This window comes from Alkalihalobacillus sp. R86527 (genome assembly GCF_042466185.1).
In the GTDB taxonomy this organism is placed as follows: domain Bacteria; phylum Bacillota; class Bacilli; order Bacillales; family Guptibacillaceae; genus Guptibacillus.
Map to the genome: position 1 here is coordinate 2,874,617 of NZ_JAXHBW010000001.1, position 57,671 is coordinate 2,932,287.

A 57,671-nucleotide genomic window follows, 5' to 3' on the forward strand; every position below is an offset into this window, starting at 1 on the left:
CGGATTGGTTAATGTCATTGTTGGATGACTAAGCATTTTTACAGCATAATCTTTGGGAGTTTTATTAGAAGAAGCCAGGTTCTCAAACTCTTCTCTTAACTCAATCATGGCTATAGCTAAATGCTCAAAGTTTGAAGCGATATCATCAGAAGTATAAATTCTGCATAAATCCATATATCCTTTTCGATAACCAAACCAACGGCCCATCTGCATTAAAGTGTCATACATCAATGTATTTCTAAAATAATACGTGATACTTAGTCCTTCCAGTGTAAGCCCCCGGGATAGTTTGTCACCACCTACTGCAATGACATTCAGTCCTTTATTTTTGTATAGACTGTAATCTAAAGCGTCCTTACTGTTACCATTAATCTCAAATACCTGAACAGTCTTTGAAGAATTTCTTAATTCGTCATAAACTTTGGTCCATTCGTATGGAGTATATTTTTCAGGCCACTGTAATGTAGTGTCCAGAAAATCAGTTTCATACAGATCTTTTAGCGCGGCAACAGTTTTCCCTTCAGAATTATACTGAATCTGTTCAACAATATACTCAAATGCTTTTTCCACACCTTCTTTTACGCTTGATTGAACATCTTTGAAACGGGAAGTATGAATAAGCATTGAATTATGTTTTTTAGTTTGGCCTCTTAGATTTCTTATGGCAATCGTTAATAAAAATGCCATGATGGACTCTTCCATTTGAGGAGGGATTTTATCGATTTTATCCGCATCTTCTTTCTTTTTTATCCCCGTAAATACTTCGATATCGTTACTTCTTAGCGGTCTTATAAGACTTGGTCTAGGATCATCGGCATCTTCTTCAACATTAAAGAATTCCTCTGGTCCGCAATATTGCTCTGGCTTAGGTAATCCAATGAGAAAATCTTTTGGATAGAGATCTTTTCCCTCGCTTTCAGTTTTTCCGTTTGCGCTGATAAGAAGGTTAGCAAAAGGAGTTGCAGTATAACCTACATAACATTTACGGTCGAATACTTCCAATATTTGTCTTACGAGCTTGTTTATTGTTTTAGGATCTTCATCTTTGTTTGGATTAGAAGTATCTACAGAAGCTTGATCTGCTTCATCATCAATAATTAAAACTGGAATATCTAGATTAAATAATTTTTTATGATAAATAAGCTGTTCTTTAAGAGATTCTAATACTGTTTTATTTTTTTTCACTACCATCAAAGTTGAATTGTTTAACTCTCTAACGCCTATTGATTCTGAAGTAATATCACGGTGTACAGTTGTCCAAGACTGAATGACATGTCTTGGTGAATTTTCTATAATTTGTGCTACTCCAATTGGAGCACCTTGATCATCTTGACTAATTCCTATTACTTCTTCATTTAGTCTAATTTGAGTTTGTGCACGGAGATCATTATGTATGCCAGACAGTACAATAACCAATTTATAGCCCACATCATAAGCCTTATTAATTAACCCAGTAAAGTTTGCTGTCTTCCCAGATTGCACATAACCTAATACCAACCCTCTATAGTCAAACGGTTGTCTATCATTTGGGTCACCTAAGGAATACATAATCTCATTAGTTGAACTATCAATAGACTCAACAACCTTTTGCGGCCACTCCTTTACTCGAGAAAGGTACTCTCTGTATCTTGACCAATAAAATCCCGAGGCAACTTGGCTTGGATTATACCACTCTTTTTTCTTCTGTTCTCTCATAACAGCAGGCTTTTTAAAAGTTAGACTAATCTTATAATCAAATAACAATTCAAGATACCATTGTTGTTTAGTTTCCTCACTTACATCCTGATAAGTTTGAATTGACATTTTTGCCATGTTAAAAGCTGTTTCTGCAGATTCTTCTTGTCCTTTACCATGTTGTAAGAACATAAAGTAACTATTCCTAAAAGTTTGTTCAAACATCTTCTTAGCCGCTTCTTCCATTTACTACATTCTCCATTCTTAAGATGTGTTTTAACGTTGATCTATTGATTCCATCAAACGCTGCTTGTGAAGATAAAGCATTAATTAGTTGTTCTTCTCCCTCTGCCACTTCTAAACTGATCATCGTATTTGCAAATTGAATTACCAATGATTTTTGTGCATCAGTAATATTCTGCACATTTTCATTTTCACTTTTGGGAGTATCAATAATATTGCTTGGAGATCCTAGTTGAACAAATTTCAGATAGAGATTCAGCAGTTTAGAAGTTTTATCATCAATATTTCCAAAGATTTCAGATAGTATAGGATGATTTCTATTTAAAACAAATTGAGGGCCATTATTTGTACCAGATTGTTCCCACGTGTTGAGGTTGCCTTTATATGTAGAATTGGAAGATTCACTCTTTGTTCTAAAATAGAATATGTCTTTAGAAACTCGTCTAGCCAATTTAGCAATAGATTCTAAACGAGACATAGCATCCTCGGGAGGAGTAATTGAAGACTTCTTAATATCTACTCCCCAAGTTGAATCAGCAGTGTTTGGTATATCAATTCTAATTCTTACGAGCTGAGAAGATGCATCCTTTTGAAATAACCCCAGCCAGTCTCCATAATACAAAAGTCGATTCTCTCTATAGATATAAAACCCTTGCTGATCACGCCACCCTTTACTGCCTCCTCCCTCTTTGTATTCCTGAATATTTAGGTGAGAAGCATGTGGTAATATAAAATACTTAACTTTGATTCTTTGTCCATTAACTCTTATCAATTGAGTTTCGCCTTCAATAGTTGAGGGGTGTTTTATCATGAATGGATCCCAGGGAGATATATTAGTTCCATTAATTGATATATGTACCTTCTTATTTTCTAACAGAGTATGAAAAACAAATTCTAAATGATTATGGATTCTTCTTACTTTCGTATAGAAACTGCTTTCTTGAATTAAATTACCAGTTTCATAACCAGTAAAACGATCCAGCTTATCTATACAAACAATAGTTCCGTTAACACCTTCAATATCACCAATCTTCTCTCTTACTTCCAAGGGGATTTGTTTAAATAGCTGCCACTCATTACAAGTGGATACATGATCAAGATCCCAACACCTTTCATGATAAACACCATCTTGCTTTGTCAAAACACTTAATCTCTTTCCTAGTGAAAAAGAAGCAGTCTTTAGACCCATGCCAAATCTACCAAGTTCTTCAGGGTTTCTAAACTCCCTGGGATCTTTCGAACCAATATTCATGGCAGCCTGCAATGTCTCTTCACACATTCCATTACCGTTATCACTAATCGTAATTAGTCCATCACCGTCAAAATAACTAAGCACTAGATTTATCTCTGCAGCCTTTGCATCAACACTATTGTCAATGATATCTGCTATTGCAGTTTTGCTATTATACCCTAATGATCTTAAAGCTTGAATAACCGGTGCTGCTGAAGGTTGAGTTATTACCGTATTCATATAGAAACTCCTAACTTATTATTTACTAAATTATAACAAAATCATTTTTCTAGGGATACCTTCCTATTTACAAACCATAATTAAAGGGACAACCGGATGTCCGGTTGTCCCTTTAGTTTATAGTTCTTTTAGCCCTAACTCGTCTATTAAATACTCTTCAGGCTCCATATCTATATCTAGTAACTCTAACATTTTTTCTGCTACAGCTCTTGCCAATAACGGAGGAACAGCATTTCCTATTTGTTGGTATTGACGATCCTTAGACCCTGTAAAAATAAAGTCATCTCTAAATGATTGCAACCTTGCAGCTTCTCTTATACTTATTGCAACTGAATTTACTGGATGACTCCACATAGATTTTCTCACATTGACTACTGTAGGTGAAGGGTCCTCATAATTTAATCTTAGGTAAATTGTATTTTGTGTTCTAGCAGTGTCAGCATAGGTGCTTTTCAATTCATCCGATAGACTATGAAAATTCTTGCCGTTTTGTTCTTGTATAGCCTCAAATCGTTTTTTACTTAATTCTTTGCTCTTAGTATTTACATGATTATAGATAGTATATTTGTCTTCCTCTTCCATTTGTTTACGATAATAACTTTGCAATGGAGAAGAACTGCTCTCGTCATAATGGTAATCTGTATTCTTAATAGAAGAAGCTTCTGGACTTGGATTAATCTTTTCTAAATCCTTTATAGCATCTTCAACAGTAAATGGTTTATTAATAATTGACTTTTCTGGTAAATCAATTTCTGTTAAGTGTTCCTTTAACAATCCTTCCTTTATACCTAACAGCATAAATCTATTACGATTTTGCGGAACTCCGAAATCAGCAGCATTTATTATTGCCTTATCCTTAGTTCCTTTATTTGTTATATACCCCATTTTTTTAAACTCGTTAATGAGATAATCGACAAGATTATAAGACAGTACGTTAGCTTTTACCATTATTATTGAATTGGCTTCATCCAGTGTAGGTTTAATTTCTTTCTGGAGTTCAATTTCTTCGTTCTGTATCCCCATTAATCCTGATAAAAGTTTATTTAGTTCTATCAGAGGGTTTAAGACCTTTAATAATTCCTCACCTTCAACTTTTTGTCCTTCAGACAACTCATTCAAAATCATCTGTGCTTTATCTAAAATTGAAGCATCATTTATGATATTAATGCTTTTTTTATAATACATAATACTATCAACAATAAGCTTAATCTCATTTTTTTCATTATTTTTCTCAAAATTTATCAGCTTATTTTTTCCACCTAATTTATGCAATTTACGTAGCATAGAAAGCTCTCGTTTACCATTAATAATCGGGATGAGATCATTATCATTAAACATTGCACATATATTTTCAAATTCATTTTTAAGAGACACATTTTCAGATTCTACAACTATCAATTCTTCTGGATTAAAGAGGTTTGTCTTTCCAGAGGAGATACTCTCTATATATTCTCTGGAAGTATATTTATATCTTTTATTCTCTATATAATTTGTAACATAGAATTTATGCTTGTTTGAAATTACATTTTTTACATTCTCCATTAAAAAAGCTATAGGCTGAATTTGTCTAATTGCTCTCACAAACTCTAATACTAATAAATTATTTCCGGATATAAGATAATTTTTTTGCCTATTGGCATTGGAGAATCCCTGACATGGCGGGCCTCCAATTACAACAAGATTATTTTTATCAAGGTGTTTAAATTTTAACTCGAAATCTATATTTGTGATATCACTTTTTCCATTTGCGTCCTTAATGATAATGTCTTGATTTTCTTGATTACTATGATTTTGTTTATACGTTTCAGCAGCCCATTTATCTATTTCTACTGCTCCTACTACCTCAAACCTTCCCGTTTGCTCAAAGCCATTACTAAGACCGCCGGCTCCTGAAAATAAATCAATTACTTTTATTTTCCCCACGTTAGTTCATCTCCTACTACCCATTCTCAAAGAACGTACGTTCTATTTTAATTATATCTTATATTAGCAGCATAAACCATTTATTAAACTTTATCAAATTGAAATTTATTCTTATTATAATGGTGTACTTTAATCGGATTTAATTTACAAACAGAAAGAGCAGAGAATAGTTATCTCTGCTCTTTAATAGATACTCCTTTATTAACTTGAATGCTTTGGCTTCTATTAAATAAATGGATATGCCTTATACTCTTACCATATCAAAAAAGCCCACTCTTGGATCAATCAGTAATGTTCTATCTAAAAACAGATTAACAGCCTCACACGAGGTTTCAGGTAAATAAGAACAAGAATGACATGAAGCTCCATTAATATTGTTAACTCCTTGGCCAGCTTCTCTTCCTATTTCAGAGCAGACAGGATCTGAACTGCACCATCCTGCTTTCTCTAATGCTCTCGTTACAATGTTGAAGAAAACATCTTCTCTTCCCATCCTTACAAGCCCTCCGAAAGTTCCATCAATATCACCAGAAGAAGTGTAAATGAGAATGCCTGACTGATCCTCATCTAAATATAATCTTTCTCTTAATGCTGCTGCGTTGTAACCGCATGTTAGAGCTAATTCATTGATAATTAAGTGTGATAACGTATGCAGAAGTACTTGTTTTGGAGTTTCAAATGAGTCACCAATATCGATCTCTAAGTTTCTTGCATTTTTAAGCATTCTATTAAAATACTTTTTAACTACACTCTTTCTTTCCCACTCTTGCAATTTTTCAGCATCTAAAGTGAAAAATATTCCTTCTCCAAACACTTTATATGCTGGTAACCAATTATTCTCTGGCTTATCAGGGTTTTTGAATAACAATTTTTTACCTTCTAAAAGCTGGTTAATGCCTCCACTATTACTATCAGAACTCAATCTATTAAACCCTGTTAAGGCAATGGTTTCTTTTAATTTCGTAACTTTGTTGACCTTATTGAAAAACTTACTTATGCTGTGTTCCGAAGGATCTCCTTTCATCCATGATTTTTTCACTTTTAAGTTCTTATTATCGAGTTCAGATATAAGGACTTCGAACTCCTTTCTCCGTAAATGCTGCTCTATGTTCTTTGGATTCGTCCCTTCAATTGATTCAACCTCTATTTCACCTTCAGTATATAAGATTGCAAGCTCGATATCTTTATCACTATAATCCTCTATAACTGCCGGGCAGAACCTCTTCACATATTTTATCTTGTCTTCTATTGTTTCTTTACCTGTCATATTAAGAAGAGACGGAGTTATATGATTTCTTTCAAATATATTAATAATCTCTTCTGCATTTTTGTTTTCTCCTGGCAGATAGATTGCACTTAACTTATTCGGGAAATAAACATTTATTGAGTTCTTGAGAACCGCAATTGGATAAGCATTACAAGGCTCACTTTCTTCCGCTGAGCCGTACCAAGGTTTGCTTCCAGGACACTCATATAACTTTTCAGAAGCATTAAGCATCTTACTAAGTTCACTAACTCCCGATTCTTCTTGCTGGATATTGTTTTTCCTAGACATGATTCCACGTAACGAGCGTTCTTGATTGCAGCTGCATTTTACTTTAAGGGAATCCAGAGTAGCCCCTCCAGTTGAGACCATTTTCAGCAATCCTTCACACCTTGTGTCTTCATCCTTATGAACCCACTCTCTCCATGGAAAATCTGATAAATGTCCATGTTCGCACACTATAACAAAAGGAACTTGAATCATTTTACTTTTTCTATTACAGCCTTTACATGTAAGAAAACTGGACCTATGAGACAATTGAGCTTGATGCAATGTCTTACAGTATTGGCAGTACTGCCATGATGGAAATCTCAACAAAGGTATATAAATATCTGTATTTGATTGTGAATTCCCTAACACGTCACCCCTAAATTGATAACCTTGTCTAAAATCAGGCGGCATAAACAGTTTACTGACCTTTAGTGCTGATCGCAGCCTAGGTTCAACAATTTCATATTCATTCATTTCTTTTGCTTTATTATCATATTTATCATAAAACCATTTATCTAATGACCCAATTAGTGCCGATTCTCCTGTAGGGCTTATCACAAGTGCACCAGGTCCAAATGTTGTAATTAATTGACTGCTCCTTAATGGTATCTCTTTCATGAAAGCAACTCCTCCCAACTACTAGCTTGATCTATATCTTCCATAGATTGATATAAAGAGACTATAAGCCCCCTGCACTCTGCATCTACATTACGGAGGGAATTTATCATCGGAATTGAATTCTTCTTTAATGCGGGAGGGATGTTTTTACCGGCAGCATACATATATCCTTCTACTTCTTTGTCAACCTCCCAGGAATTATAAGCACCTAACTCAAGGTTTTTTAAGATTTGCTTAAATCTCACTTTAAATTCATCTACTTGTTCTTGATCAACTAATTCTACTCTTTTAACTAAACGATTATAAAAAGGAACAATTTTTTTAACCATAAACTTTTCAATCTCTCTCCAATCTGGAGTTTGAGCGATGTATTGAGAAAGTGCCTGACGAAGGAAGCCAATGACAACTGCCTGTAGCCCTTTATCTAAACAAGCGTCAGAAAATGGTGTCACACTCGTCGGTTCAACTTGAGAGTAAAGTCTTTGATGATATTGTCTAAAGTGCTCGAAGTGTGATTTATCCCTTGATTTAGTGTTCGCGTATAAGGTAAACACCAGACCTGGACGCTCCCACCACTTCCGGCCAACCCGGCCGCTAACTTGAATATATTGGGCTGTCATTTTAGGCTGACCCACAATTGCCATTACTGAAAGGCGGTCAATATCGACACCTACTTCAATTATGTTGGATGCCAAACACAAATCTATTACTTCTTTATCTTTTTTATCTTCTTCAACCTTATAATTAACTTTAAGGTCATCAATTGTCTTAGAGATTTCGTGACTTTGCTTTCGAGATGTTAATTCAAGGTAATTATTAATGTATCTTATATCGTTTGACATACCTTTTCTATTAGTCAATGCAGATGAGTATTGGGGTATATCCGTTTGAGTTAAGGTTAGTCCTCCTCCTAATTCACGGAGCGTATTGTAAAATGTTAGCAATGTCCAATAAGGATCTCTTTGTTTGTCCTCAATCTCCGAGGATGCCTGCAATATTGAAGAAAACGTCATAACTTGTGACATCATAAGCCTTACTTTTTGAGTGTAAACACCAACATATTTTCTCCCTGGCATAGGCTGTGTTTCTTCTTCGTCATAATATGCAGGTTTGGCGAAGAACGAGTCTTTACTATCCAGCCCAGGGCTTGGAAATAGTCTTGCTTCTTCTCTTCCAAATAATGCTAGTGCTTGTTCATTAAACTGATTGATCGTTGCTGTAGCTGATATTATTTTCGGCTTTATAACTTTCCCATTAATAGTTTTTAAACACAACTCTTCAACTAATGCTTCAAACAATCCGGCTAATGTTCCTAAAGGACCTGATATGAGATGTAATTCATCTTGTACAATTAATGAAGGAGGACTCACGAGACGTTCACCATTGGAACCTAGACCAAATAATGACCTAGCTTCGGGTTTCCAAACTAATTGAACAAACTTATCTATTGTACCAATTAAAAACGTTGGTTTTTTCTTATAGATCGATTCATCCACTAAGTAAATTGGTAATTCATCGCTAAAATTACAATTACGATCAGGACAATGCAGGACTAACTCGTTATTTTCCATTTTATAGCCGAAATAATGTTTCTTTTTACTTTTTTCTTCTGGATAATACCCCATCTTTGCTCCACACCAAGGACAGTTATTAACAATAAACTCTTGTGAATCTTTCATTTTCTTTCTCAATTTTTCTAATTCGGCTTTCGCTCTATTATTTTTATTAGGTGTTGTTTTAGCTCCAACCCAAATACCTATTGAGAATGGAGTTTCGCCTAATTGATGTACGGATTTTTTTCTAATGTATTCTAAGGCACAAATTAACCTTGAAGATCGTTGAAACTGATCAGCAGTTAATAGCCTTAAAGTGTATCTCATTAAGACATCCACTCCAGCATCATTGGGATCTTTTAATCTGCGATAAATCATCTGAAAAGCAGCAACCCCTAAGTAAGCTTCTGTTTTACCGCCTCCAGTCGGAAACCAAATGAGATCAACTATTTCTCTATCATCAGATTTTTCATCAATTATAGATTCCATGGACATAAGTATGAACGCAATTTGAAATGCTCTCCAAGTATTATCAGCGTCTCTTAATGACTCTTCATACTCAATAGTTTCGCCAAATTGTTTATCAAATGCTATTTTCCCATCTCTGACTTTACCATTCCTAATTGCCTTACCATTCCGCTGTTGAAGTAATATTGCCAGATTAGCAAGTTCAAAAGCTTTTAACGCCTTTTTGTTGTTTAGCAACACCTCTAGACCACGATCTATTCTATCTAATGATTCCTTACAAAGATTAATGTGGCGTTCAGCAGCAGGCTTCAGAGGAGTTGGCACCGACTTCACCTCCAGCTCCTTCTTAGAGATCCAGTCTCTATAACCTTCAATTAAAGGCTGCAATATCTCATCAGCTTTTTTATTTGAAGATAAACCAGCTAAATCGCTCATTTTTACTTTGAGCTCTACTTTCTTGCTTCCTTCATACACATACACGTTAGGCGTCATACTAAGAGATTCATACTCGGGCATAAAAGTGGTTGAAATCTCTTGGATCTGCTCATTATTTTGCTCCCAATGAGTTGAACATCCATGTCCAAACCCATACACATATTCATTTCTATAAAGTAATTCTGCAGAAGCTTCTTCATCATTCATTTTATTCTCCATCTGATAATCTTTTGGATAATAAGAGAAAAAGTAATTGTTAGGAGTTGATATAACTAACTTTGATTGGAATAGGATTAGCTGTTGTAATCTCATGCTATTCTTATCTTGGGTACGGTTCGTCACACTAATGGTAATGATGTACTTGTCGTTAATTTCTCGGATTCGACCTTGAAACTGAATATTTAAATGACTAATGGTTTGGTCTTTTCCATTCTTTAATCTCACAACATGTTTTTTTTGTTTGCCTTCCCAGAGATCCTTAATAGCTAAATCCCAGACACCTTGTATTGACTCCCGTAACCACCATATATGAGAGCTGTGTCCTCCTTCTTTTAGATAAACAGTATGTGGTGTATATGTACCTGCTTCAATCTTAACTTGTAAATTGGGAACATCTTTATCTATACAAAATGTCAGTCCCATTGTAGAAGGCATAAAATCATTGGATTGAGGAAGGAGCTCAACTTCACCATGATCTTCAGAACTTTCTTCATTATCTGTTTCAGTTATCTGATCAATTTCTAAGTCCATTTCATCTTGCGGCACTTCATCATTTTCTTCATGAATGGGGGTTTCGAGTGCAGCTTCATCGTTAGAACTGGATCTCATGGGATAAAGCATGCTGCTCACGTACCTTTCACTAGGACTTTCTCTTTGCAGTATCTCTTCTTTCTCCTCTCCAACCAACCAGTAGTAAGGTTTATAAAATTCTTCCTTCGTCTCAAATACTGTTGTTCCTATCGGATTAAATTCCTTATAGTGGTTTCTAATTTTTGAGGGGCCAATGATCTCTTCTTTTACATTGTTATGAACTATTTCTCTATTAAACAAAGAATCTTGTAAGTTCATCCTAATCATTCCTTTATGTTAGTTTAGATTCATTACTTTCATTACATTTGATGAAGCTACTGTGCGAATTGTATGATTAATAGAGACAATTCTTTCTACATTAAAGGAAGCACCGTTAAACTCTATTGAAGCAAACGTATAGAATCCTTTTTCTTGAAGTTCGGAATCGATGTCAACAGATAATTCCGACATTAACTTATCCGAAATTATTCTGCCAGCGCTTATATGTGCACTTTTTATAGCGTTCATAGTAGTACAAATTTTCGTTATTCTTTCAGCCTTATATTTTAAAGCACTTAACAGCAATTCTAGTTCTGTGGGACAAATTGACTCCTGACTGCACCAAGATCTTACTAAAGCAGGTGAGGCAGTTTTCATATGATGTTTTCTCTGGAGAATATCACTTACCAATTTTAACCCTTTCTTTTCTACTACCTTTCTTAATCGCTCTTTCCAATGTTGCTGCATTTTTCTATAAGAATCTGCCTTATCTTTAAGTACTTCCCGATCTGCTACTTCCGCAATTAATTTGCTGTCACTTTCGTTCCTTATTACAATAAAATTATCTTCTTCTACCTCAGCAAAGCTTTTTTGTATTACTGCTTTAATTTTTGAGTTAGGCGAGAAGATTCTTACTTTCGCATCTGATGGAATAAAAATAACCCGATTGTTTTCTAACATAACGACTTTTGCTTCTATATTATCTTGATAACTATCTGTTGTACTAAGAGACTTCTCTACCAACTCAATAACAGCTTCTTCTTTATATTCCCGTTCTGCCAAGAAGATTTCTCTCTGTGGTTTTAGCGGCCTTTCTATTTGTACATGCTCAAAAACAGTACTAATAATCCCCTTACTGCCTATTTCACTAAGTATATTCTTAGGTTCAATCTGATTCGGGAAAAAATCATATGAAAAGAAGGTAATGCATTTGCTGTTAAAATTCCTTTTAGCAGCTTCTCCAAAGTAATCTGGACTGCCTATGTATACGACTTTGTCATATACCATTAAGTTTTTTCTGTAACCACTAAAAGTGAAGAATCTTATTCTTAACGATGTTTCACATTTTTTCTTTACTATATCTTTTTCTTCAGTTGATAACGCACTTTTTGAAATAATAGCTATTTTTAATCCAGTCTTATCCTTCTCTTTGTTAAGGAAATTGATAATAGCTTCTTGCAAACTATTATCTGTAGTCTCCGATAATTTTTTGATCAATTTTGCAATATCTAATACAACAGAATTAAACAAGTCTGGGTAACTGTCTTTAACTTTAGTAAGATTCATTAATACTTCTTTTTCTAACTCTTTAGTAATTAGTTGATCATACGTATTAACCCCTGAAACTAATTTAAAGAAACATTTTCTTACTATATTAAGTACTTCCAAGAGATGCTCATCATACTCATAATGGTTAATAATTTCTATTCGCAGTTGATTTATTTTTAATGCTAATTTATTTAATGTACTATTACTGACATGTTTAAATGAAACTTTGCTGCTTTCTATTGCATATTGATCTAACACATTATGAAAACTCATGATTTGCACCTCCATCCCATTAGCTCAATACCACTCGGAACTTCAACATCACTGGTTCTTAGAAAATTTTGCACATCTTCAGTAATTAAAGCAGTTTCATTTTGAAGGTATTCCATCTTTAACTGCTCCATTATTTCTATAAATCTACTTTCACTGTCAGTTCTGCTTGTAATAATTATTTGGGGATTATTCAGAAATCTCCTCTTTTGATTGAGATAACTTAATGAATCAGAAAAGATTACAGGTGTACTATCACAAATATCGAACTCTAACTTCTTTTTCTGTGAAGAAATCAATTTTCCGTTTGTATAACTATTTTTGGAGTCCAAAAATAAAAAGTCTTGCAAGGACCCTTTTTCTCCGTTAGATATAAAGATTTTTTCTGAAAGCCACTCTTCAATATCAGATAAATTTCCTACTAGGTAAAAATGATCTCCAGGAAAAAACGCATTTTTATTCAATTGATTATGAGGATAGACATTTTTCAAGAAGGTATTCTCGGTTAATCCCAGCTGCTTTCCTTTTTTTACTTTCATTGTTTTCTTAATATTTTCATGTTCTTCATCGAGAATAATTACTTTTTCTAACCATTGCCGCTCAGGAATTCCGTACTTAACACTTCCATCCTTTACATGCAGAAGCATTTCACCCTTGAAGACTGGACTTTCTTCAACTGCTAACACCGACATTTCTCTGGTTTTATCGTCATCAATATAAATGATTCTTCTGCCAGGTCCCAAACTTAGAAATGTTTTCTGAATTGACCTAGTTTGTTTATTAATTGAAAATTTCTTATCCGCTATCCCCATAGCAACAAATAATGAGAAATATTGTTGAGTTGGAAGAGATATAACTATTTTAGATGATGCATTGTAATGAGACCCATGATCATATAAGTATTCACCTAGCTTATTTGCAAAAACAATCCATTTTGGCACATCTTTTTCTATCGAGTTGTGAAGAACTTTTAAATTATGGATAGACATGGCTTTTCCCCCGCTTAATGATTCCGACCTTTTAATTTTACACTTCTATTTTACCAAAGATTTACCACTTTTTTATTAGATAATTAGGGTTTTTTGCATAATATCAATATATTAGAAAACTAATACGAGCCAAATATCCTAGTCTAATAGTTATATCTATTAATTAAACCGATTATCAGGAAATTATTTGATCACTAAAGGTATTCAATCATCAATTAAAAATCATACAAATTAATAATAGTCAGGCATTCTTTTACATAGAAGGAGAGCGAATACAATATTCGCTCTCCTTCTATGTAAATATTTTTTATAAATATTAGCTTGCTTGATTTGGCGAATTGATTTGATTGTTTCTTTTTATCTGTCTTAAACACTTAACTAATTCTCTTGTTTGCTCAAACACCCCACTTATCAACCTAAAAGTCTCATAACAAGCCTCCACATCCACCTCTTCCTCATCCGTATGCTCATTCTGATATCCTGCCGATAAATTTACACTCTGTATTCCGTGAGAAGCCCAGATCCTGGTGTCACTACTTCCTCCAGTCGTACACTTCCAGCCTTCCAATCCTTCACTAACTGCTACACTTTCAAAGAACTTCCCATACAACTCATTACAGAATTTAATATATTCACCACAGGAAGTTACGATGTCTCCCTTCCCTCTTCGGTCTACTACGATTGCTGCATCCACATCCCAGAGGAAGTACTCATCTACATTTCTTGCGCCTACTAATCCAATCTCTTCTTCGACAGTGAACACATACTTCACTGTTCCATTAAAATTTGAGTGGCGAAGGTTTTCAGCAACTTCTAATAACACAGCTATCCCCGCTCGGTCGTCCGCTCCAAGTATCCCTTCACTACTTGACCAGATCGGACCGTCTTTTACAATCGTTTTGCCCGGTTCGAAGCCATAAACCGTGTCTAGGTGTGCATTCAATAGAATTGTTGGGCCGGTACCTGACTTATAAGTTTTCTGTGCAAGGATGTTTCCATTGCGGTCTACCGTCAACTTATCTACTAATGGCGCTAACTTCTCACTAACAAACTCACGGATGTTCCCTTCATCACCACTTTCACCGTCTATGGAGAGTAGCTGCTCTAACTGATGGTAGAATAATTGTTTCTTTATATATTCCGTATCTTCTGTTAGCCATTCAGGTTGTATCACATTCAGTTTTTCAGCCATCGGCAGCAGTTCAGCCCGTGGTACTCTGAGAAACAGGGTAGAGTAAGTTACTCTGAGATCATTTCCTTTCACATTAATGGCTTTTAATACTTTTGCTACAAGGTCCATATCGTTCTTGTTTTGAAACCCGATGATTGGCACTCTTTGAATGGTGCCTTCACAAGAATTCGTCGTATAAAGCCCAAGCCGATTCAATTGACGGATGATCCCACTAATATGGGTATCCAACTTGCGCAAGATAGGCTGCTCAGTCTTAGTTACAGGCCAGAGTTCTTCCGTTACGCCTCGATGCCAGAAGTCCACTACTTCAAACCACTCATCTTCAGACACTGCTCCACTCAACATCGATAGAGTATTTACTTCAAGAGAATAGTTGTACTGAATTACCAGACGATCCAGCGTTTCGAATAAGAAAGACATATTCTCCTCTGACTCTAATGAACAATCAAACACATTCCCTCTTACTTCCTTCAACAAAATGCCATGGCGGATAAACAATCGATTCCAAGTTTTCATATCGCATCTCTCCTTTTCTTTTCTTGAAATCAGTATACGAAAAGGAGGATGACACCCTTGTCATCGGGGGATGTATTCGTCGGCGGCGTTGTCGTCTACGCGGAAAAGAATTGTATAAGGAAGGCTTTTATCAAAGTAATAAGCTGGTTCTCCATGAAGGCTTGTTGTTTGGATCACTCTGGTTATCCCACACCCTTCTAGCTTGTCATTCAACCTTTGCATTTTTTTGCTATATGTATTTTTTTTCATTTCTTCCGTAAGATGACTGACAACCGATAAACCACTACGAGTAATTGGTTTTTCCATTGAACTTTTCAATATAAAATGTCGTAACATGACAGCTTGTTGTTCACTTAATTCAGTACTGTGGTTATCATAAATGAATTCATTGCATCGATCGTTGAAATACAAAACGATACGCTTTGCACTTGAAGTGTGTGCTAACTCTTCACATTGCTCTTTTGAACACGTACTCACTTCTAATTCGCTATCGATTTTATAGAAAGCATTGTTTCTTAGATACTGCTCTCCTTGATCAATCACTTCATATAGTGAAGACAGTTCAACTCCTAGTAATGTCCCTTGATTTGTCTGTAACTCTTTCATAGATTGATGGGTGCTAGCTGCAATGTAAAGGCTGCTGTTGGTTAGATAGAGGTGGGCATAGTACAGTTGCTGTTCGGTTAGTGCGTATTGATTATTGTAATGTGATGTATTTTCCAATGAAGCATTGAAGTGTGTGACTGCCATACTATAGTTTTGGTGTTTGTAAGCAAGAAATCCTAGCCTGTAATGGGCTATGGGACTAGTTCTGTCATATGATAGTACTTTCTCTAATGACCTACGTGCAGTGCTATCATCTTTTTGATAAATCGTTTTTAAATATGTTCCATAGTGAATTAAAAATTGAATTATCCGGTTTTTAACATATGTGGCATAGTCACTATCTTCTCGGTTTCTTCTAACGCGTTGATAAATACCTTCTAATATACTGATGTATTCATAATGGTAAGAGTATTCAATATCGTCTACTAATAATTTTTCTTTATAACTCTGTTCGAGTTCTTCTAATTCTTCGAGCGTTTTATCTCTAATTCGTAAAGGCATGGGTACACCTCATTCATCATGAGTATTTTGGAGTTTATATTAATTCATACAGAATATTCCACTTGGATTTGAAATAACCTTTAGCGCAGAGAAAAATTCATCTTATTTATTGAGTAATATAAAATAGGGGCAACACATTATTAATGTGTTGCCCCTGCGTTACTAAAAAAAGGACACCTGTCTCTGTGGCTCTATAAGGACCCAATAGAACAGTCCGGCCCGCTGATTCGCTACCTAAAATAAAAATAAACCGATACCTAGTATTATAATTACTGCAACTCCAACACTAAGAATCACTTTTTTATCTTTTGTCTTAGCTGGTGGATTGTCTAGTGGCTTTTTTTTATAGGATTTCTTGATACTCTCTACTTGATTGTACAAAAATTCAATATGGTCAGTTATTCTAGTATAGGTGCCTTTAGATTCCTCTAATTCGTAAAGAATATCATTTAATGCATATTGGTTCTTCGAATGCATAATAGCTAATGATATTACTAGTTGAATAGTCATGTTCTGAGATTCTGAGATGTCACGCATTGCTGCCACTATTTCTTTCTGGTTACTACCAGTCACTCCTCCAACCATTCTCTTTAAGAATCCTTTATTTTCTATCTTTTCAATTCTTCCATTTATTTCATCAAGTTTACTAAGAGCATTCCTAACTGTGTCACGCACGTCATTTTGATTAACTAGCTCATGGTGTTGGTTTAATACCTTTGCTGCTTCTGTTTTTGATTTAATTTCTACTACATTTCCCATTTCTCGTTCTCCAATCGTGCCCTGATATTATCTAATTGATTTAGTCTAGATTGAACCGATTCATTTTTAACAATGTCTTGTCCTGCTTGGAAACGCTCCTCATAATCTTGTAACCTTTTAAGAGTATTAATTCTTTCGGTGGTGAGATCTTGAACAGTAGTAACAGTTCTTGCGACTTGCTTACCATCTGCCTCCACCAATTCTGCAATATATATAGAACCTTTGTGGAGAAGTTTCACATTTGCCTGAACAGAATTTGTTAAATCTAGAATATCTGCAAAAATACCTTCACCAAAGGCGTCATCTAAAGCCCTGCGTAAAACAGAACCAACTACAAAGCCAATCCCAATACCTATGATTCCACCTGGAACAAATAACGATAAACCGGCAAGTGCACCACCTGTAATCGCACCTTTAACTCCGTCTTTACCTATCCTAGAAATTAATTCTGGTTTACTTATTTCACCTTTTTTATATGCAATAAAATTAAATAATGAACTTATTCCAATGGATATAGCTGCTCCTATTACAACTCCACCAGCTACTTTATCTACTACTGCTTTTGTGGAGAGTTCAGTTGTCATTTGTCCACTTTGAATTTTATCATTTAACGCGTTAACTGAATCTGAATTCTCTTTAACGGTACCCATTACTTTTACTGGATTTGGCAGTCCCTGTTTTTGGGCTTCTTCGATTAATTCCTTAGGTCCAACTAAAGTAATGTTTTCATTATAATGACTATTACTAGTGAACTTTTCAAGCACCTTGTTAATACTATCTTCTGATCGTAAGGTTTTAATTTGGTATTCATTGATGACTTTTCCAGTAAATCTATTTATCTCAACAGCATCTATTCCAGGGTAATTACTTGTAACATTTCCACTTGCATCTTTTGCAAAATCAGTCTTAGTAAAGAGACTTCTAAGATTACCTTGCATTTCCCGAACAAAATCAACTTCTCCGGCACCATCTCCCTGTAATCTACTTAATGCGTTAGCTTGTGAGTTAGTTGAGCCAGATAAACGATCGGTAAGCCATTCTTTAAAGCCTTCAGGTGAACTGTAAGGCATATTAGGGAATTTTTCTTGTAATAACTGAGCAGTTTCTATGTCTCTAATAAACTGGTGAGTTCCTTCATATACTCCAGGAATTCCTCTTGTTACCATTTCATGAGCACCAGCAACAGAAGCTATATCTAGAAACTCTTTTAAGTCATTTCTATTTAAGTGCTTTTCTATATAAGATATGTCTTCTTGGGATATTTCCTTTTCAATGTGGTTACTCATAATTAAGCTCCTCTAAGCTTTTTGTAGCTGTGGTTCTAACTTCTTTACTTTTATCATTTTTGCTTAGTTTTTTTAATATGCTTACTGGGGTATTTTTATTTAATGCAACGGCTTCTCTAACTGAAACACTTCTATCGTGAGACAAGTCAATCAGAATACCATCGTAATTTGCTATATGCTTTGCAAAATGTACACGGTCTTTTTCATCCAAAGTAAGTGCACTTTTTTCGTCGTCTGGTTCCCAATCTTCTAGTTGAAGTAATCTGGTTAATTCTTGACTTTCCATCTAATCACTTCCTTAAATTTTATAGGAATAACCTACCGCTAATATGTAATATATTAACATAATAATCTGCACATTTTGTAAAATATTCCTAGTATTTTGTTAGTAGATTCTTTCGAGTGAAAAACAACTCACCAATATACGAATTAAATAGAGACACAGGGAGAGATACTCGATCCAGGTCCACAGGGACAGGTACCTCGTCCCATTAATTATGTATTAACCCAAAAGCATAGAGTGAATCAAAAAACTTCTACAATTAGAAGTAAAGTAGTTTTAGGGTTAGTACAAGTCTTAATAAACCAACATATTGGGTTCGGACAAGACACCTGTCCCTCTGGCTCCTCCTCTGCTAGGTGGTATTGTCGGAGGAACTGTTGATGCTCTGGGAGCTAATACGATTGGAAAAGTAGCTAAGAACCAATTATTTTTAGAAGACAATAGAAATAATACAAAAGTTATATAGTTGTTAAGTTCACAAAAAAGTAGCCTTTAATGTTCAGGCTACTTTTTTGTGATTATAAACATTCCTAACCCTTTTTACTCACCATCTCTCCCTCAACTTCTTTCAACACCTTTTTAACAGCACATCTATAAATCCCCCCTACAATATGATTACTCACAGTTGTTTAAATAATGTTAATTGTGTTAAACTTTCAGTTCTGCTTTTAAATAGTAAAATATGACTACTCATAGTTTTTACTAATTTTAATTTGCAATTTTTTACCTACATAACTAATAATCAGAAAGGAAGTTTTCTATGAAAAAAAGTTTTATCAATTTTTTGATTATCACATCATTAGCTTTTGTGATAACTGCATGCGGAAATGATGCCACTGATCAAGAACCAAACTCAGGGCAGACTAACAATGAAACCAAACAATCCGAAGAAACTGAAGAAACAAAGACTACTTCAGAGGAAAGTCCTACTCCTGATGAAGCAGCTATTGAAATGGCAGTCGATTCTATTAAAGACTATGATATGGTAAAAGATGCTGCAATTGCCGTTGATGGTAACGATATCTCGTTTGCTATAATCGCAAACAGCTCAGTTACTGAGGAAACGGCAAAAGAGCTTGGAGACAACTTCGTTCGTATGTTGGGGTCATTCAGCGGTGGCGAAAGCCCTTCAAAAGATTACTACGGAGGACTTTACGATGACTATTCAGCTTTAGTTAAAGTAGCCGACAGTTCTGAAGAAGAAATTATGATGGGCGCTATGTCTAAAGGTACTCAAAGAATAACGTGGTAATATATTGGCAAAAAAGGAAACTATCTTGATGAGATAGTTTCTTTTTTACTAATTACTGTAAGAAATGTTTTGAAGTAACTACTCACCCCCCATTTTCACTTCCTTATACATCATCCCACTCTTCCATCCCTCAACCATCCTCGGCATCTCCTTCATAAACCTATGATCAGCTATATGCAATGGATCGAATCATACGTAGCTAGCCGGTTAATAACACTCTCCAATAAATTCCATCACTTTTAGACTTTTAAGTGAGACAAGCAACCTGTCCCCTTGTGCCTATAAAAATGTAAATAAATGTTTTATTTCGAGCCGCTTGGGAAAATAAGGAATAGGTCGAAGGAGCTGGAGATTAATGTGCATCACCAGGTAGCACAATACATACTCTTACTGCCACACTATTTCTTAGTCTTTCTTTTGCCAAATAAACGAATAGGAGTGTTTGGATGTTAAAGAAGTTAGTCCCTTTATCAGTAGCAGCAATTGTTTATGTAGGAGCCCCTTTTCACACGTCTGCGAATGAAATGAGCGCCTCAGACATCTTAGCAAAGTCTAGTGATGCGATGACAGAAGTGAAAAGTTATTCTACCGAAATGAAAACAGAACAGTCTAGCCCTATCGAGGGAGAATCAATGATGACCTCAAGCCAAGCAAAAGCAGACATCACCTTAGAACCTTTTGCAATGCACCAAACGATGACAACATCTTCCCCTCAACAAGGAGAGATCACATTAGAGTCTTACTGGACAGAAGAAGGTTTTTATCAAGAAGATCCTGAAAAAGGTTGGGTTAAAATGCCTGAAGAACTCACTCAGGATTTAGAGAAGCTTCAAGGCATGTCGACCGCCAAAGGACAAATGGCTCAAGCAAAAGAACTTGCTAAAGAAATGAAGGTTGAAGATACTGATGACGCATACGTGTTAACGTATGAGGGAGATGGAGAAACACTATTAGAATCTTCCATGAAGATGCTTACACAGAATATGTCAGAGAATGAAGAGTCACCCCCTATGGAAGGTCTTATGGAACAGATCACGATTAACAACGTAAATTATAACGTGACCATTGATAAAGAAACATATTATGTACAACATATTATGATGGATTTAGATATGGAAATGACGATCGAAGACAAAACGATGAATATGAAGCAATCAATGGAAATGTCACTTACTAATTACAACCAAGTTGGTACAATTACCATTCCACAAGATGTGATCGATTCGGCAGTACCCCTGGAACCAACGGAAGAAGGCGGAGAATTACCTGATACAGCCACCCCATACCCTACTCTTGCCTTGAGCGGATTAGCATTAATTGCTCTCGGAGGTAGCTTACTAGTCTTTAGAAGACTGAGGGTCACTATTTAACTAAGTAAAAAAAGCTAAAAGCATTACAAAAAGTATAACCTGTATCGTTGATTATAAAGCAACGATACAGGTTTTCTAATTTTTTGAAACAAAGGGACAGGTTCATCGTCCCACCTATGATCAAATAAGCTTTCCTACTATCCCCTAAGTCCACGGGGACAGGTACCTTGTTCCATTAACAAAAATAATACAAACATACCGAAGCAGTTCAATAACAGTAATATTACCCAAAGTCAAAAGCAAGCATCTAATTTAACCTTGCGATGAACTGATATAATAGGAGGGACAACAAACCTGTCCCTCTGGATGCAGTGGCTTTTAAATCCGTATGGATATAAAGATTCACCAAATATCAAAAGCAGTTCTGGCTACATATTGTCAAGTTCGTCAGAATAGTCGAGCTACTCTACCTCCGCCTTACTACGGTCGTTCTTTATTAACTCTGGCGAAATTGTAAGATAAATAGGAACAGTGCTGGAAAATTCTATTTCACTTAAATCCGATAAATATTCGGCAGATGCACCAGGGTTCCCTAATGTTCCACTTATGTTTGAAACCACATAATTTGTTCCATCAAAATTAACATCAAGCGTCGCGTTGGCAAGAGCACCATAGGAATTCTCTAGAATAAGCGAATCTACATGCCAAGTTTCCTCATCCTTAGCACTCCAATCGCCCCACGAATTTACCTTTTTAAAATAATTTTCAACATCCCCGGAAGTATCTGCATAACTATGAAACTTCGAAATATCATATGTGTATCCATCTTCTTTAAATACGTCGATTGCATAAGCATTAGTTATTGCGACAACTGCAGAACGTTTCGCATTTTCAACTGGAAAAATAGCTTCAAGTGCATCGTTTGCGGATTCATTATCTTCTACTTTTACGATTTCATCGTCGTTTTCTTTTTGAGCTTCTTCACTTGAAGAAACTGGTTCTGTTTTTTCATCAGATGGAAAAGCATGGTAAGTAATTACTACTTCTACGTTTTCAGAGTACCAATCATCCGAAGAATAATCTTTATCTCCATCGACCGAAACAGATTCAACCTCGCCGTCTTTTGTTAACCAACCTGTAATTAAATCTTCAATCTTTTCTGTTTTAATGTTCTTGAATCCTTCTTCCTTAAAATCATCAACAACCTCTTGGTATTCCCTTCCTTCATGAAAACTCGACCCTGACGGTGTTTTCGCTTCACCTTCATGTCCTTCTGAATCCCCCACACAGCCCACTAATGTAATAATAATAAACGCAATAATAATTAGTTTTTTTATCTCATTCCCCTCACCTTCTAAATACCGATTTATCTGTTGGTTAAACAATTTGATACTCTACAATACTTTGCTAATGTGCATCACCCCAACATTTACATAACTTTTTATTTGATCATTAATACTTTTATTCTAATCTTTTTTTGCAGTAAAGCTCATCATTAAATGAGTTCTTATTGAATCTTTCTACTGGTTCAAATTAAGATCTTTAATACCATTTAAATTTTAACATAAATATCCAATTGAACAGGAGGAGTTTACTAAATAAAATGGCCGAAGTAAGAGGTTACAATAGGTATTTTTTGAAAACTAGTACAACCCTCAAAGATATTGCACCTTGTATCAAGTAACCTGCCCTCAGTCCTCAGGTAGTAGTTTTTCACGCCAAACACCTTCTACTGTCTAAAACAGCGTACAGGTAGTATAATATGAGTAAATAAGGCATATAATGTTACCCCCTGTGTACAATTTAGGAGGTGATAAATATGTGCGAAGAGGAGGAAAAAGATATGGCTACAACCGCCATAACAGGTAAATTTGTTCTTAATGAAGATGAAGTAACTCGAATTCTTGAGACTCCACGAACAAAAATTAGACAAACTAATGCTTTCAATGATTTGAATTTAAAAAAAGATGATAGAATTGCTCACGCGGCAAGCATCTTAAAATCAAACAAATGGAAATAATTAGTTTATCTAGTTTGTTAGGAGTCTCTGGAGAGGAAGAAACACTCTGTAATTACCTTTCCAGATTCTCTACTTGTCAAAATAAAGATGTGGAGTCTTTCTTACATAATAAAGCAATCTATAATGAAAAGAGAGCTTTTACCCGCACTAGCCTCATAGTTCATCCTTCCAATAAAGATATTGTGGGTTACTTCACCCTACTAATTAAACCCTTCCACTTCTCAACAGATGTTTCCAAAAGTACTAGACGTAAACTGACAGGGGATAAAAACGCCTCTACTTTTAACACAATACTAATTGGTCAATTGGGTAGAAATGATCAATATAAAGGAATCGTTAAAGGAAAAGAAATACTACAATTTGCCCTCGAAAATTGTGAACGAATCTATGACTTATCCGCTTTGCAAATCGTCTGTGTAGAATATCAAGAAAACAAAGAGTTAATTGAGTTTTATCAAAGTAATGAATTTACGATTATCCAACAAAATGAAAGCGGTTTAATTTTATCTTATATTCGATTTTAGGCAAATTCATCGAGGTGATAAATAAAAGATGCTCCAATCATCAAATGATGATCGGAACCTTTTTAGATATTATCCTGCTAGAGATAACACTTACGTTTGTCCTTTTTGTGCCTGAGACGTTTCTTTATCAGAATTTATTTGATTGAAGTTGTAAATGGATGTGACCTCTGGTGTTACGAAATCACCATTTCGAAATGGTACGATTTCACGGTGTTCTTCTGATAGAAGAAAGGTGCAGTAATTAAAAGTGGCACACGCTTCAATTGTGCATTTTGTTATTTCTCTCCCCACGAAATATTATAGTGATCCCCAAACATACCGATCATCGTATTATCATAAAGTTCAGTATCCCGCACACCTAACGAACACCATAATCTCCCTTCATATCCAAATGAATCGTTCCATCTTGCTGCACCTCAGCATAGAACACTCCCGAAGGTGAAGTAACTCCCGCTCGCTCCATTTGTTCAGTCAACCACTTCTCATCCAGATTCAACAGCAATAAGTTCTTAAAGTTAACAACACCATCAGAAATGACCTCCGTTGCGATGGGAAACTGCTTTGGTTCACTCTCAACTTTCATGTCGCTCCTCGTTACGAACTGATGATCGGTTTTCAAAACAGATAATTTTCCATTCGTTTCAAATAGAGCAAGATCAACCTCTGATAATTGGAAGACATCTTTTTCTCTTAAGAGCGTTCGTAGCGTATCAATATCCAAACGTGTTTTGCGAAGAGCATGTTCCATGATCTTGCCTTCTCTAATGACGATGATTGGCTCCCCCGTCGTCACCTTACGTGCCCCTTTGAATGTAATATCGATAAACCCAATCAGGATTGGAATCGCAAGCCATGCCACAAGCACAATAACACCTTGGAATAAACTTAGTTCCTTATTGACCACGATATCCGCAGCTAGAGATCCAATTGCGACAGATGATACCCAATTGAAGAACGTCATCTGACTTATTTCTTTCCTTCCAGCTATTCTTGCGAGCGCAAATAGGACAACGAATGTAACCAGTAATCGAAGTAATAATTCTGACATACTCATCGTATAACACCCTTCTATCGTGAACCGTCCACACAATGGATGGATTCCATAGCATCTATCTGTACTATCTGCTTTATCTTTAAAGACTATTCAAGCAGAGCCTGTGGTCCATACCTCTGAATTATAATAAAAGTCACTTTGCTCAATTATGCGGAAATTGACCTTTATGTTACGATCGAACATATAAATGACCCATACCATTAAAGCGCATTCATACCACTTTGTTTACATATACTATCGTTTAAAAAGCATTCTTTCATATCCATATGAAAAGCTGCCAACTACGAAAGGAGACTACCCATGTACAACATGTATCACTCAAAAATGACGTCCTGGAAATCATATCTCTTTATAGTTATAGCTCTGTTAACAACGCTTGCGATGTTTCTAATCGATCCGATCTCGAACGCGTCTGGTGAATCGACTGCTATCAACGTCATGATCTTTATTCTAATTGGTTGTGCGCTTTCTATCCTTTTAGCTCTCGTTGTTTTTAGGTCAGGTGATGAGAAAAAAGGACTTGCGAGCGTAGCCCTTCTTCTCACGATCTTTAACGTCTCGATTACACTTTACTTCATTTGGATTGGAATAAGCGCAGCATGACTAGTAATGAACGTAATCTTCCCTATCCTACACTTGAAAGGGTTGTGGATCGCTTTTCCATTATGTGTTAGATTCTGTCCCTTATTTAATCCGCCGTTACGTTCATAAACTCCTCAACATCTTTCAGGCATAACGCCATTCCTTTTTCCCAGAATTCTTTTGAGGTAATGTCTTCGCCTAAATGTTTCATTACTAACTCTTCGACAGTTATCCTTCCTGAGTCACGGAGTAAGTTCAAATACTCTTCTTCAAACTCTTTTCCTTTCTCTTTTGCCGTTGCATATATTCCTAATGCAAATAAATATCCGAACGTATAAGGAAAATTGTAGAACGGAGATTGGGTGATATAGTAGTGAGGTGTCCAGATCCAAGAGTGTATAGATGGTTGTTCGAAAGAACCGTCATATGCTTCATTTATGGCTTCTTCCATTAACTGATTTAGACGGTTAGGAGAAACCATCCCTTCCTTTCGTTCTTCGTAGAACCTTTGCTCAAATAGAAATCGAGAATGGATGTTCATAAAGTTCATGACACTCCGTTTTAATTTTTCATCCAGTATAAACGTTTTTTCTTGGTCTGTTTTTGCTTTATTCATAGCAGCATCTAAGATGATCATTTCAGAGAAGGTTGAAGCCGTTTCAGCAATACTTAATGGATAACGCTTATTCAAACCGTTAACAGACTTCATGGCATGATTATGGAATGCATGCCCTAGTTCATGAACAAGTGTTAACATATTTAAAAATGTGCCGCTATAAGTCATGAAAACTCTTGATTCACCCGTGACTGGAAAGCTAGCACAAAACGGAATAGCTGACTTATTCGGACGATCTTCAGCTTCTATCCACCCTTCTTGAAAAGCTTTTGTCGCAAAGCTTCCTAATTCCTTTCCAAACTGACTAAAATGCTTTGTGATAAATGACGCCGCTTCGTCATAGGTTATCTCTTGATCATTTGTTGTAACGGGAGACCAAAAGTTATAAGCCTTCATACTACAGTCGCCCATCATTTCAGCTTTTCGCTTCAGGTATTTCGAGAAAGGTTGTTTATATGTACTGATTACTGACCACATCGTATGCAATGTTTCTTCCTTCATCCGGTTCTGTTTCAAAGGATCTTCTAGTAGATTACTTCTCCCTCTTTTGTTATTCACTTGGATCCGAAAGCCAGCTATGTGATTGAGTATTTTTGCAAACAGATCCTTTTTCCCATCCCAAACCGATTCTAGTGCATCATGAGCTTCCTTACGCACTTCTTCACTCGGATGTGATCGTAAATTAATCGCTTGTCCTACTGATCGGTGTTCTTCTTTTCCTTCAATCTTAATCTTTACGGTAATACTACTTATTAAATCATGATAGAAATGCCCCCAAGCATGGTACCCATCGACCATTAAATCAGAAATCACACTTTCTTCCTCTTCTGACACGGTAGAATCTGAGTTTTCCCGCCATTCGTTAAGAATAACTGTATAATTTTCTACCTCTTTCGTTTCTAGTAGCGCTCTCCATACATTTTCATCCGTATTTGAAACGAGCTTTTTTACTTTCGATAATACTTTTTCAAAACGGGATTCTTGTTGAGCCACTTTACCTCTTACATTCGCAGCATCTTGATCCTTTGGATTCTGGGCAAGAAGGCACGTAATAAACGAATTAGCCTGCGAAAAGTTCAATCGAATGTTTCCGACCTCTTCTATTACGTCTATAACGTTACTCCTTTCCTCTGTTGAAATTGAAGAAGAGAAAGAATGAACATTACCTTCTAATTTATGTACAAGCTCTTCTAAGCGCTGGATATGCTCCAAAAATTGAATTGACTTGCTTCCCCCATCAAAAACCTTATCTAAATTCCATACGTTTGGATAACTTATTTTCTCCATCATTTCCTCCTTACCTATGTAGTGCGAATGTAATGATCTCTACTAAAAATACGATGTCGTGATACACCATTCCTGTCTTTTAACAGAATCGTCTATTCTATTGAATTATCCTCATTTTACCATTAAAGCCGATTAGTAAAGATTAAATGGCTTCAATAATAGCTTAAAACCACCCTTCTCTCCATCCATCACGAAAGATATCACTTCCAAAACATATGATGTAGAAAAGCCGTGTTTTGGAAGGAGTGGCACACATGCTCGAAAAGTTTGTGGATCGCCTCCCCATCATGCCAGTGATTCAGCCCTCTACGATTAAGGATCAGATACCCTTTTATGAAGTAACAATGAAAGAAAGCATGCAGAAGCTTCATCGCGATTTGCCGCCGACTAGGGTCTGGGGCTATAACGGTGTGTTTCCTGGACCGACGTTTCATGTGTTTCGGAATCAGCCGGTACATGTTCTGTGGAAAAGCGAACTTCCAGAGAAGCATTTTCTTCCCATCGATACGACGGTTCATGGGGCGGATCATGGCGCACCTGAAGTTCGGACCGTCGTGCACCTTCATGGTGGGGTGACGCCTGAAAGTAGTGATGGGTATCCTGAAGCGTGGTTTACGCCTGGGTTTCAGCAGGTTGGGAAGTACTTTACACATCGTGTTTACGAGTATCCGAACGGTCAGGCTGCGACGAACCTCTGGTATCATGATCACGCGATGGGCATTACGCGCTTGAACATCTATGCCGGGCTTACCGGTATGTATATCGTTCATGATAAGGAGGAGCTGTCACTGCCGTTACCGAAGGGGGAGTATGATATCCCGCTCATCATTCAAGATCGGTCGTTTCAAGATGATGGATCATTGTACTATCCCTCTGAACCGACGCCTCCAGTTGAAGGTGTTGATCCATCTGTACTACCTGACTTTTTCGGGAAAACGAATCTTGTGAATGGGATGGTATGGCCTTATCTCGAAGTCGAGCCGCGGAAGTATCGGTTTCGGATTTTGAACGGAGCGAACGCGAGGTTTTATGGGTTATCGCTTTCGTACTGTGTGCCTTTTATTCAAATTGGAACGGATCAAGGGTTGTTGAAACATCCTGTGTCGGTTCGGAACCTGTTGCTTGCGCCAGCTGAGCGTGCGGATGTGGTGATCGATTTTCGTTCATCTGCTGGTGAAGAAATCGTGATGACGAATGACGCCGCTTCTCCTTTTCCACAAGGCAAGTTACCGAATCCGAAAACAACAGGTATCGTGATGAAGTTTCGCGTAAAGAAACACCTTTCTTCTCCTGACCATAGTCGTGTTCCGAATTATTTATCAACCTACCATGTGATGAATGAGAAAGAGTCGAATAATGAAAGAAACCTTTCCTTGGGCATGAGACCTGATCAATATGGACGTGAGATCCATCTCTTAAACAATGACCTTTGGTCGGACCCGATTACTGAAAAGCCTAGGTTAGGTGATACGGAGATTTGGAGCTTCGTGAACGTTTCAAATGCGACGCACCCCATTCACCTTCACCTCGTGAAGTTCCAAATACTTGATCGTCAGCCATTTGATCGTGACATGTATGAGAAAGAAGGAAAGATCGTAACCACTGGCCCTCGAGTGAAACCAGCTCTGAACGAACAAGGATGGAAAGATACGGTGAGAGCGAACCCGAAAGAAATCACGCGGATCATCATGACGTTCACACCGTATGCAGGATTGTTCGTCTGGCATTGTCATATCCTTGAGCACGAGGATTATGAAATGATGCGTCCGTATGAAGTTGTTGTGAAGCGGGGTCAGGCACGTGCCTGACCCCGGTTTAAAATAATTGAAACCTTTTAAACATTCAGTCGTATCTGTACATAACAACGTAAGAGACAACATGGTTTAGGTTTCTTTATAGAGAAAACACCACGACAAAGAGGAGAAAATCGAATACGGGGGGAATATGATGCAAGCAATAACAAAATGGGCGTTTCGAAACAAAGCGGCGATGGGGTTGTTTATCGTGATTACGCTGCTTGTTGGAACAGTCAGCTACTTTATGCTGCCGATGGAGTTTTTACCTGAGGCGGATAATCCACAAGTAACGGTCGTCACGTTTGGTCAAGGGTATGACGCTGGCTCCATGACGTCATCAGTTACAGAGCCAATCGAGCAAGCGGTCGCTTCGATTGAAGGAAAGACCAGTGTGCTGTCCACCACGGGTGAAGGATACTCGCAGATCATCATCAATTTTGACTCGAGTACAGTGATGAAGGAAGCGAAGAACAATGTCGGAGATGCGATTGGCTCGCTCTCGCTTCCTGAGGGGATTTCTGAGCCTCAAGTTTCACAGCTGAACACGTCGATGATTCCTGTTGGGCAGGTGTCGGTCACGTTTGAGGACGGGTTGACGAAAGAAAACACGGAACTTGTAAAAGACGAACTTCGACCGATGTTCGAGAATACGGATGTTATTTCGCAAGCGAGCGTAATGGGGGAAAACACGTCTCGTGTTCAGATCAACCTCGATAATGACAAAATGAGTGAGCTCGGCATTCCGGTCAATGCGGTCATGGGCGTCCTTCAAGGACAGAGCGTGTCAGCCGCCGCTGGAACGAGTACGATCGATGGGCAAAGAAGCACGATCAACGTAACGGATGACCTTGATTCACTCGAAGGAATCGAAAATCTGACGCTTCCCCTGCAAATTCCTGATGCACCAGAAGTAAAGCTTGGGGACGTTGCGTCTGTCGAGAAAGTGAAATCAGACAGCATGGTCACGCGCGTTAACGGAAAAGAAGCGCTCGCGGTTATTCTGTTTAAGGAAACCGATGCGAGTGCTGTAACGGCTGGAAACCAGGTCGTTGATACAGTTGAGGAAATCAACAGTAAGTATGGTGGCGTTGAAGCACAGACGCTTTTTACAACGGGAGATATGGTGAAGAGCTCTGTTAACAGCATGGTGCGTGAAGTTGGACTCGGTGCCTTGTTTGCGACGCTCGTGATCCTTCTCTTTTTACGAAAAGTGAAGCCAACGATCGTGACGGCGATTTCGATTCCGCTCTCACTCGGCATCACGCTACTTTTACTCTGGCTTTCAGGTGTCACGCTTAACATTCTGACGCTCGGTGGAATCGCGGTAGCCGTCGGTCGACTCGTCGATGACAGCATCGTTGTCGTTGAGAACATTTTTAGAAAAAGTCAGAACGAACGGTTGTCGAAAGCAACGGTAATCGACGCAACAAAAGAAGTATCACGGGCGATCACATCTTCAACACTGATCACCGTTGCCGTGTTTCTACCGATGGGACTTGTGAATGGCTCGCTCAAAGCCTTCCTTCTTCCGTTCGCGTTAACGGTCTCGTACTCTCTACTCGCATCGCTTCTCGTTGCGTTAACAGTTGTGCCGATTCTCAGTCGAGCGATGTTAAAGAATACGACCCTTCCTCCACACCGGAGACCAGAAGGATACTTACGCGTACTAAAATGGTCGCTGAACCATAAGTTCGTACCGATTCTCGTCGCAGTTCTCGTCCTCTTCGGTTCAATCGGACTTTATGTAGGGATGCCGAAAGCTGCAACTGGTACAAGTGACGCCTCGATGGTCGTCGTCGACATGGTCTTCCCGAGTGATACGCCAGAGGATGAACTCAAAGAGCGTATGCTTTCATTCGAAGAAACACTCTCAGATTTCGAAGGCTATGAACATGTCATCACGCAGTACGGCTCAAGTACGGAAGCCGCTCAGTACGGAGAAGTGAGTGATCCTGATACGGTCATGTTCACCTTTATTATGGAAGAAGATGCGGATGCTGAGGCGTTTATCGATGACGTAAATGAAGCGAAGAAAGATGAAAAGAACGTCGTCATTGAAGCAAACCCTACCTCCATGTTCGGTGGCTCTTCCAACTCCTCGATCACATATGATGTGGTTGGAAACGAGACGAATGACATTTTGAACACGTCAGAGACGCTCATGGAAAAAATCGAACATGTTGATGGTGTTCAGAAAGTATCGAGCAACCAGGATAAAACAACGCCAGTCTATACAGTGAAGGTCGATACGGAAAAAGCGAATACCCAGCAAGCAGCGATGCAAATTCGAAGCCTGCTGAATCCACAGCCGATCGGAACAGTCACGCTTGATGATGAAACATCACCTGTGTTCCTAAACGCTGGCGTTACTCCAGATACATTGGGTGATTTACAAGACTTATCGATCGCAACGAATGGTGGTGTTGTGCCACTTTCTGATGTTGCATCGATCACGCAAGATGAAAAGCCAAGCACAGTGCTTCATAAAGATGGTGACCTGTATGCGAGAGTTACCGCTGAAGTAACGCCGGAAGAGCTATCCACCATCTCAAAAGAGATCCAGCAGATCATAACCGATCTCGACTTACCTGAAGGAATGAGCATCGATACTGGCGGGGCTTCGGCACAACAGGCTAGCGACTTCCAGGATCTTGGACTTACGATGCTCGCATCGATTCTCATCGTGTACCTGGTTATGGTGCTCACGTTCAAGACACTGCGTGCACCGCTCGCGATTCTCATCACCCTTCCACTCGCATCGATCGGTGCCGTGCTTGGACTACTTATTTCTGGAGTCCCGGCTGATGCCACCGCATTGATCGGAGCGCTGATGTTGATCGGAATTGTCGTGACGAATGCGATCGTATTGATCGACCGCGTGAAGCAAAATGAAGAAACGATGATTATCCGCGATGCGATCATCGAAGCATGTGGCACGCGCCTTCGTCCAGTCGTCATGACAGCGATCGCAACCATCTGTGCGATGATTCCTCTCCTCTTCGGTCACTCAGGAGATGGAAGTCTCGTTTCTCAATCACTCGCAGTTGTCGTAATCGGTGGACTTACGGTTGCGACTGTATTAACGCTCGTAATTGTACCGGTGTTTTATGAGTTGCTTTACTTCAAGAAATCCAAGAAACAGCGTACAAAGGCAGAGGTAAAAGAAGAAAGAATAGCGAATTGATGAAAGAGGGGGTCAGGCGTACGCCTGACCCCCCTTCCATTACACATGAAACGATCATACTACTTTTCAGGAGGTGCCTTACGAATTGCCGGTTGTAAATCGAATTCGAGAAGTAAGAAGACGTCATAACGTTTCACAATTGCAGTTGGCGGAAGAGATACAAGTTACGCACCGAACGATCATTGCAATTGAAGAAAACCAGTATCATCCTAGTTTAGAACTCGCTTTACGAATAAGTACATATTTTAACACGTCTGTTGAGGAGCTATTTAACCTAGAGAACACGACGGAGCAAGATGAAAAGAAAAAGAATATTGTCTTAACGTTAACCTTAGCCGTAATTGGACTAGGGAGCGTTCTTCTCCTCGCGTTTTTCGATGATGCCTTAAGCTTCTTTTCTCCTTTTTTGTTTGGAGGCATAGGTGCTCTTATTGGTCTAGGGATATCAAAATACCTTTCTAAAACACCAAAACATCCAACCCTCCCTGAACGCGATGAACGGTCAGCAACTAAGATAACAAGCTACACAAATATATTCCTACTCGTAGCCATCGGGGTATTTTTCATCAATGTTTTCATTCTTGATTACATGGGCCATGAAACGTTGACAATGATATTTATCTTTCAATACTTGTTGGTTGGGCTTGTGTTATATGTCATTGGATCGGCTGTTGTGGGTAAAAGATAAGTGGAGAACGTTCGGGGTCAGGCACGTGCCTGACCCCTAGTTCATGACCCCCTAATCAAAAAAACAGCGCCTCTTTTCACAAGAGACGCTGTTTTCTACTTATATTAACCGTGCTTTTTCGCGATTCCAGCTAGTTCTTCTTTCGTTCGGAAGCCTACTGCGTTCTCAACAAGCTCTCCGTCTTTAAGGAATAGCAGCGTTGGAATGCTCATCACGTCGAATTTTTTTGCTGTTTCAGGATTTGCATCCACATCGAGTTTTACGATTTTTAGTTCTTCGCCCGTTTCTTCATCAAGCTCCTCAAGAACAGGTGCAATCATTTTACAAGGTCCGCACCATGGTGCTCCTAAATCTGCTAAAACGAGTCCTTCTTTTGTTTCTTCTTCAAATGTGTGATCAGTTACTTCTTGTACTGCCATGTTATCTCTCCTCTATCAAATTAATTATAACCACTAAAAATCTATTTAGTGGTTAGAATACTACATTATGTTATAATCGTTGTCAAAGATAACGCAAAAGGTGTGTATCACAATGATTCAACATACAAACTATCCACATTTTTCTGATCACCTATTTATTAACGTAATGAATACATTAAAAATGCAGAATCATAGCCCTATCGACCTTTTATCAGAAGAAGCTGACGTTGTTCAGTGGGTATCGCTGATGAATGAAAATAACTTATTAACAGCTACGCAAGTAGAGCGTATTAAAGAAGGACCAATTCATTTAACGGACCTGCAGCACTTTCGTGATCAGTGTCGAGCGCATTTCGCTTCAGACAATCATAACTTGATCGATTTGCTTACCCATACAACGAAAGAAACACCCCTCTCGTTCATGATGGAAGAAGAGACGATGACACCAGTCCCTTCAAAAGGTGGAACGAAAGGTCTTCTAGCCATCATGGCTTATCAGATGCTTACGCTTGAGGAAAGCGGAACATTAAAGAAAGTAAAAGCGTGCGAAAACGACGAATGCCTCGCCTTTTTTGTGAACCAAAAAGGAAAGCGAAAATGGTGTTCCATGGAAGTATGCGGAAATCGCACGAAGGCGAAAAAGCACTATCACACTAAAGCAAAAACGTCCCAAAACACATAAAAAAGATATGACACTTTGGATAACGTGTTCTGCTTTAAGGTGCTAAATAGAGAGTTTAGATGTCAGTACAGCGCAGCAAATAGCCATAGAAATAAGCCACACCTCGAACTTAAGCGGTTCAAGATGTGGCTTTTCCTTTTAAGCTTTTTTAAGTAAATCTCCCATTATCTATAAGACTTGATATCAGGGGAATTCCTCAATCATAAAATTCCATATGTGTTTTTTCATTTTTATAGTAATCTAGTCTGTCATGCAACGTTCCTGTATGAATTTCGAATTTATGACCATCAGGGTCTGTGAAATAAATGGATTGCTTGTCTTCTTCGGCTCTTGGTCGGCCTGGTAGAATAGTGACGTTAAGCTCCTTTAGTTTATTGTACATGTCATCGAAGTCGTCTTTCTCAATTGAAAAAGCAATATGTGTATAAGACTGTTCTATTTCTTTACGAGGAATGTCCTTCTCTTCATTGAGCGCAAGCCACATTCCATTTAGATCAAAGTATGCGGTCCTTTCACCTTTCACTAGCAACCTAGCCTCAAATACTTTCTTGTAAAACTCAATCGAATCTTCCAAGTCAGAAACCGAAAACAATAAATGATTTATACCTTTTATCGACACGTGACCACCCTAACACTTATTAACTTTAAACTGCGCGCTGTTATGTAAAACAGGACATGATGAAGACATAGACATTTTTTTAAGATAATTTCTTAATTCTTATGATTTGTCCAATATTCGTCCCTAGCCAACCTCCCATAATTGGAATAGCATCTAGAGGAAAGTCCACCTTTGTAGAGTTAATATCAACAGTAAACAATATCACTGTACTACCAAGGCATACGATTAAAAAGAAAATAACTTCGCCTAATTTTCGTCCCTTCCAACGCTTTTTTCCTAATTGATCAATGTCAAAAGCCAGCGAACCTTTCATGGCCTTCGTTCCAATCATTTTTCCTGTAAGGAGGGTGTAGATCGCATGCGCCGTGAAAATCCATAATAAAACACACCCAAACCCAATCACCCCGGTAGGAGTACCTCCGTTCATACCATACACTCCAAAAAGAATGAAGAACAACAGCATCACGAGATTGTTTTGAATTAATTGGATTGTTTTCAGACGTTTCACTTCTTTTCTATTCCATTGTGTTTCTTTCATCCTATCTTTCCTTTTCAAATTTGACCTTATTGATTATACCTTGCGTTTACGCTCAAGAATCTTTTCCTCATTTGATGTGAGAATCAAGACTAAACCAAGATAAAATTATTCAAAGATAACTTTAGCATCTGAGGGTAACGCCCTTACTTGATTTAAATACTCAGTCATATTTTCATCGTCCTGAGATGGGTAAGTAAACGACAAATCCCTCGCAACATCCTTGCCTAATTGTCTGAATAACTCTCCACTACTAAACAATGCAGCCCACATATTCTCATAATTGTCATCAGAATAAGTAGCTTTATAGGTATTCCAGTGTGACGCTGGCAGCTGTTTTCTAAAATAGTTTCCTACTTTCCCGGTGGATACTTCAAAATTAGTGTTTGTCCCAATCCACCATTCGACCATCCTATTCAAATCCTGTCTAACCACACATTCCATCATAAACTTTGCGTAAGGTAATTCATCCCGCCAAATACTTTTCGCAATGTTTTGTTGGCACCACCAAAAGTTATTGCAGCAGCTTAAATACATGGACTCAGTAGGTTTTTTCACATGATAGCCGCTATCAGTAGGCGCTGAAATACTAGGTAAACAGTTATCTTTATCTAACAAAGGAACCGTTAATGTGTCACTCAAATAATGCTTCCTCATATGCTCGTTCGTTTCAATATGAAGATCGATCCGATTACCGTCTTTAAAAAGCATTAAGTAACCATATGATTCTGCAAAATTCGTTTCCATTCCGGATTCCCGACTATTTTTATCTGGTTCTTGGAACATGAGTATCTCTCCGAAGCCGTGTATCCACTCGTCGTTATTAATAAATGGTTCGGTTTCTTTTACCACATAGACAATATCGTAATCTTGAAAAATATCTTTTCGAACGTTCGGATTGGTCCTGGAACCATTCATATAAACAGCACGAACTCTTTCATCTTTCTTCGCTCTATTAATAATGAGCGCCATCATTTCCTGTTCACTTCTCATTTCTTATCCCTCCCTAGAAGTAATAGTTAAAGACTGTTTAATGTTCCATCTTAAGGAGGGTGATTATAAGAGAAAGAGGCAAAACAACCTATTGAGGAGTCGCTCCCTATAATGGAAGAAAAGTTAAACGAATGAAGCTTTTAAAAAGTTGTGTTTCCCTGGCCAAGCGTTTTGCATCTTACTAAGGACTACACCCTCCGGTTAATCCTTTTCCTTCTTCTCAACTTTTACTTCCATAAAAAAGAGCATTTCTCCTTCTTGGAGAAACGCTCCTCTTCTTTTGGAAGACTTAAAGCCAAGATAATCGTTAAAAACATCTACTTAGGATCTCTTCGGGTAAACCGTCTATTTCGCATACCTTTTCTGAAACGAACTGTTGATTGATTAATAGTTTAACTAAAAATCGTGCGGATCAGCCCAAGCAAAGTCTTCATCTGTTAATTCATCAGATTTGATGGTCTTCTTATCGTTCATTTCACTTACGAAGTTTCTTATTGTATCCTCTAACGCCAATTCAATAGTGTTTCCAGATCCAACACCAAACTCAGGCGTTCCATTCACAACCATTCCAACATTTGTAAAACCTTTAAAACTACCTCTTTCGTTCTCAAAAACCTTTACTTTGAACTTCCCTGAAGGAACTGTCGCAATCTCCCAAATTTGAAATTCAGCAACAAGTTTATCTATACCAGAAATTCCTTTAATATTGATTTCATTCCATCTGTCCACAAGGGCACCACCGTTCTATTCTCCTTACTATTTATAACCTGCTATTAAGGAATCGCTCCCTATTTTTAAACATGAACACAAAAAACGTCATTTTCACTTTTCCTAATCACCATAAAATTACTTTGTTTTATATTTAGCGCTAATCACTTTGAAGAATACGTTATCATCCGCTTCATTGATAACAGTTGGCCCAAATGAAGGGATTCATGCAAGACTGAGAAAGATGCACTATCTGCAGCCGTGTTAAATCCATGCACAGGTTTTTTTAACATATGATTAAACATTTCTTCAGATAGTTGATTCACTCGTTCTACTTGGCTTTTAAGTGATAAGACTAATTCAGATAAAAGAGGTGCTTCGCCTTTCCAATCCGCTGGTTTAGTACCCGGCGCAAAAAAGTCATTGTATGTGTTTGGTAGCTTTACTTCAAGGCTAGTAATTTCAAACAAAAAGTATTCTGTTTCCGTAATGATATGGCCCAAGTGCCATTTAATCGTATTATTAAACCCTTCTGGTTGAATATTTACGAGATCCTCACTCAGGTCCTCCGCTTCTCCAATACTCCAGCTTCTTACCTTATTGAACTGATCTAAAATAATGTTAGACATCCTTCTCACTCCCCCTCCTGCATTGATATTCTTTCTTTATTCTTCTTTCCTTAATCTTATATTCCTCTACCTGACACCTAACATGCGATGTTCTCTTATCCTTCAAATTAAAGCTACGTTATTGATCTTTATATATAAAAAGGGAACTCCACATTCATTGGAGTTCCTTTTTTCACTTCAAAGCTCCTTGATACTTAAATAACCATAAGTGTTATATCTTTTTCTCCATAACTATATCCGTTTCTATGTAACCTAACTTTTCATATAATCCTCGTGCTACTTTGTTATGACCAAAAACGTGAAGTCTTACAACTTCCAGACCTAATTGTTTTGCTACAATTTCTAGTTCTTTCATGGCTTTCTTTCCATAACCTCGTCCTTGATTCCCTTCCCAAATGTTTATGTCGTAAATAAATCCTTTTTCTTTTGTACGCTGAGCAAGCCAAATCATACCTACTTCTTTCTCCTCGTCCATTATTTTAAATAGGTGATGATCCTTCGTATTTTCGCCTTCTGGTAAAAGCCTTTCATATTCCTCAGTTGCCTTACCAATGGCTTCCCCTTCATCCCAATTCCCAGCTTTCACGTGTTCACTTGCATAGGTTTTAATAGCATCATTAAGATACCGTTGATAATCATTTGCTGTCATTTTTTCTAATCGAACCATTGTATTTCCCCTTTACTATTTTATAAATGAATTAAATCTTTCCCTCAAAATTACTGCCCTGTTATTAACTTATACAAAAAGGAGCGTAATCCTTTCTAGATCAACGCTCAACATAATTGAATAAAGTTACCGTGAAAACCACCAAACAAAAAATAAGATAACTGCAACAATAAACCAAATCAGTGCCACTCTATATTTTTGTTCAGTCTTTCCCTTTCTAGAATTAGCGGCGACTATGCCACTCACTAATACAAGAGTAATTGCTACCCAAGTCCAGAAACTCATAAAACCCTCCTGCACCTCCTTATGATAGGACCATCAATCCCACCTTCAAAATAATGGCACATAAATCCAAAACCAATTATTTCAAATTACAAGGAGTAACTCAATCAATTTCTTTAAAAAGGAGCTTATCCTAAATTACAGATAAGCTCCTTTAAAAAACATTACTGATATAGGATTATTTAGTATAATTAAGCATCTTCGTCATTCACTGAATCCGTTTTAAGTGATCTGTTTTTTTGACTTTGAGTATCTAGGAATCAGAAAGATCCCTATCATAAACACGGCAAATGATAGTCCACGTATACCATCATAATAGGCATTTGTCTTAAGAAACGAAATGTTAATGATCATTACAATCGCTCCTAGTATGACCAGAGCTATTCCTAATACTTGCCTCACCATTAATGCACACCTCCATATAAAACAATGAAACCATTACAAAATGTTGCTTACTTACCAAATTATCTTGACTACGAGTCTGCCATTCACATGCCCAAAACCTATATAGATCACTTAGGGTTTATCTAGGAAGCGCTGCGAGGTTTTTGAAAACTCGAAGTCAAAGTTTTGACAGGCTTCTTTAAACTTTATATACTAACTTATCCCAATGGCAAGAATTTAACTAAAGCAATAAAAGGGGGAATTAAAATGGATTTTAAAGGATCTGACTTAGTTGAAGCAAAGCGTCAAATTACCTCAACACTTAGCAAACTTAGAGAGACTGTGAAAACTCTTGAAACTAAAGAAAATCCTAGCAGATATAAATCACAAATCACCTTAGCCAAAAGGCGGATAGAAGCCTTTGAGATTTCTGTGTTTCTAATTGAAAGAGAAATAAACGACCTGAGTGAAAAAAGCTAATTTAGAGATACTTATGTAAAAGATGTAATTAATTTATTGAGCAAAAGCTCCGTTTTAAATGAAGATCATCTAAATCTATTCGCAAATAAGGTTGAGAGAAGGTGTAATTAAAATCCAAATCGGTCACCAATATTAGCTAAAAACGACCTTCGTTAAACGACAAATAATCGTTACTCTTAAATAAACTAGAATTTCTCAAAAAGACACTGTATGCTTTAGCCTGTTATTTTAACTTTTTTAATGACAGCTTTCTTTTCACTAATTAGTTAGATAATATCCTATTGTTCATTAGACGGAGCAATTACAGCGAATACTGCTATAATAGCAAAAATAATAATAAAAGTTGTTTCTGATTGAAACATAGCGATAGTAAAGATACCAACAGTGTAAATAGTAACCCCAATGATGTTCCAAGGAAATGGCCTATTACTTTCAGTAACGTTGTAAATAATCAAGCCCATTATACCGCTTATTACTATCGCTGCTAAAAGTTGAGATATTTCAAATAAAAATATTCCAACCAAACTAGCTAAAATAAAACCAACTAGTATCTTGAACAAATAAACCACGCCTTTTTAATTTAAATCCATTATGTAGTTGCTCGAATTCTTAACTGTCCACAGCCTAAATCCAGAACAATACCTTTAGGTTTATAATTTGTGAAAAAATCTATGAGGCCTGGATATGGATTTCCAAAATAATTAAGCTTTTGGTAATAGTCGTCGTATGCTACTTTTTTCAATAAAACAACCTCCCTTATAATAAATTCGGCTACTTTACCATATGATTATTTTTGATAATCTGGATTGGTATATTTCTTTAAGATACTTGGGTTAACGAACCGCATTGAAACGACTTCCCCGCAATCTGTACAGACAGTTAGTTCTTTTTCAAACTCTGGTACCTTTACAAGTGAACCTCCACCACAGCTTTTGCATGTTTGCACCTTTTTTCTCCCCATCCTTAAAGGTAATGAAATATATTCCGCTTAAATGGACATAAAATCTTTTTAAAGTTTAATGCCCTAGTATGATATTAAACAAAAAGGAGCGTAATCCTTTTTAGATCAACGCTCCCTCTTATGGAATATCTCTTTATAACTTTTTAGTCATTTTAATAAAGGTGACAGGATGACCACAGAAATCACCTTTTGATTCGTTGATAACGTTGAAACCTTCTTTATCATAAAAGGTTATATTCTTATTCCCTTTATAAACTGTAAGAGAAATTGAGGTTGGATTTTCATACCTTTCTATTCCTGAAAGGTAAAGATCTTTTCCTATACCTTTCTCTTGATAACTGGGGTGAACGTATATGGATTCGAGAAAAATTTCTTTGTTAGTTGCTCCATTAGAAAAGAAAGCATATCCTGTTATCTTTTCATCCTCTTCAGCAACTAGCATCATTGACTTCTCAAATCTATTCATCATAGTTTCCTCTGAATGTGCTTCCTTTAATGTTTTCTCTTGTATATCTAATGGAATAAAAGATTGATATGTATTTTTCCAGGTGAGGTTAGCTATTTCTTTTACTCTTTCAATGTCTGTATCCTTCATGTCTCTAATCACCAAAGAAATTCACCGATTCTATTTCAAAATTTAATTTATCCAAATCCGAGACATCTTCTTCATAATTTTTGATAACTTTCACCTCTCCTTTTTTGTCCTTCATCATATTTTTCTGAATTGGAAATTCGTATAGTTTGTGAATCTGGCATCTTTTCAAATACATAGGAATCTGTTGAGGATTGGGCATTGCTAACTGTTGACCAAGATTCGACTTCGATTTTTATTTCCACACTTTCGTTGTTGATTTTAGTTATTTCTCCATCAATACATGTTGCTTCTTCAACCTGAAAACAACCTATCAAAGTAATGGCTAACGCTGCCATAATTAAGAACGTCTTGCTTTTTAACACTCGTTACTCCCTTAAAGAACCATCTATAATCCTGTATGTATGTATGTATGTATGTATGTAATTAGGAAAACTCATCTTTTTGCAATCGCACAATTCTAACCAACAATCTAATACCAACTATTATAAGAGTTCCTACCACATTGGCTCCTCTTGATTACTTAATCTATAGAAATAAGGAGCAAGACCTAGGGAAATGACACCAATTATAAGTTCGGTGATGATCACCAAATTAAACGGTACGCTGAACATTACTAGTGGAAACCATATGCAAGGGATAACCGTTAAGAACGCTAATTGATTCTTTGATTGTTTCGATAAATATTGAATACTGTCACAGTTAGGACATTTTAACTGTTGTCTTATTGTGAACATCCTTACGAAGGTTTCTCTCCAACTCCATTTATGACTACAGCTTTGACAGATCGTCATATTCTCTCCTCCTTTTTCTTTACATCTTTTACTCTTAAAACTTTTCACCAACCTAATACCAACTAAGTTCAACTAGAAACAACTAACTCAATCTTTATTTCATAAAATTAGGATCTTATCCCAATACAGAAAAGCTTCCCTCTATCTAAATAACAAGATTTTTTTTAACAGCGTAGGATACAAGTAAAGGGAGACCCATTAAATATAGAATAATAGAAGGATAAAAGACATTTGAATCGTACGAGCTAAAACTTAAGGGAAGAAATCCACTTGATTTATGGTCTAACATTATATAACCTACAACATTAATTAGTAGTAATTTTATAAAAGATAATAGAAAGACCAAGCCTGGATGTTTTGCTTCTCTTACTAAATCGTAGAACATCACGATAAACATAGCGAGTAACAACAAACTATAGTTCGTGTAACTCCCTATTAAAAAAGAAAAGAGAAAGAATATTGCTATACAATAACAGATAAAGGCAATGCGAATTTTGCTATTGAACAATGTTTTTGTTGATAAAATAGAACGTGAAATATTCACGTAAAACCCCCTTCATCATCTTCCTCAATGCTTGTCCTAATGCTCTTCATCTCATTAAAGATCAATAAACCGTCCATTCCTTGAATAGCAGCATATTCCCAACACTTATTTTACCATATAATTCCTACATCACTTCACATGAGTTATTAACTAATTCCCTTCCTTTCTAGCCCTCGATTATCTATTGAAAGAAGGTTGTTATTCTGCTGATTTAGCAGCATACAGAGATTTTGAGCTGTGTTTATTATGATCTATCACTACCTTTCTGAACATAAGGTAACGTGCAAGAGTCCACTTATCGTATGAAAAATAAAGAGCCTGATTTATGTTAAATCAGACTCTAAAAAGGTGATTATTTTGGTTATTGTTTCTGGTAGGGGTCAGGCACGTACCTGACCCCCTAAGCTGCTACATCCCGCTTCGTAAACAGCAACCACGATAACAACAAGAATATGATTAAATAGACAAGTAGTGTCACTACGGAGAATCCAAGTGTCATACTTTCCGTGATAGGTGATCCATCAAAATAGACACTTAAATCGGTATTTGCGAACAAAATATACTTCACCCAGTCATACTGACCAAGAAGAAAAGTGAGTTGACTTCCTGTGAACATTAAGAAGATCGCTAACCCGATCGCAAGAGATGAACTTCGGAAGATGCTCGATAGCATGAAGGCGAACGTCACCATCATAAGTAAGTTCACACTTGCTAGCGCGTACTCGATAATATAATGAACCGCCATGCTAGTTTCGGAGACTTCTCCACCTGAGTACGTTAAGTACGGTTGGTCCACTGCACCAAAACCGAGGAAGATCCCTCCTATGATAAATGAGGAAATGTACAAGGTTACGAGAGACAATAGTGCGAACAACAGCGTTGCAATAAATTTAGAAGCAAGTATTTTCGTACGTGTAGCAGGTCTGATCAATAACAGCTTAATCGTTCCCCACGAATATTCACTCGCGATAATTCCTGCACCAATAATGATCGTAAAGATAGAAATCAAGCTCACTATGCCAGTTGAATCATCCATGAAACTCCAAAGCGAATCACTTTCTAATGGTGGAATATCATTCGTGAGGCGATATTCGTTAATCGCAATGCTACGCTCCTCCATGTTCTTAATGGATTTCGGCATACCTTTCGAATTCTTTAATGTTTCTTCGGAATGCTGAATCGCAGCTTCCGTATCTGTTCGCCAGTCTGTTTTCTCTTCATTTCCGTCAAGGTTGGTAAAAATCGCTGCCACTAGAACGGCAACCATAATAAGCCCAAGCATCACCCATGTTCCAACTCTTCTATAAATCTTCATGTTTTCGTTTTGAATCAACCTGACCATACTAGACAACTTGCTCACCCCCAGTCACTTCAAGGAAAACATCCTCTAATGTCTTCACAGACGATTGAATCCCGTAGATTCGAATTCCCTTTTCGACTAAAGCTGCTGTGACGTCTGGAATTCGTTCATGTTCGGTTTTCACCATTACCACGCGATCGCGATGTTCGATCTCCATATCAGGAAAAAGTGCTTTAATGGCGTGGACGGCGTGGTTCACAGGATCGACTTCAAACGACACCATCACCGTTTGGTCTTTTTGAATAAAATCGTTGACGCGCTGCACATCGACCATTTTTCCAGCCTGAATAATGCCGATCCGATCACACATGAGCTCGATTTCAGATAATAGATGGCTCGAAACAACGACAGCTACGTTCTCCTCTCTTGCAAGTGTTCTGAGATATTGTCTAATCTCACGAATGCCAGCTGGGTCAAGCCCATTCGTTGGCTCATCAAGAATGAGGAGCTTTGGACGATGAAGAAGTGCCTGTGCAAGACCAAGACGCTGTCTCATCCCAAGAGAATAACCTTTCACTTTCTCCTTAATACGCCCTTCTAATCCAACAAGCTTCACAACTTCATTGATTCGTTCCTTCGAAATCCCTTTCATCATCCGTGCATAATGCACAAGGTTTTGATAACCCGTCAGAAATTTGTACATCTCAGGATTTTCAACGATCGCTCCCACTTTGACGATGGCATCCTCATAGTCCGTTTTGATGCTGCTGCCATCGATGAGAATTTCACCTTCCGTCATTTTCATCAACCCGACCATCATGCGAATCGTCGTTGTCTTACCTGCCCCGTTCGGTCCTAGAAAACCAAACACCTCTCCTGGGTAAACATCAAACGAAAGCTGATCGATGATCGTTTTCTTTCCGATTACCTTTGTTAAGTCTCGTATTTGAACGATAGGTTCTACAGCCATCATCACGCCTCCTCTTGATACATTTTCTTCATCCAATCTACGATTCTCATGCGATCGCGCTCGCGTATGGTTTCAACGTCCTCGAGTGCAAGCACCTTCCCATTTCGAATCGCGATCACCGTCTCGAGTAACGGCTCGATCTCTGTTACTTCATGCGTAGTAATGATGACCGTTTGCTTTTCCAGATCCACAAAAGAAAGCAATCCCTTCACGATCGAATCTCTTACCATCGGATCAAGCCCTGACAGCGGCTCATCCATTAGAATAATCGGCACATCTCGTGCAAGAGTGAGGGCAATTTTCACCCTTCCGCGATTTCCTTTTGATAGATGCTTCACCTTTTGATCCTTATCAACATCCATAAATTCAAGAATCTCGTACGCCTTTTCTTTATCAAAATCAGAGAATTGACTAGCAAAAAAAGTGACCGTTTCCTTCACAGTATAGAAGGAATAATACGTATCGAGCTCCGAAAGGTATGCGACTTTGTTTGCTGTTCGCCTTGTGACCCGCTCCTGATCGATCGTTACACTTCCTTCAGAAGGTGCAACAAGTCCCGCGATCATCTTCATTAACGTCGATTTCCCGCTGCCATTCGATCCGACGAGACCGATGATTTTCCCTTCTGGTATCGTCACGTTGACATCTGAAAGAGCATGTTTTGTTAAATACTTTTTGGACACGTTCTGAAATGTAATCATGCGTTATTCTCCTTTTCATTCGTGACGTACGTTCGAATACCGTCGATCATATCTTCTGATGAAAATCCCATTTGCTTCATTTCTTCAATGAAATTCTGGATGTGGTTGAGCTTCAACTCTTCTCGAAGTTCGGTAAGCCTTTCCTTTTCCTCCGTTACAAACGTCCCTTGCCCTCGTTTCGTCTCCACGATCTCCATCCTCTCCAGTTCATTGTAAGTGCGTGACACTGTATTGGGATTCACACCCGATTGAATCGCCATTTCCCTTACAGAAGGAAGCTTTTCACCCGTTTTCCTTTCGCCTTTGATGATTTCCCAGCTAATACGATCCACTAGCTGCAAGTAAATCGGCTTTGAGGGATTGAATTCTTCTCCCATCCCTTACACCTCCACTTTTCGATCGAGTAACCAACATGTTATGAAGAAAATTACGACTAGGATGATAGCATCAAAAATCACGCTTCCAATCGGAAATGGGACTGTAGACGTGGAGAAGTCAAACTCCTGCTGGCTAAATTCCATACTAAACGCGGTCGGAAACTGCACGTACCCCCACTCCATCACGACCTCTCCAAGGCGCGTTCCACTAAACCATCCACCAAACCAGCTGATTAATCCGATCAGCATAAGGACAAGAAGCAATGCCCATCTTCTAATATAGGTTTTCAGTACTTGATAAAACGTCCAATAAAATGTAAGCCATACGCCCATCGAGATATTAGCCGCCAGAATAACAGCTAGAATATAAAACCCTAACAGCCACACATTGTCGATCGGAAGCTGAAGGTCACTCGGCTCTGTGTAATATGCTACGAGTGTTAGTACACTCACAACCCCAAGTGAAACCGATAGCGCTAGTAATCCGTTCATTATTTTCGCACCAAGAAGACGCGTTCCTGATTGCGGATTGTGAAGCCAGAGATGTAATTTGCTTCCTTCACTGTTCAAACTGATCAGAAGGTAAAGAGGGAGAAAGAACACATGCATAAATGCAAGTACGCCTCCAATAATGGTGGTCAAGTAAGGAAACTCCCATCTTGCTGATGCGAGAAAGAAACCGACCATAACCAGTAGATCAAACGCCATAGCGCCTAGTAAAAGCGTTCTTGTTACTCGAAATTCCTTTCGTAGCAGCCCACTCCAATTCTTCATTTTGCAACTCCCCTTATTGTGTTGGTGTATTAGTTACATAGTACACCGATACTTTGGTAAGGTCAATCTTTTTTTTATCTCGTTTGTTTTTAGCCTCACAGTAGAAGGAGGAAATGCCTGAGAGTATCCACACTCTGGTAGTTTGGTAATGATGCAGAATGTATAAAACCACTCCTATTTTATAATTCAAAAAAAGAGCAGTCCGCGATGGGAAATGCTCTGATCCTTTTATTCTTCTTTAAAAATCTAAAACAACTCTTCCTCTTTAACCGTTAGTTCCAAAATAAATGGGTATGCCGTTAACAGGGTAAGAAGTAGCATAAAAATAATTAGTCCAGAGATGATCTCGGATACATCAAGCATAGTAACAACAATAAGTAAGATAGGGAGTATGGGGATTAGTGCAAATGTCATTCTTAAGGATTTTGCAGTGAAATAAAGAGGTTGAGAGCATTTGGGACACGTAATTGGATATTCCTTTTTGATGAGTGTTCTTTTAAATAAATACCATCTTGATAAGATGAAATGACATTTCGGACAACCATTCACTTTAACTCCCCCTCATGACAATCATTACTCTTTTACGAACAAAATGCTCTAACCTTCGTAGCTTACCTTATGTTCAGCAAGCACTTCATACGTTTGATCTCCTATGAGCACTGTTAAAAGAATCACTAAAGACAGCCTAATTCAAACACCAAAGATCACCGTGCCAAAGAACAAAAATATAAATGGAAGCATGAATAATATGCCGTTTACTACTATTGCACCTATTGGTAATACACTCTTTTTATACTCCAAAGCCTTAGACGCAAAAAGAACCCCCAATGTGCTAAATAGTAATGGGAAGAATACAGGTAATCCTTGAATCTTATCGAGCGTAACCAAATCCAAGAAGAAATTAAGAATGAATAAAGCAGGAAGTAAAAATAACAAATAAGAAACGAATAACAATTTGCGATACACGTCAAATCCTCCATTCAAAATCCATTAAAGATCTTGAGCCCATCAAGTTCGCTCGTCCTTAGTGAATAGACAGCGCTTCTTTCCGCAACCTCTTCTTCTGACCTTTCTTTAATAAGCCACGCTCTAACATCAAGCCTTAACTAATATTACCATAATTTTACCATTCAGGGGGTCAGGCACGTGCCTGACCCCCCTTTCAAAAAAATTAGCGCCTCTTGTCATAAGAAGCGCTAATTTCGTTATATTCTTATTATTTATGTCGTGATTCCTACACGATCATGCGCCAGCCCAAACGTCCTTCGCATATCGTCCATCTTTCTCAAGTGTTTCTAACCACTTAATCGCTTCCTGCTCCGTCTTGTTATAAAACGATGCATAGCTTTCGATGAGCGTTTGCTCGACTTCTGGTGCCATTTTACTTCCGTCACCACAAATGTATAACCGTCCGCCTTCCGTTAATAGCGGTAAAATGTTTACTGTATTTTCAGAGAGACGATGTTGGACATACGTTTTCGGTTGCCCTGGGCAGCGGGAGAATGCGGTGTGAAGCGTTACTAGCCCTTCATTTTCTGCTTCTTCGAGCTCTTCTTGGTACAAGAAGTCATGCTCCGGGTTACGGCAGCCGAAGTAAAGGTGCGCTTCTCCGAGGTTCACACCTCGTTTTTTCATTTCACGGCGATGCTGGATGAATCCTCTGAATGGTGCAACTCCTGTACCTGGCCCGATGAATACCATCGGTGTTTCCATGTCTTCTGGTACTTGGAAGTTTGACTGTGGTGTATTGATGAAGCACGCCACCTTGTCACCAAACTCACGCGTTGCGAGATAGTTTGATGCGACACCTTTGTATTCGCCGTTTCCGTTCCACGCTGCATCGCGCACGACGCTTACGGTCAAACTCGCTTCTCGTTCTTTATAGAGTGGAGAACTTGAAATCGAGTAGTAACGAGCTTTCAACGGTGGAAGTAGCGCGATGAATCTCTCGAACGGTATTTCACACGCCAGATAGTGTTCAACAAGATCAAGCATCGTAACACGCTTCTCAAGCACCTCGCTTTTATACGTGCTGTCTTCGAGCAACTGTTCAAGCTCAGTCACATGCGGTGGGCAGATAGTATGTGCAGCTAGTGTACGAATTTGAGAGCGCGTTGCCGGATCTTGAAGTTCCACATAAGAAGAAAGCAATTCCTGTAGCTTCACTGGTTTGTCTGTTGGAAGATGTGCCGCTTTCCCTGAATCGCCAGTCAACAACACATGATCATGTCCTCTAAGTGAAAAACGCTCGAGTACCCTGTTCACCATTTCATCGCTATTTTGCGGTAGAATCCCCACGTGATCGCCTTCCTTGTAGGAAACGCCATCAGGTAGCATCAGTTCAATGTGACGCGTGCTTCTTCCGCTTTCTGTATGCTGTAGCTCAACATTTCGATTAATAATCGCAGTAACAGCGTGATGTGTTCTCGCGAGCGGTGTATCACTCACACCGCTAACGAAGCTCATGGAAATCGCGCTGTTCTCTGAGTTAGTTTCACTCAATTCGATATTCATTGCGTCTGCTAAAGGCTCCCATAACGTTTCTTCCCATTTCTCAAAATCGCCTTCAAAATCGTCACTTGCATCCCCGAATCCAGTTTCTGCAATTCGCGTAGCGCCTTTTTGAGCCAATTGCTCATCAATAAGAGAAGGAATGCGTTGATACGTGTTCGCCCAGTTACGATCACCACAGCCAAAGACTGCATACTGTACGCCATTCACTTCTCCTTCTTCCATCTCCTCAAGCCATTGCACGAACTTGTCCGCATTGTCAGGAGCATTCCCATTATATGAAGCCGATACGATCAGTACAGCTCCTTTTTGAGGAAGGTCATTCACATACTCGTTCAGCGGAGCAACGTTCGTGCTGAAGCCTTGCTGACGACCTGTTTCAGCAAGATCACGGGCGATTCCTTCCGCAGTACCAAGGTTTGAGCCGTAAAGGACGAGAAGAGGTGTTCCGTGTGCATTCTCTACAGCTACGGGTGCTGCTTTCTGTTCTTTTTCAGCAGGTTCAGACTGAACTGCAAACGAAATGGACTCCTTTCGCTGCTTCACTTTCATTTTGAATCCATCTGGTTTTAGCGTTAATGTTTCTTTCACATCGAGCTCGTAATTGTCATGATCGATAAAATCGAAATGTTGCACGACCATACCGAGTACGAGCGTCGCTTCGTGAATTGAGAACTGCTGCCCGATACATGCACGCTGCCCATTTCCAAATGGTTTATAGGCATGCTGTGGAATGGAAGCAGGGTTCTCAAACCGTTCAGGAATAAATGATTCGACGTCTTCACCCCAAATCGAGGTATCACGATGGAGTTCTGGGAGAAGGAGTGTAAACACATCCCCTTTCGCTACATCATAGTCCCCACCAAGCGTCGTATCTTCTTTCGCATAAAGGGAAAAGGCTGGTGCCGTCGGCCATAAACGAAGCGTTTCATTTAAAATCATCCGTATATATTTAAGCTGCTTTACCTGCTTATAATCAGGAATATCGTCACCAACAACCTGGTCCATTTCCTCTTGAGCCTTCGCAAGTTTCTCAGGGTTATTCAATAAATAATAAATCGCAAACGATAGCAATCCACTCGTTGTTTCATGACCTGCGATAAGGAACGTGATGATTTGAAAGCGAATATTTTCATCATCGAGCGGCTCACCGGTTTCAGGATCTTTCCCTTTTAGCATAAGAGCAAGAAGATCACCCTCGTCTCCGTCACCATTCACCTTACGATCCGCAATTAAGTCATCGACAAGGGAAAACATATACTCGATATCTTCACGGAATTGCTTCTTGGATAACACCATCAGCTTATCCTGAACGCCGAGACGCTGCGATTGGGACATCGCTTCATCCATCGCACGAACCATCGAATCGATGAACGGATGGTTGTTTTCTCGATAGAAACTATTAAAACGGAAATTGAACCCACAAAGACCGATCGTATCGAGCGTTAAGCGCGTCATATCTTCGGCTACATCGACTTCTTCCTCTGGATTTAGTCGTGACCATTTTTGTACAAGCTGCGTCGCAAGATCGACCATTTTTGAATGATAGCCCTTCATCGCTTGCTGACTAAAGCTTGGCAGCAGGATGTTATGAGCTTTCTTCCAGTTCGGCTCTTCTGTTTCACTTGTAAACAAACCATCTCCACCAAAGGCGCGAACCTTTTGAAGAACAGGTCCAACCTTTTTATCAAAACGAGATTCATCACTGATCTCAGCTACAAGGGATGCTCCTGAAACAAACGTCGTCGTTCGTGCAGGGAACTGAAATTGAAAGATCGGTCCAAGTTCTTTTGCGAGTTTCATATATGATTGCACAGGTTTTTCTTTATCAATAAGAGGGAGACTTCCTAAAGGGCCGTATGTTTTCGGCTGTGGAATCGATTTCTTCACTGTCATGGATCTATCACCTCATCTAAAAGTATCACGTGCGGAATGAATGTTCATTCAGTTTGTAGGATGAAGAGTAAAAGCTCTTCACGAGTGGTGCCTAACCGAATCCCATAAGCTTTCTTCTACACCAGAAAGAAGCTCATGATCAGGGACTAGTTCACCGACTCTAACAAGGTTTTGAAGCTCAAGAAACGCCCCGTACAGAATTGCGATCAGTGCTTCAGAAGGCAGGTTTCGAATCACACCTTGTTCTTTACCAGTTTCAAAGAACGATCTGAATAGATTGAGTAGCTGCGCGAAGTCATCTCGACTCTCTTCATTCAAAAAATGTGCGCCACTATGTTTTTTTATAAAATAGAGGGCGTGCTCATTCTCGTTCGTAAACAACATCATCGCTCTGAAAAGATGATGAAACTGCTCACGGATGGACTGCTCAGATGAATAGTGCGCCTCAATCGTCTTCGTAAACGTGACAACATAATTCTGGAACAACGTGTTACCGAGCACCTCTTTATTCTCAAAATACCGGTAGATTGTCCCAGCACCAACGTTCGCTGAAGTCGCAATCATCGGAACAGTTGTCGCATCAAACCCTCGCTCTGCAAATAATGCAAGCGCACTTGATAAGACGCTATCCCGCTTGTTCTGGGGTTTCATAACCCTCACCCTTTCTTTCTTCTATACGGAATGAACATTCATTCCTCTCTATCGTAACCCCAGTGGAAAACATTAACAATGAATCGTAAGACCTAAATAAATTGAAGGTATTGTTAAAGGTAGGGGGGCAGGTACGTACCTGACCCCCTACTTCCGGGCGCGATACGGCTCTTCATCAAGTGAAATTGTTGTCGATGGATCAGAAGTACAAGAAGTCGTCGACTATGTTTCTACTTTTGTAGAAGAAAACGACTTACCAGATAAAATCGTACTCGTCCACCAATTTACGGACCACACTGTCACAAATAAGCAAGTGATCAAACCAACCGATAATGTTGAAGTTGCCTTGAACTTTGATGGCTATGGTGATTATGGAACAAAAATGTCACTCTACCGTAAATTTGTTCGAAATGAGCCAGTTCAATACGGTGGATTTAAAATTTTCTACGATAAAGACGAACCGGTCCTTACACCACCAGAAGTCCTTCAGCTTGACCCTAATCCAGCGATTATCAATAATTGTAACGACAAAAGCGGCATGCCATTTTATTATGGACATGCCGCTTTTTCATCAGAAGAACCGTCACTTCTAGAGAGCTTTTGTTCAACTATTGTTCTTGTGCTGAGTTTTCTTCCATAACCTCACCTGTCTGGCCGTTCACCTTTACTTCATACTCTTTCTTTCCATCCTTCATCTTCACTTCGTAATGGCCGCCATCAAGCTCGACTTCGATGATCTCACCTTTTCCTTCTTTCTTCGCTACTTCTTCCGCTTTTTCTTTTGAAATCTTCACGTCTTCGGCCTGTTCAGTTTCTTCTGAGTCATCATCTAGCTCAGAGGAGATCACTTCGCCAGAATTCGCATCGATCTCAACTTCGACTTCTTTTCCATCTTCGTTCGTACCTTCGACTTCATACACGAAACGCTTGCCTTCTTTGTCTTTTTCGACTTCTTCAATTTTCAACCCTTGTACTTCTTGTTTCGCGGCTTTTTCTGCGTCCTCTTGAGATAGTTTGACACTCTCGTTATTCCAGTCTTCACTATTGTTTGCTAGCGCATTGACACCGAAACCTCCACCTAGCACGATCGCTCCAGATACACCGAATATGATTAATTTCTTCTTCATTGTATGTCCTCCTTCTGTTTGACTCTATCTGTAGATTACAGAATCAAGATGAGAATCAATGGAGAGGAAAATGAGAATCTGATGAGAAAATTAATCGTCGCTGACAGACATGATTTCACCAGTGATCGCATTCACTTGAACGGTCGTCTCCTTGCCATTCTCCCGCTCGATTTCAACTAAAAAGTAAGACCCAGTAACAGAAGACTCGTAATCGATGTCATCGATACTTCCAGACACACGTTCTAAAGCAACGTCTCGGGCTTCATCTTCCGTCATTAGTTCTTGTTGTTCTGACTTCTCAGGAGAGGAAGAGTCGATGCGCGCCATCCTGATGATTCTCCCGCCTTCTTCTGAAACCTCAAATTCATAGTCGCCCGTTTCACGCGTGAGGACCATAAGATAGCCGTCATCTGTCTGTTTCATACTAGAGATTTTCCCGTTATATTGGCTTTCTAGTTTGCTTCTAACGTCTTCAGCTTCGATCGTGTCTTCGTCCATCCATAACCGAATACCTTGCCACCCTATTAAAATGAAGACGAGGCAAGCTACGACTGAGATGATTGCTTTTACTTTCATCGTTCATCACCTCTCCCTTCAAACGAAAGTGGCAAAAGAATCGTCGCTGTTGTCCCTTTTCCAACATCACTATCTAATCGTATTTCTGCCCCGAGCACTCGTGCTAATTCTTGCGCTAATGATAGCCCAAGGCCATATCCTCCTGAAGCACGGGTCCTCGCTTCATCGACCTGATAAAAACGATCAAACACGTTTTCCAAATGGTCCTTCGAGATGCCGATGCCATCGTCAGAAATAGTGATTCTAGCCTTATCCTCTACACGTTCTAGCCGAACCGCGAGAGCTGCTTCACTATACTTTCTAGCATTATCCATAAAGATATAGAGAAGCTGCTTCACCTTCTGTTCATCCGTCTTCACTGTCACAGAGTGAGTCGCTTCATATAAAACATTTCGCTCGTAAGCTTTCTCAAATGCATTGATCGTCGATTGGAGGATATCATTTAGCTCATGGTCTATCCACTCCATGTTCCACTGCTCATCTTGTTTTGATAAGAGCAGGAGCTGCTGTGTCAGTTCACGCATTCGTTTTGCTTCATCTAGAGCCGCGTCGACAGACTCGTCGAAAAGAGCTTCATCGTTTTTGCCACGTCGCTTAAGTAAGCTTAAATATGACTCGATGATCGTGAGCGGTGTTTTCAATTCATGAGACGCATTCGAAACAAACTGCTCCTGTCGAGTGTAGTTTGCCTCAAGCTGATCGATCATCTTATTGAACGTTTCCGTCATGTGGTAAAGCTCGTCCCTCGAACGCTTAGATGTATCGATTCGCTGAAACGTACCACCCGTCCGGATGCTGTTCATCGTTTGAGTGAGCGACGCAATCGGCTTTGTGATGACATTACTTAATAGACGTGCTGATAGGAAAAGCGGAATGAACGCAAGAATCGTAACACCTAGTAAGACGACCCGTAACAATTCCAAATTTTCCGCTTCTGCCTCCATCGACTCAGTCAACTGTAGCGATGCAATCTCTCCATCTGACCATACGATCGGGATGGCAACAAATCCATATGGCGTATCATCCATCGTCCGGACTTCCTTAACTTCCATCTCGTGAAACTCTGTTTCCTGATCGTTCAGGTCTTCTCCACCACCCGTAACGCTCACATCAGATTCATTGTTTTGCTGAACGATTTCAAGCATTCCTTGCGGGGGCACATAAGCGCGCAATAAACTTTGTGACGTTGCGCCACTATTCTCCTGCACTCCGACTACAACCTGTTCTGCCTCCTGCTTCACTTGATCAAGCTCCGTACGAAACATCATGTTTTTAAAAGAAAAATAAATCGCTACGTTGATCAAGACCAGAAGTATCACAAACAATACCGTTGTGAACACGTGAATTTTATTCGAGAGCTTCATCGCGGATCCTTCAGCACATAACCGACGCCTCTTATCGTATGAAGAAGCTCTGGCTCATAGCCTTTATCCATTTTATTTCGTAAATACCGTACATACACGTCGACTATGTTTGTGTCACCGTAATAGTCATAGCCCCAAACATGCTGAAGAAGCTGTTCTCGATTTAAAACCTGACGATGATTCTTCATGAAATAAGCTAGCAAGGAAAATTCTTTCGCCGTTAATTGGATCAGTTGTTCCCCACGGAAAACTTCATGCGTTGATTTGTTCACACTCAGGTCAGCTACCTTCATCACGTTCTCGCTTTCTGCTTGAGGAGCAGCCGTAGTCCGTAAAGCAGAACGAATCCTAGCTAGCAGTTCCTCTATTTGAAAGGGCTTTGTTACATAATCGTTCGCACCAAGGTCAAGCCCTTCTACTTTGTCTTTCAATTCATCCTTCGCAGTCAGCATGATGACAGGTGTTAGGTCTCCTCCTGACCGAATCCTACGCAAGAGATCCACACCGCTCATACCAGGAAGCATCACATCTAATAACACGAGATCCCATGACCGCTCACGTAACTGCTGCAATCCTTCGAAACCGTCATACACTTTCATAACCTTGTACCCTTCGTACTCCAGCTCGAGCTCAAGCACGCGGGCAATTTTTTCTTCGTCTTCAACTACTAAGATCGATTGCATGCTCATCCCTCATTTGTTCGTATCGTTTACCGGTAGTTTAGCACAGCTCGAACGATTCTTTCAGCGCTTTGCTTCCCCTCCCATTAAAATAAAAAAGAGCAAAGGCTTCTCCTATCCTAGAAGAAACATTTGCTCAATCAAACGCTCTATACAGTTATCAGGACTCTTCCTGAACGGACTCTTTCGTAGGTGAAAACCACCCGATTAGTGCAATTGCGATTAATACGCCATAGAAAATCAGCGTCCAAAGGAGACTATGTGGGAAATCATGATCGATGACCCCAATATCTTTATGAGCAAGGGTAATGATCGCAAGTTTGACCCCAACCCATGCCACGATCGCATACGCTGTCGTTTCAAGTGCAGGACGTTTTGTAAGAAGCTTTACGAACCACGTTGCTGCAAACTTAATTAGGATAAGCCCTGCAATTCCACCGATTAAGACAACGGAAAATTGTCCGCCATCCATCCCACCGAAGTCGCCTAATGGGGAATCTGGTAGCCCGAGTGCGATCGCAACCGCAGCTAGGATCGAATCGATTGCAAACGCGAGGTCAGCAAGCGCAATCTTCCCTACTGTCGGCCAAAAGCCCTTGCCAGCCGCTTTCTCTTCTTCTTCTTTAGAAGGCTGTTCATGCTTAATACGTGCCTTAATAATATGCTTTAACCCTAAGTACAGAAGGTAAGCTGCTCCGATCGCCTGAATCTGCCATACGTTTGCAATAAACGAAATCGCAAAAAGCGCACCAAACCGAAAAACAAATGCCATGATAATTCCATAATTGATCGCCTTTTTCTTCTCATCGTCAGGTAAGTGCTTGGCGATTACAGCTAGTACGAGTGCATTGTCGGCAGATAAAAGCCCTTCTAATCCGATTAGGATTAATAATGCCCACCCATACTCTAGCCAAATGGTTGACTCCAATTCGTTCTCTCCTTTCACAATCAAAAGGTGTACTAGGTATAGATTCTCCTATTAAACCATAGACAATTCCATTCCGTCTTCATTCATGGTTTTGGGAAGCATGCATCCTTCAAATCGTTTTGCTTTAACCTCATTTGAGTTTACGTTTTCGGTCACCTACTCCCTTCTGAAAACAACTCACTCATAACCTTTTCTTCCTGCCTCTCATAAACATCACTGCCATATCTCATGAATTCAAGTCCACAATAAGTTTGCGTCACTTGGAGAATTTCATATTCTGCGTTCTCTACGTATGTACCGACATCCCCTGCTCCCCCGCGATGGATGCATGCTTTATCAATAGCCGTTCGCTCACCTTCTTCACCTGAATAATAGAAGGTATCGTTTAATTCGCCTTCCGTTCTATCAGATGATGTTCGCGCCTCTGCATAGTGAACAGCATCTCCCACATACGTGTAGACCTGTTCTGCCATATGTAACGAAACCACGTCTCGGTCGTTCTCTTTATCTAACTCTTCTTCACCTGGCATATTGTATAGAACCACGATCGTTCCTTCGTACCCTTCAGGAATCAGGTACGTTCTATTGGTTTTTTCTGTGGTGTCTAGTTGAGTAAGCTGCCATACACCGAATAGCAATGCGAAAAACGCTAGAGTGTTACCTACAGCTATCTTCACACGAAACGCGCGAAGTTTTCGATGCTGCCACTCTTCCCCGAGGAAGAAAAACAAAGCTGCAAAGACTGAAAAAACATACCAATCTTTGATCACAACAAATGTAGCAACTGCCATCGACAAATGAATAAATGCCGCTATGATGAAGCGAAACGACGGGACTTTGTTTGAAACCCAATCAGATAATAGGGATACTGGAATTCCAAAAATGAAGTTCCCAATTGCGGTATACATCATAACCACTAGGATGATGAAACCGAAATCTCCTGGAGTAATCATGCTCCTCGCATCGATCGAACCAAGAATTAACCATAAACCGCCTATAACTAATGTAGAAAATAACGCTGATAATACCTTAGACTTTACCCTCATCTTCCTCCCCCATAACCCTTTCTAATCATGTGAATTATTTCACATTGATTGTATCATAAATAGAAAAGGTTTCCATCCAGAAAATTAATCTAAAGAAGGGAAAACTGGAGTGCTTGCCGTTAAGCTTACACTCCAGTTTTATGTTAGTTTTGGATTTCAGTATAAATGAGGAAGCTCACACCGAATTTGTCCATTACATCTCCGAAACCTGGGCTAAACGGTTGTTCGCCAAACGGCATATCGACTCTGCCATCTTGTTCAAGAGCTTCAAAAATTCGTTTTGATTTTTCTTCATCGTTCGTTGTAATGCCAATTGTGACTTGCTTACTTGATTGTACATGTGTAGGATCAGGAACATCAGAAATCATGACTTCAGATTCACCAATTTGTAGCTTTGCGGATGCGACAAGATCTTTCAGGTCACCTGTATCCTTCATGTCCTGCATATCACCGTATGTTAATAGTGAAAGGACTTCGGCACCAAGTGCTTTTTCATAGAACTGTATTGCC

56 protein-coding genes (2 of these 56 running past the window's edge) are annotated in these 57,671 nt (G+C 38.8%); 11 read left to right on the forward strand and 45 right to left on the reverse strand.

The features are described 5' to 3' along the window. The 12 genes from SJY16_RS14980 to SJY16_RS15035 form a co-directional block, all read right to left on the reverse strand. Positions 1-1,920, reverse strand: partial view of a Z1 domain-containing protein gene (locus tag SJY16_RS14980; RefSeq protein ID WP_377890392.1) — the 5' portion only. Its footprint begins 741 nt before the window's first position; only the first 1,920 of its 2,661 coding nucleotides appear in the window; it begins with the start codon at positions 1,918-1,920; its stop codon lies beyond the left edge, outside the window. Next, positions 1,904-3,388, reverse strand: a complete 1,485-nt coding sequence (locus SJY16_RS14985; protein WP_377890394.1) for an ATP-binding protein — start codon at positions 3,386-3,388, stop codon at positions 1,904-1,906. The genes SJY16_RS14980 and SJY16_RS14985 overlap by 17 nt, the downstream gene beginning before the upstream one ends. A 117-nt stretch (positions 3,389-3,505) precedes the next feature. Further along, positions 3,506-5,311 (reverse strand): DNA cytosine methyltransferase, encoded by a 1,806-nt coding sequence (locus SJY16_RS14990; protein ID WP_377890396.1) that lies wholly within the window; start codon positions 5,309-5,311, stop codon positions 3,506-3,508. A 244-nt stretch (positions 5,312-5,555) separates the two neighbouring features. Next, positions 5,556-7,463: a DrmB family protein gene (gene drmB, locus SJY16_RS14995; protein ID WP_377890397.1), complete on the reverse strand. Its 1,908-nt coding sequence runs from the start codon at positions 7,461-7,463 to the stop codon at positions 5,556-5,558. Beyond that, positions 7,460-10,987 carry a helicase-related protein gene (locus tag SJY16_RS15000; RefSeq protein WP_377890399.1) on the reverse strand — a complete coding sequence of 1,176 codons (3,528 nt, stop codon included), beginning with the start codon at positions 10,985-10,987 and terminating at the stop codon, positions 7,460-7,462. The genes drmB and SJY16_RS15000 overlap by 4 nt, the downstream gene beginning before the upstream one ends. An 18-nt stretch (positions 10,988-11,005) precedes the next feature. Beyond that, positions 11,006-12,529: a hypothetical protein gene (locus SJY16_RS15005; protein WP_377890400.1), complete on the reverse strand. Its 1,524-nt coding sequence runs from the start codon at positions 12,527-12,529 to the stop codon at positions 11,006-11,008. Continuing rightward, entirely contained in the window at positions 12,526-13,515 is a 990-nt protein-coding gene (locus SJY16_RS15010; RefSeq protein ID WP_377890402.1) for a hypothetical protein, read from the reverse strand. The genes SJY16_RS15005 and SJY16_RS15010 overlap by 4 nt, the downstream gene beginning before the upstream one ends. A 316-nt stretch (positions 13,516-13,831) precedes the next feature. Continuing rightward, positions 13,832-15,223, reverse strand: coding sequence for a M20/M25/M40 family metallo-hydrolase (locus SJY16_RS15015; RefSeq protein ID WP_377890404.1), 1,392 nt, complete (start codon positions 15,221-15,223; stop codon positions 13,832-13,834). A gap of 60 nt (positions 15,224-15,283) precedes the next feature. Continuing rightward, complete coding sequence (locus SJY16_RS15020) at positions 15,284-16,330, reverse strand: tetratricopeptide repeat protein (protein ID WP_377890406.1); 1,047 nt, start codon at positions 16,328-16,330, stop codon at positions 15,284-15,286. A 234-nt stretch (positions 16,331-16,564) separates the two neighbouring features. After that, positions 16,565-17,089: a hypothetical protein gene (locus tag SJY16_RS15025; RefSeq protein WP_377890407.1), complete on the reverse strand. Its 525-nt coding sequence runs from the start codon at positions 17,087-17,089 to the stop codon at positions 16,565-16,567. Then, positions 17,077-18,375 (reverse strand): hypothetical protein, encoded by a 1,299-nt coding sequence (locus SJY16_RS15030; protein ID WP_377890409.1) that lies wholly within the window; start codon positions 18,373-18,375, stop codon positions 17,077-17,079. The genes SJY16_RS15025 and SJY16_RS15030 overlap by 13 nt, the downstream gene beginning before the upstream one ends. Continuing rightward, positions 18,368-18,661, reverse strand: coding sequence for a hypothetical protein (locus tag SJY16_RS15035; RefSeq protein WP_377890410.1), 294 nt, complete (start codon positions 18,659-18,661; stop codon positions 18,368-18,370). Before SJY16_RS15035 ends, SJY16_RS15030 begins: the two co-directional genes overlap by 8 nt. A gap of 757 nt (positions 18,662-19,418) precedes the next feature. On the opposite strand from SJY16_RS15035, the gene SJY16_RS15040 reads away from it, so the two are divergent. Together SJY16_RS15040 and SJY16_RS15045 are read left to right on the forward strand one after the other, a co-directional pair. Further along, positions 19,419-19,910 (forward strand): hypothetical protein, encoded by a 492-nt coding sequence (locus SJY16_RS15040; RefSeq protein ID WP_377890411.1) that lies wholly within the window; start codon positions 19,419-19,421, stop codon positions 19,908-19,910. 446 nt (positions 19,911-20,356) lie between these two features. Beyond that, entirely contained in the window at positions 20,357-21,280 is a 924-nt protein-coding gene (locus tag SJY16_RS15045; RefSeq protein WP_377890413.1) for a DUF6612 family protein, read from the forward strand. A gap of 401 nt (positions 21,281-21,681) precedes the next feature. On the opposite strand, the gene SJY16_RS15050 is transcribed toward SJY16_RS15045, so the two are convergent. Next, complete coding sequence (locus SJY16_RS15050; protein ID WP_377890415.1) at positions 21,682-22,605, reverse strand: hypothetical protein; 924 nt, start codon at positions 22,603-22,605, stop codon at positions 21,682-21,684. Positions 22,606-23,039: 434 nt separating this feature from the next. Between SJY16_RS15050 and SJY16_RS15055 the strand changes: the two genes are divergently transcribed. Then, complete coding sequence (locus tag SJY16_RS15055; protein ID WP_377890416.1) at positions 23,040-23,240, forward strand: hypothetical protein; 201 nt, start codon at positions 23,040-23,042, stop codon at positions 23,238-23,240. After that, the gene (locus SJY16_RS15060) at positions 23,231-23,764 is read left to right on the forward strand and encodes a hypothetical protein (protein ID WP_377890418.1); all 534 of its coding nucleotides are present in this window, start codon (positions 23,231-23,233) and stop codon (positions 23,762-23,764) included. Before SJY16_RS15055 ends, SJY16_RS15060 begins: the two co-directional genes overlap by 10 nt. A 358-nt stretch (positions 23,765-24,122) precedes the next feature. Here SJY16_RS15060 and SJY16_RS15065 read toward each other — a convergent pair whose 3' ends face one another. Next, positions 24,123-24,818 carry a DUF421 domain-containing protein gene (locus SJY16_RS15065; RefSeq protein ID WP_377890420.1) on the reverse strand — a complete coding sequence of 232 codons (696 nt, stop codon included), beginning with the start codon at positions 24,816-24,818 and terminating at the stop codon, positions 24,123-24,125. 300 nt (positions 24,819-25,118) lie between these two features. On the opposite strand from SJY16_RS15065, the gene SJY16_RS15070 reads away from it, so the two are divergent. Beyond that, the gene (locus SJY16_RS15070) at positions 25,119-25,421 is read left to right on the forward strand and encodes a hypothetical protein (RefSeq protein ID WP_377890422.1); all 303 of its coding nucleotides are present in this window, start codon (positions 25,119-25,121) and stop codon (positions 25,419-25,421) included. An 85-nt stretch (positions 25,422-25,506) separates the two neighbouring features. Here SJY16_RS15070 and SJY16_RS15075 read toward each other — a convergent pair whose 3' ends face one another. Beyond that, complete coding sequence (locus tag SJY16_RS15075) at positions 25,507-27,306, reverse strand: M3 family oligoendopeptidase (protein WP_377890423.1); 1,800 nt, start codon at positions 27,304-27,306, stop codon at positions 25,507-25,509. A gap of 251 nt (positions 27,307-27,557) precedes the next feature. Between SJY16_RS15075 and SJY16_RS15080 the strand changes: the two genes are divergently transcribed. The 3 genes from SJY16_RS15080 to SJY16_RS15090 all read left to right on the forward strand — a co-directional run bounded on the left by SJY16_RS15080 (position 27,558) and on the right by SJY16_RS15090 (position 32,971). Further along, a complete protein-coding gene (locus tag SJY16_RS15080; protein ID WP_377890425.1) occupies positions 27,558-29,111 on the forward strand; it encodes a multicopper oxidase family protein in 1,554 nt (517 codons plus the stop codon). A 136-nt stretch (positions 29,112-29,247) separates the two neighbouring features. Beyond that, the gene (locus tag SJY16_RS15085) at positions 29,248-32,283 is read left to right on the forward strand and encodes an efflux RND transporter permease subunit (protein WP_377890426.1); all 3,036 of its coding nucleotides are present in this window, start codon (positions 29,248-29,250) and stop codon (positions 32,281-32,283) included. 85 nt (positions 32,284-32,368) lie between these two features. Then, entirely contained in the window at positions 32,369-32,971 is a 603-nt protein-coding gene (locus SJY16_RS15090) for a helix-turn-helix transcriptional regulator (protein ID WP_377890428.1), read from the forward strand. 104 nt (positions 32,972-33,075) lie between these two features. Here SJY16_RS15090 and trxA read toward each other — a convergent pair whose 3' ends face one another. Continuing rightward, positions 33,076-33,390: a thioredoxin gene (gene trxA, locus SJY16_RS15095; RefSeq protein WP_377890429.1), complete on the reverse strand. Its 315-nt coding sequence runs from the start codon at positions 33,388-33,390 to the stop codon at positions 33,076-33,078. Positions 33,391-33,502: 112 nt separating this feature from the next. Between trxA and SJY16_RS15100 the strand changes: the two genes are divergently transcribed. Beyond that, positions 33,503-34,072: a CGNR zinc finger domain-containing protein gene (locus SJY16_RS15100; protein WP_377890431.1), complete on the forward strand. Its 570-nt coding sequence runs from the start codon at positions 33,503-33,505 to the stop codon at positions 34,070-34,072. A gap of 196 nt (positions 34,073-34,268) precedes the next feature. Here the strand turns inward: SJY16_RS15100 and fosM are convergent, their stop codons facing one another. The 7 genes from fosM to SJY16_RS15135 all read right to left on the reverse strand — a co-directional run bounded on the left by fosM (position 34,269) and on the right by SJY16_RS15135 (position 38,910). Beyond that, complete coding sequence (gene fosM / locus SJY16_RS15105; protein ID WP_377890432.1) at positions 34,269-34,691, reverse strand: FosM family fosfomycin resistance protein; 423 nt, start codon at positions 34,689-34,691, stop codon at positions 34,269-34,271. Between the two features lie 79 nt (positions 34,692-34,770). After that, on the reverse strand, positions 34,771-35,229 hold the full coding sequence (locus SJY16_RS15110; protein ID WP_377890434.1) for a hypothetical protein: 459 nt from the start codon (positions 35,227-35,229) through the stop codon (positions 34,771-34,773). Positions 35,230-35,334: 105 nt separating this feature from the next. Next, positions 35,335-36,219 (reverse strand): aminoglycoside 6-adenylyltransferase, encoded by an 885-nt coding sequence (locus tag SJY16_RS15115; RefSeq protein ID WP_377890435.1) that lies wholly within the window; start codon positions 36,217-36,219, stop codon positions 35,335-35,337. Between the two features lie 396 nt (positions 36,220-36,615). Beyond that, positions 36,616-36,948 carry a hypothetical protein gene (locus SJY16_RS15120; protein WP_377890436.1) on the reverse strand — a complete coding sequence of 111 codons (333 nt, stop codon included), beginning with the start codon at positions 36,946-36,948 and terminating at the stop codon, positions 36,616-36,618. 143 nt (positions 36,949-37,091) lie between these two features. Beyond that, positions 37,092-37,556, reverse strand: a complete 465-nt coding sequence (locus SJY16_RS15125; protein WP_377890437.1) for a DinB family protein — start codon at positions 37,554-37,556, stop codon at positions 37,092-37,094. A 211-nt stretch (positions 37,557-37,767) separates the two neighbouring features. Continuing rightward, positions 37,768-38,223: a GNAT family N-acetyltransferase gene (locus SJY16_RS15130; RefSeq protein WP_377890439.1), complete on the reverse strand. Its 456-nt coding sequence runs from the start codon at positions 38,221-38,223 to the stop codon at positions 37,768-37,770. Between the two features lie 504 nt (positions 38,224-38,727). Beyond that, positions 38,728-38,910 carry a hypothetical protein gene (locus SJY16_RS15135; RefSeq protein WP_377890441.1) on the reverse strand — a complete coding sequence of 61 codons (183 nt, stop codon included), beginning with the start codon at positions 38,908-38,910 and terminating at the stop codon, positions 38,728-38,730. Between the two features lie 246 nt (positions 38,911-39,156). Between SJY16_RS15135 and SJY16_RS15140 the strand changes: the two genes are divergently transcribed. Continuing rightward, complete coding sequence (locus SJY16_RS15140) at positions 39,157-39,369, forward strand: hypothetical protein (protein ID WP_377890442.1); 213 nt, start codon at positions 39,157-39,159, stop codon at positions 39,367-39,369. Between the two features lie 278 nt (positions 39,370-39,647). On the opposite strand, the gene SJY16_RS15145 is transcribed toward SJY16_RS15140, so the two are convergent. The 15 genes from SJY16_RS15145 to SJY16_RS15215 all read right to left on the reverse strand — a co-directional run bounded on the left by SJY16_RS15145 (position 39,648) and on the right by SJY16_RS15215 (position 51,440). Further along, positions 39,648-39,929: a hypothetical protein gene (locus SJY16_RS15145; RefSeq protein ID WP_377890443.1), complete on the reverse strand. Its 282-nt coding sequence runs from the start codon at positions 39,927-39,929 to the stop codon at positions 39,648-39,650. A 29-nt stretch (positions 39,930-39,958) separates the two neighbouring features. After that, on the reverse strand, positions 39,959-40,111 hold the full coding sequence (locus SJY16_RS15150; RefSeq protein ID WP_377890445.1) for a hypothetical protein: 153 nt from the start codon (positions 40,109-40,111) through the stop codon (positions 39,959-39,961). 45 nt (positions 40,112-40,156) lie between these two features. Next, the gene (locus SJY16_RS15155; RefSeq protein WP_377890447.1) at positions 40,157-40,315 is read right to left on the reverse strand and encodes a hypothetical protein; all 159 of its coding nucleotides are present in this window, start codon (positions 40,313-40,315) and stop codon (positions 40,157-40,159) included. Between the two features lie 148 nt (positions 40,316-40,463). Further along, on the reverse strand, positions 40,464-40,925 hold the full coding sequence (locus SJY16_RS15160; RefSeq protein WP_377890448.1) for a GNAT family N-acetyltransferase: 462 nt from the start codon (positions 40,923-40,925) through the stop codon (positions 40,464-40,466). A 71-nt stretch (positions 40,926-40,996) separates the two neighbouring features. Next, positions 40,997-41,287 (reverse strand): hypothetical protein, encoded by a 291-nt coding sequence (locus SJY16_RS15165; RefSeq protein ID WP_377890450.1) that lies wholly within the window; start codon positions 41,285-41,287, stop codon positions 40,997-40,999. 132 nt (positions 41,288-41,419) lie between these two features. Further along, a complete protein-coding gene (locus SJY16_RS15170) occupies positions 41,420-41,716 on the reverse strand; it encodes a TIGR04104 family putative zinc finger protein (protein ID WP_377890452.1) in 297 nt (98 codons plus the stop codon). Positions 41,717-42,660: 944 nt separating this feature from the next. After that, a complete protein-coding gene (locus SJY16_RS15175; RefSeq protein WP_377892280.1) occupies positions 42,661-43,602 on the reverse strand; it encodes an ABC transporter permease in 942 nt (313 codons plus the stop codon). A 1-nt stretch (position 43,603) separates the two neighbouring features. Then, positions 43,604-44,533 (reverse strand): ABC transporter ATP-binding protein, encoded by a 930-nt coding sequence (locus SJY16_RS15180; protein WP_377890454.1) that lies wholly within the window; start codon positions 44,531-44,533, stop codon positions 43,604-43,606. After that, on the reverse strand, positions 44,533-45,231 hold the full coding sequence (locus SJY16_RS15185) for an ABC transporter ATP-binding protein (protein ID WP_377890456.1): 699 nt from the start codon (positions 45,229-45,231) through the stop codon (positions 44,533-44,535). Before SJY16_RS15185 ends, SJY16_RS15180 begins: the two co-directional genes overlap by 1 nt. Continuing rightward, a complete protein-coding gene (locus tag SJY16_RS15190; protein WP_377890458.1) occupies positions 45,228-45,608 on the reverse strand; it encodes a GntR family transcriptional regulator in 381 nt (126 codons plus the stop codon). Before SJY16_RS15190 ends, SJY16_RS15185 begins: the two co-directional genes overlap by 4 nt. A 3-nt stretch (positions 45,609-45,611) precedes the next feature. Next, positions 45,612-46,382 carry a hypothetical protein gene (locus SJY16_RS15195; RefSeq protein ID WP_377890459.1) on the reverse strand — a complete coding sequence of 257 codons (771 nt, stop codon included), beginning with the start codon at positions 46,380-46,382 and terminating at the stop codon, positions 45,612-45,614. Positions 46,383-46,628: 246 nt separating this feature from the next. Continuing rightward, a complete protein-coding gene (locus tag SJY16_RS15200; RefSeq protein ID WP_377890461.1) occupies positions 46,629-46,931 on the reverse strand; it encodes a TIGR04104 family putative zinc finger protein in 303 nt (100 codons plus the stop codon). Between the two features lie 141 nt (positions 46,932-47,072). Continuing rightward, a complete protein-coding gene (locus SJY16_RS15205) occupies positions 47,073-47,348 on the reverse strand; it encodes a hypothetical protein (protein ID WP_377890462.1) in 276 nt (91 codons plus the stop codon). Between the two features lie 276 nt (positions 47,349-47,624). Further along, entirely contained in the window at positions 47,625-50,789 is a 3,165-nt protein-coding gene (locus SJY16_RS15210) for a bifunctional cytochrome P450/NADPH--P450 reductase (RefSeq protein WP_377890463.1), read from the reverse strand. A gap of 78 nt (positions 50,790-50,867) precedes the next feature. Further along, positions 50,868-51,440 (reverse strand): TetR/AcrR family transcriptional regulator, encoded by a 573-nt coding sequence (locus SJY16_RS15215; protein ID WP_377890464.1) that lies wholly within the window; start codon positions 51,438-51,440, stop codon positions 50,868-50,870. Between the two features lie 313 nt (positions 51,441-51,753). Between SJY16_RS15215 and SJY16_RS15220 the strand changes: the two genes are divergently transcribed. Continuing rightward, positions 51,754-52,080: a hypothetical protein gene (locus SJY16_RS15220; protein WP_377890465.1), complete on the forward strand. Its 327-nt coding sequence runs from the start codon at positions 51,754-51,756 to the stop codon at positions 52,078-52,080. Here the strand turns inward: SJY16_RS15220 and SJY16_RS15225 are convergent. The 7 genes from SJY16_RS15225 to SJY16_RS15255 all read right to left on the reverse strand — a co-directional run. Then, positions 52,049-52,567 (reverse strand): PepSY domain-containing protein, encoded by a 519-nt coding sequence (locus SJY16_RS15225; protein WP_377890466.1) that lies wholly within the window; start codon positions 52,565-52,567, stop codon positions 52,049-52,051. The two genes, SJY16_RS15220 and SJY16_RS15225, sit on opposite strands and share 32 nt — an antisense overlap. A 90-nt stretch (positions 52,568-52,657) precedes the next feature. Then, positions 52,658-53,143, reverse strand: a complete 486-nt coding sequence (locus SJY16_RS15230; protein ID WP_377890468.1) for a PepSY domain-containing protein — start codon at positions 53,141-53,143, stop codon at positions 52,658-52,660. Continuing rightward, positions 53,140-54,507 (reverse strand): sensor histidine kinase, encoded by a 1,368-nt coding sequence (locus SJY16_RS15235; RefSeq protein ID WP_377890470.1) that lies wholly within the window; start codon positions 54,505-54,507, stop codon positions 53,140-53,142. The genes SJY16_RS15230 and SJY16_RS15235 overlap by 4 nt, the downstream gene beginning before the upstream one ends. Beyond that, the gene (locus SJY16_RS15240) at positions 54,504-55,196 is read right to left on the reverse strand and encodes a response regulator transcription factor (protein ID WP_377890472.1); all 693 of its coding nucleotides are present in this window, start codon (positions 55,194-55,196) and stop codon (positions 54,504-54,506) included. Before SJY16_RS15240 ends, SJY16_RS15235 begins: the two co-directional genes overlap by 4 nt. Positions 55,197-55,347: 151 nt before the next feature. Then, positions 55,348-56,115, reverse strand: coding sequence for a TerC family protein (locus SJY16_RS15245; protein WP_377890474.1), 768 nt, complete (start codon positions 56,113-56,115; stop codon positions 55,348-55,350). Positions 56,116-56,267: 152 nt separating this feature from the next. Continuing rightward, the gene (locus tag SJY16_RS15250; protein ID WP_377890476.1) at positions 56,268-57,161 is read right to left on the reverse strand and encodes a DUF6843 domain-containing protein; all 894 of its coding nucleotides are present in this window, start codon (positions 57,159-57,161) and stop codon (positions 56,268-56,270) included. 143 nt (positions 57,162-57,304) lie between these two features. After that, a protein-coding gene (locus SJY16_RS15255; RefSeq protein WP_377890478.1) for a VOC family protein crosses the window boundary here: on the reverse strand, positions 57,305-57,671 show its 3' portion. 50 nt of this gene lie beyond the right edge of the window; only the last 367 of its 417 coding nucleotides appear in the window; its start codon lies off the right edge, out of view; it ends in the stop codon at positions 57,305-57,307.

What these genes read in the sequence shown, in the direction of transcription:
- SJY16_RS15060 (WP_377890418.1), top strand. Translation starts at nt 23,231, where the DNA reads ATGGAAATAATTAGTTTATCTAGTTTGTTAGGAGTCTCTGGAGAGGAA.
- SJY16_RS15235 (WP_377890470.1), bottom strand. Translation starts at nt 54,507, where the DNA reads ATGAAGCTCTCGAATAAAATTCACGTGTTCACAACGGTATTGTTTGTG.
- SJY16_RS15175 (WP_377892280.1), bottom strand. Translation starts at nt 43,602, where the DNA reads ATGGTCAGGTTGATTCAAAACGAAAACATGAAGATTTATAGAAGAGTT.
- SJY16_RS15130 (WP_377890439.1), bottom strand. Translation starts at nt 38,223, where the DNA reads ATGGTTCGATTAGAAAAAATGACAGCAAATGATTATCAACGGTATCTT.
- SJY16_RS15225 (WP_377890466.1), bottom strand. Translation starts at nt 52,567, where the DNA reads ATGAAGAAGAAATTAATCATATTCGGTGTATCTGGAGCGATCGTGCTA.
- SJY16_RS15210 (WP_377890463.1), bottom strand. Translation starts at nt 50,789, where the DNA reads ATGACAGTGAAGAAATCGATTCCACAGCCGAAAACATACGGCCCTTTA.
- SJY16_RS15190 (WP_377890458.1), bottom strand. Translation starts at nt 45,608, where the DNA reads ATGGGAGAAGAATTCAATCCCTCAAAGCCGATTTACTTGCAGCTAGTG.
- SJY16_RS15140 (WP_377890442.1), top strand. Translation starts at nt 39,157, where the DNA reads ATGGATTTTAAAGGATCTGACTTAGTTGAAGCAAAGCGTCAAATTACC.
- SJY16_RS15250 (WP_377890476.1), bottom strand. Translation starts at nt 57,161, where the DNA reads ATGAGGGTAAAGTCTAAGGTATTATCAGCGTTATTTTCTACATTAGTT.
- SJY16_RS15115 (WP_377890435.1), bottom strand. Translation starts at nt 36,219, where the DNA reads ATGAGAAGTGAACAGGAAATGATGGCGCTCATTATTAATAGAGCGAAG.
- SJY16_RS15135 (WP_377890441.1), bottom strand. Translation starts at nt 38,910, where the DNA reads ATGGTGAGGCAAGTATTAGGAATAGCTCTGGTCATACTAGGAGCGATT.
- SJY16_RS15215 (WP_377890464.1), bottom strand. Translation starts at nt 51,440, where the DNA reads ATGAAACCCCAGAACAAGCGGGATAGCGTCTTATCAAGTGCGCTTGCA.
- SJY16_RS15035 (WP_377890410.1), bottom strand. Translation starts at nt 18,661, where the DNA reads ATGGAAAGTCAAGAATTAACCAGATTACTTCAACTAGAAGATTGGGAA.
- SJY16_RS15170 (WP_377890452.1), bottom strand. Translation starts at nt 41,716, where the DNA reads ATGACGATCTGTCAAAGCTGTAGTCATAAATGGAGTTGGAGAGAAACC.
- SJY16_RS15185 (WP_377890456.1), bottom strand. Translation starts at nt 45,231, where the DNA reads ATGATTACATTTCAGAACGTGTCCAAAAAGTATTTAACAAAACATGCT.
- SJY16_RS15005 (WP_377890400.1), bottom strand. Translation starts at nt 12,529, where the DNA reads ATGAGTTTTCATAATGTGTTAGATCAATATGCAATAGAAAGCAGCAAA.
- trxA (WP_377890429.1), bottom strand. Translation starts at nt 33,390, where the DNA reads ATGGCAGTACAAGAAGTAACTGATCACACATTTGAAGAAGAAACAAAA.
- SJY16_RS14985 (WP_377890394.1), bottom strand. Translation starts at nt 3,388, where the DNA reads ATGAATACGGTAATAACTCAACCTTCAGCAGCACCGGTTATTCAAGCT.
- SJY16_RS15020 (WP_377890406.1), bottom strand. Translation starts at nt 16,330, where the DNA reads ATGCCTTTACGAATTAGAGATAAAACGCTCGAAGAATTAGAAGAACTC.
- SJY16_RS15065 (WP_377890420.1), bottom strand. Translation starts at nt 24,818, where the DNA reads ATGAGTATGTCAGAATTATTACTTCGATTACTGGTTACATTCGTTGTC.
- SJY16_RS15180 (WP_377890454.1), bottom strand. Translation starts at nt 44,533, where the DNA reads ATGATGGCTGTAGAACCTATCGTTCAAATACGAGACTTAACAAAGGTA.
- SJY16_RS15030 (WP_377890409.1), bottom strand. Translation starts at nt 18,375, where the DNA reads ATGAGTAACCACATTGAAAAGGAAATATCCCAAGAAGACATATCTTAT.
- SJY16_RS15040 (WP_377890411.1), top strand. Translation starts at nt 19,419, where the DNA reads ATGAAAAAAAGTTTTATCAATTTTTTGATTATCACATCATTAGCTTTT.
- SJY16_RS15015 (WP_377890404.1), bottom strand. Translation starts at nt 15,223, where the DNA reads ATGAAAACTTGGAATCGATTGTTTATCCGCCATGGCATTTTGTTGAAG.
- SJY16_RS15100 (WP_377890431.1), top strand. Translation starts at nt 33,503, where the DNA reads ATGATTCAACATACAAACTATCCACATTTTTCTGATCACCTATTTATT.
- SJY16_RS15045 (WP_377890413.1), top strand. Translation starts at nt 20,357, where the DNA reads ATGTTAAAGAAGTTAGTCCCTTTATCAGTAGCAGCAATTGTTTATGTA.
- SJY16_RS15240 (WP_377890472.1), bottom strand. Translation starts at nt 55,196, where the DNA reads ATGAGCATGCAATCGATCTTAGTAGTTGAAGACGAAGAAAAAATTGCC.
- SJY16_RS15070 (WP_377890422.1), top strand. Translation starts at nt 25,119, where the DNA reads ATGTACAACATGTATCACTCAAAAATGACGTCCTGGAAATCATATCTC.
- SJY16_RS15075 (WP_377890423.1), bottom strand. Translation starts at nt 27,306, where the DNA reads ATGATGGAGAAAATAAGTTATCCAAACGTATGGAATTTAGATAAGGTT.
- SJY16_RS15125 (WP_377890437.1), bottom strand. Translation starts at nt 37,556, where the DNA reads ATGTCTAACATTATTTTAGATCAGTTCAATAAGGTAAGAAGCTGGAGT.
- SJY16_RS15230 (WP_377890468.1), bottom strand. Translation starts at nt 53,143, where the DNA reads ATGAAAGTAAAAGCAATCATCTCAGTCGTAGCTTGCCTCGTCTTCATT.
- SJY16_RS15110 (WP_377890434.1), bottom strand. Translation starts at nt 35,229, where the DNA reads ATGAAAGAAACACAATGGAATAGAAAAGAAGTGAAACGTCTGAAAACA.
- SJY16_RS15195 (WP_377890459.1), bottom strand. Translation starts at nt 46,382, where the DNA reads ATGAAGAATTGGAGTGGGCTGCTACGAAAGGAATTTCGAGTAACAAGA.
- SJY16_RS15000 (WP_377890399.1), bottom strand. Translation starts at nt 10,987, where the DNA reads ATGAACTTACAAGATTCTTTGTTTAATAGAGAAATAGTTCATAACAAT.
- SJY16_RS15085 (WP_377890426.1), top strand. Translation starts at nt 29,248, where the DNA reads ATGATGCAAGCAATAACAAAATGGGCGTTTCGAAACAAAGCGGCGATG.
- SJY16_RS15160 (WP_377890448.1), bottom strand. Translation starts at nt 40,925, where the DNA reads ATGAAGGATACAGACATTGAAAGAGTAAAAGAAATAGCTAACCTCACC.
- SJY16_RS15080 (WP_377890425.1), top strand. Translation starts at nt 27,558, where the DNA reads ATGCTCGAAAAGTTTGTGGATCGCCTCCCCATCATGCCAGTGATTCAG.
- SJY16_RS15025 (WP_377890407.1), bottom strand. Translation starts at nt 17,089, where the DNA reads ATGGGAAATGTAGTAGAAATTAAATCAAAAACAGAAGCAGCAAAGGTA.
- SJY16_RS15055 (WP_377890416.1), top strand. Translation starts at nt 23,040, where the DNA reads ATGTGCGAAGAGGAGGAAAAAGATATGGCTACAACCGCCATAACAGGT.
- SJY16_RS15010 (WP_377890402.1), bottom strand. Translation starts at nt 13,515, where the DNA reads ATGTCTATCCATAATTTAAAAGTTCTTCACAACTCGATAGAAAAAGAT.
- drmB (WP_377890397.1), bottom strand. Translation starts at nt 7,463, where the DNA reads ATGAAAGAGATACCATTAAGGAGCAGTCAATTAATTACAACATTTGGA.